Annotated in this window: 34 protein-coding genes, 1 tRNA gene and 2 pseudogenes; 13 read left to right on the forward strand and 24 right to left on the reverse strand. The window is 41.2% G+C overall.

The window, feature by feature from the left end; genetic code table 11:
* Positions 1-256: 256 nt before the first annotated feature.
* From B2Z67_RS15085 to B2Z67_RS15110, 6 genes are all read right to left on the reverse strand, one after another.
* The gene (locus B2Z67_RS15085; RefSeq protein ID WP_291530668.1) at positions 257-1417 is read right to left on the reverse strand and encodes a sodium ion-translocating decarboxylase subunit beta; all 1161 of its coding nucleotides are present in this window, start codon (positions 1415-1417) and stop codon (positions 257-259) included.
* 1 nt (position 1418) lies between these two features.
* On the reverse strand, positions 1419-1853 hold the full coding sequence (locus B2Z67_RS15090; protein ID WP_291530669.1) for a biotin/lipoyl-containing protein: 435 nt from the start codon (positions 1851-1853) through the stop codon (positions 1419-1421).
* A gap of 22 nt (positions 1854-1875) precedes the next feature.
* Positions 1876-2808 carry an OadG family transporter subunit gene (locus B2Z67_RS15095; protein ID WP_291530670.1) on the reverse strand — a complete coding sequence of 311 codons (933 nt, stop codon included), beginning with the start codon at positions 2806-2808 and terminating at the stop codon, positions 1876-1878.
* 31 nt (positions 2809-2839) lie between these two features.
* Complete coding sequence (locus tag B2Z67_RS15100) at positions 2840-4393, reverse strand: acyl-CoA carboxylase subunit beta (protein WP_291530671.1); 1554 nt, start codon at positions 4391-4393, stop codon at positions 2840-2842.
* A 104-nt stretch (positions 4394-4497) separates the two neighbouring features.
* Positions 4498-4905: a methylmalonyl-CoA epimerase gene (gene mce / locus B2Z67_RS15105; RefSeq protein ID WP_291530672.1), complete on the reverse strand. Its 408-nt coding sequence runs from the start codon at positions 4903-4905 to the stop codon at positions 4498-4500.
* A gap of 145 nt (positions 4906-5050) precedes the next feature.
* Positions 5051-7465: a TonB-dependent receptor gene (locus B2Z67_RS15110; protein ID WP_291530673.1), complete on the reverse strand. Its 2415-nt coding sequence runs from the start codon at positions 7463-7465 to the stop codon at positions 5051-5053.
* Positions 7466-7613: 148 nt separating this feature from the next.
* On the opposite strand from B2Z67_RS15110, the pseudogene B2Z67_RS15115 reads away from it, so the two are divergent.
* Positions 7614-8195 (forward strand): annotated as a pseudogene (locus B2Z67_RS15115) (porin family protein).
* A 340-nt stretch (positions 8196-8535) separates the two neighbouring features.
* Positions 8536-10338 (forward strand): mechanosensitive ion channel family protein, encoded by a 1803-nt coding sequence (locus tag B2Z67_RS15120; protein ID WP_291530674.1) that lies wholly within the window; start codon positions 8536-8538, stop codon positions 10336-10338.
* Between the two features lie 292 nt (positions 10339-10630).
* On the opposite strand, the gene B2Z67_RS15125 is transcribed toward B2Z67_RS15120, so the two are convergent.
* From B2Z67_RS15125 to B2Z67_RS15140, 5 genes are all read right to left on the reverse strand, one after another.
* Positions 10631-11197 carry an ORF6N domain-containing protein gene (locus tag B2Z67_RS15125; RefSeq protein WP_291530675.1) on the reverse strand — a complete coding sequence of 189 codons (567 nt, stop codon included), beginning with the start codon at positions 11195-11197 and terminating at the stop codon, positions 10631-10633.
* Between the two features lie 100 nt (positions 11198-11297).
* Complete coding sequence (locus B2Z67_RS15130; protein WP_291530676.1) at positions 11298-12152, reverse strand: hypothetical protein; 855 nt, start codon at positions 12150-12152, stop codon at positions 11298-11300.
* Positions 12153-12234: 82 nt separating this feature from the next.
* Positions 12235-13293, reverse strand: a complete 1059-nt coding sequence (locus B2Z67_RS15135) for a type I restriction endonuclease (RefSeq protein ID WP_291530677.1) — start codon at positions 13291-13293, stop codon at positions 12235-12237.
* Between the two features lie 387 nt (positions 13294-13680).
* The gene (locus B2Z67_RS15985; protein ID WP_414630821.1) at positions 13681-13866 is read right to left on the reverse strand and encodes a helix-turn-helix domain-containing protein; all 186 of its coding nucleotides are present in this window, start codon (positions 13864-13866) and stop codon (positions 13681-13683) included.
* Positions 13867-14280: 414 nt separating this feature from the next.
* Positions 14281-14354, reverse strand: a tRNA-Ala gene (locus B2Z67_RS15140).
* Positions 14355-14464: 110 nt separating this feature from the next.
* Here B2Z67_RS15140 and B2Z67_RS15145 point away from each other — a divergent pair.
* The 11 genes and pseudogenes from B2Z67_RS15145 (at position 14465) to B2Z67_RS15195 (ending at position 24733) form a co-directional block, all read left to right on the forward strand.
* Positions 14465-14770 (forward strand): DUF4286 family protein, encoded by a 306-nt coding sequence (locus B2Z67_RS15145; protein ID WP_291530697.1) that lies wholly within the window; start codon positions 14465-14467, stop codon positions 14768-14770.
* Positions 14767-15336 (forward strand): crossover junction endodeoxyribonuclease RuvC, encoded by a 570-nt coding sequence (ruvC, locus tag B2Z67_RS15150; RefSeq protein ID WP_291530678.1) that lies wholly within the window; start codon positions 14767-14769, stop codon positions 15334-15336. Before B2Z67_RS15145 ends, ruvC begins: the two co-directional genes overlap by 4 nt.
* Positions 15337-15387: 51 nt before the next feature.
* Positions 15388-17385 carry a type I pullulanase gene (pulA, locus tag B2Z67_RS15155; protein ID WP_291530679.1) on the forward strand — a complete coding sequence of 666 codons (1998 nt, stop codon included), beginning with the start codon at positions 15388-15390 and terminating at the stop codon, positions 17383-17385.
* On the forward strand, positions 17382-17543 hold the full coding sequence (locus tag B2Z67_RS15160) for a hypothetical protein (RefSeq protein ID WP_291530680.1): 162 nt from the start codon (positions 17382-17384) through the stop codon (positions 17541-17543). Before pulA ends, B2Z67_RS15160 begins: the two co-directional genes overlap by 4 nt.
* A gap of 18 nt (positions 17544-17561) precedes the next feature.
* On the forward strand, positions 17562-18890 hold the full coding sequence (locus tag B2Z67_RS15165) for a hypothetical protein (RefSeq protein ID WP_291530681.1): 1329 nt from the start codon (positions 17562-17564) through the stop codon (positions 18888-18890).
* Positions 18891-19052: 162 nt separating this feature from the next.
* On the forward strand, positions 19053-20258 hold the full coding sequence (locus tag B2Z67_RS15170) for a 6-bladed beta-propeller (protein ID WP_291530682.1): 1206 nt from the start codon (positions 19053-19055) through the stop codon (positions 20256-20258).
* Between the two features lie 31 nt (positions 20259-20289).
* Positions 20290-21480: a BF3164 family lipoprotein gene (locus B2Z67_RS15175; protein ID WP_291530683.1), complete on the forward strand. Its 1191-nt coding sequence runs from the start codon at positions 20290-20292 to the stop codon at positions 21478-21480.
* Between the two features lie 74 nt (positions 21481-21554).
* Complete coding sequence (locus B2Z67_RS15180; protein ID WP_291530684.1) at positions 21555-22202, forward strand: DUF47 domain-containing protein; 648 nt, start codon at positions 21555-21557, stop codon at positions 22200-22202.
* A 15-nt stretch (positions 22203-22217) separates the two neighbouring features.
* Entirely contained in the window at positions 22218-23246 is a 1029-nt protein-coding gene (locus tag B2Z67_RS15185) for an inorganic phosphate transporter (protein WP_291530685.1), read from the forward strand.
* 71 nt (positions 23247-23317) lie between these two features.
* Positions 23318-24037, forward strand: a pseudogene (locus tag B2Z67_RS15190) (LTA synthase family protein); the annotation flags it as partial.
* Between the two features lie 24 nt (positions 24038-24061).
* A complete protein-coding gene (locus B2Z67_RS15195; RefSeq protein WP_291530686.1) occupies positions 24062-24733 on the forward strand; it encodes a phosphatase PAP2 family protein in 672 nt (223 codons plus the stop codon).
* A gap of 465 nt (positions 24734-25198) precedes the next feature.
* Here B2Z67_RS15195 and B2Z67_RS15200 read toward each other — a convergent pair whose 3' ends face one another.
* From B2Z67_RS15200 to B2Z67_RS15255, 13 genes are all read right to left on the reverse strand, one after another.
* Positions 25199-26749 (reverse strand): ATP-binding protein, encoded by a 1551-nt coding sequence (locus B2Z67_RS15200; protein WP_291530698.1) that lies wholly within the window; start codon positions 26747-26749, stop codon positions 25199-25201.
* A 96-nt stretch (positions 26750-26845) separates the two neighbouring features.
* On the reverse strand, positions 26846-28399 hold the full coding sequence (locus B2Z67_RS15205) for an ATP-binding protein (protein ID WP_291530699.1): 1554 nt from the start codon (positions 28397-28399) through the stop codon (positions 26846-26848).
* A gap of 254 nt (positions 28400-28653) precedes the next feature.
* On the reverse strand, positions 28654-28845 hold the full coding sequence (locus tag B2Z67_RS15990) for an SUMF1/EgtB/PvdO family nonheme iron enzyme (protein WP_414630822.1): 192 nt from the start codon (positions 28843-28845) through the stop codon (positions 28654-28656).
* A 105-nt stretch (positions 28846-28950) separates the two neighbouring features.
* Positions 28951-29448, reverse strand: a complete 498-nt coding sequence (locus B2Z67_RS15210; protein WP_291530687.1) for a hypothetical protein — start codon at positions 29446-29448, stop codon at positions 28951-28953.
* A gap of 56 nt (positions 29449-29504) precedes the next feature.
* A complete protein-coding gene (locus tag B2Z67_RS15215) occupies positions 29505-30485 on the reverse strand; it encodes a lytic transglycosylase domain-containing protein (protein WP_291530688.1) in 981 nt (326 codons plus the stop codon).
* 584 nt (positions 30486-31069) lie between these two features.
* Positions 31070-32368 carry an HlyD family secretion protein gene (locus tag B2Z67_RS15220; protein ID WP_291530689.1) on the reverse strand — a complete coding sequence of 433 codons (1299 nt, stop codon included), beginning with the start codon at positions 32366-32368 and terminating at the stop codon, positions 31070-31072.
* A 64-nt stretch (positions 32369-32432) separates the two neighbouring features.
* Positions 32433-34619 carry a peptidase domain-containing ABC transporter gene (locus B2Z67_RS15225; RefSeq protein WP_291530690.1) on the reverse strand — a complete coding sequence of 729 codons (2187 nt, stop codon included), beginning with the start codon at positions 34617-34619 and terminating at the stop codon, positions 32433-32435.
* A complete protein-coding gene (locus B2Z67_RS15230; RefSeq protein ID WP_291530691.1) occupies positions 34619-36076 on the reverse strand; it encodes a TlpA family protein disulfide reductase in 1458 nt (485 codons plus the stop codon). Before B2Z67_RS15230 ends, B2Z67_RS15225 begins: the two co-directional genes overlap by 1 nt.
* Positions 36076-37263: a TlpA family protein disulfide reductase gene (locus tag B2Z67_RS15235; protein ID WP_291530692.1), complete on the reverse strand. Its 1188-nt coding sequence runs from the start codon at positions 37261-37263 to the stop codon at positions 36076-36078. Before B2Z67_RS15235 ends, B2Z67_RS15230 begins: the two co-directional genes overlap by 1 nt.
* 136 nt (positions 37264-37399) lie before the next feature.
* Positions 37400-37552, reverse strand: coding sequence for a hypothetical protein (locus B2Z67_RS15240; protein ID WP_291530693.1), 153 nt, complete (start codon positions 37550-37552; stop codon positions 37400-37402).
* Positions 37553-37691: 139 nt separating this feature from the next.
* Positions 37692-39224, reverse strand: coding sequence for a vitamin K epoxide reductase family protein (locus tag B2Z67_RS15245; RefSeq protein WP_291530694.1), 1533 nt, complete (start codon positions 39222-39224; stop codon positions 37692-37694).
* A gap of 17 nt (positions 39225-39241) precedes the next feature.
* Positions 39242-39643 (reverse strand): DUF3244 domain-containing protein, encoded by a 402-nt coding sequence (locus B2Z67_RS15250; protein WP_291530695.1) that lies wholly within the window; start codon positions 39641-39643, stop codon positions 39242-39244.
* Positions 39644-39748: 105 nt separating this feature from the next.
* Complete coding sequence (locus B2Z67_RS15255) at positions 39749-41374, reverse strand: tetratricopeptide repeat protein (RefSeq protein ID WP_291530696.1); 1626 nt, start codon at positions 41372-41374, stop codon at positions 39749-39751.
* Between the last annotated feature and the right edge of the window lie 320 nt (positions 41375-41694).

Below are 41694 nucleotides of genomic sequence, written 5' to 3' on the forward strand. Positions count from 1 at the left end.
ATTGAGATTCCATTTCGCTATATCATCATTCATAATATAAACTAATTATGAACATCTACTTAACCTATATAATTCATACTGTGGGAGTTATCACTTCGTTATCCTGCATTATTCATACTGTAGGATTAGAAAGGATAATAAAATACCCCTGCCGTAGTATAGTACAACAGGGGTATTCTTATAAGATTAGGGCAACACACCCTCTATAAACCTGAATCTTTAAATAACCAATGTTATTAAGATAAACTTGTATACATTACATTAAGAAGCCTAACAAGATACCGGCTGCTACTGCCGATCCGATTACACCTGCCACGTTCGGGCCCATAGCATGCATCAACAGATAATTGGTCGGATCGTATTCCAGACCTACAACCTGAGAAATACGTGCCGAGTCGGGTACTGCGGATACACCGGCATTACCAATCAACGGATTAATCTTATTATCTTTCTTCAGGAAGAGATTGAATATCTTCACGAACAGTACTCCCGATGTGGTAGCAATGATGAATGACAATGCACCGAGACCGAAAATCTTGATAGAATCAACCGTCAGGAATTCAGATGCCTGAGTAGATGCACCTACCGTCAATCCCAGCAAGATAGTAATGGTATCAATCAGCGGGCCGCGGGCTGTTTCTGCCAAACGACGGGTTACACCGCTTTCTTTCAACAGGTTACCGAAGAACAGCATACCCAGCAGAGGTAAACCGGACGGAACCAGGAAGCAGGTCAGCAACAAACCGATAATCGGGAAGACAACTTTCTCCGTATGAGAAACAACGCGTGGAGGTTTCATACGAATCAAACGTTCGCGCTTATTAGTCAACGCGCGCATAATGGGCGGTTGGATTACAGGTACCAAAGCCATATACGAATAGGCTGATACCGCAATTGCACCCATCAGGTTAGGAGCCAGCTTAGATGACAGGAAGATAGCTGTCGGGCCATCGGCTCCGCCGATAATACCGATAGCACCGGCCTGCATCGGGTCGAATCCCATCTCCAGTGCAATCATGTAAGCACCAAAGATACCGAACTGTGCAGCTGCGCCGATTAGTAACAACTTAGGATTGGAAATCAAGGATGAAAAGTCGGTCATGGCGCCAATACCCAAAAATATAAGCGGCGGATACCAGCCGGATGTTACTCCCTGATACAAGATGTTTAGTACAGAACCTTCTTCATAAATACCGACTTTAAGTCCGGCTTCCATGTTGAAAGGAATATTACCGATAAGCATACCGAAACCAATAGGAATCAGTAGCATCGGCTCAAATTCCTTGGCTACTGCCAAGTATATGAAAAACAAACCTACCAGAATCATGACAGCGTGTCCTACCGTAGCATTGGCAAAGCCCGTGTACGTCCAGAAGTCGGCAAGGTTGTTTCCTAAAAATGTGATAAATTCTCCCATATTATTCAATAATTACAAGGTCAGTACCTTCGAGAACAGACTCTCCTTTACTTACGTTGATGGCAGTTATTTTACCGTCTTTGTCGGCATTGATGTTGTTTTCCATTTTCATGGCTTCGAGAATGATGATGGTTTGTCCTCTTTTCACTTCATCACCTACATTGATTTTAATGTCGAGGATAACGCCCGGAAGCGGTGATTTCACGCCTGACTTTCCGGAAGAGGTAGCGGCAGGCTTCACAATCGGAGCAGGAGCAGCTGGGGCAGGGGTAGTATACGTGGAGCGCACTACCGGTTTAACGAATGCTTTGGGTGCTTTTTCCATTTCTACTTTGTACATGGTACCGTTCACTTCAACATGAGCGATATTCTCTTCAATATCTCCAATGGTAACTTTGTATGTATTACCGTTGATTTTATATTTATATTCTTTCATCGTTTTATCAATTTATGGGTGATTACTTTTTAAAAGGAGTCTCACGCAGTGTATAAATCTTCGAACTCCACGGCGAGTAGCTGCGTTTTATGCGGGTGATGGTGAGAACGGTATCTTCCACATCGTGCACATCGCTTTGCATTTCGTGCATCGCTAGGGAAATGGCTGCGAAAATCTCTCCCGGAGCTTCGCCCAGTCTCTTCTCTTTTGCTTCTTGCTTGTCTGTAATACCTTTAGCTCTCATTGCATTACGCTTGCTGAGGTTTACAGAAGCCTTTCCTATAAGCTTGAATGAAATGTAGAGAAGTATCAAGCCGAAGAATACTACGCTCATGGCAGAGATAGACATACCGATACCCGTACTGTCATGTTCCGCGAACTTTTCCATTTTAGCGTTGCTGTCGAGGGTCTTGTTGTTGGTACTTGGAGTAACGTACTTTTCGGCACTGTCATCTTTTATTTCCCAATTTTCCGCAGCATCGCTTACGCGGGCATAAGAGTAGTTAGCTTGCAATGCATTGGCGGGGATAGTAACCTGGTCCAGTAACTTACGGCCGGAGTCATAGAGTCCAATCCAGTTCTCCTTCGTAGGATCCAATGTAAAATTTGTATGGAATGTGCCACGTCTGGGATCTCCGTCCGCCCAGAACAATGCGTGTTGGCGTGGCTTAACCATAGTTAGTACATCCCCTTTAGGGACAAAATATGTAACGGTGTCACTGCCGGGCTGCGCTACCCGTAACAGGCAAGCGGCGAGATCGGCGCTAGTATACGATTTGTTGAATATTTCAATCCATGCACTGTGTACGCCGTAATCATCCTGAAAGTTGCTTTCATTGGTAATCAGCACTTCATTCAGTACCAGCTTATTGTTTGATTTCTGTTCTTTGCAAGAAGAAAATACGCCCAACGTCAGCAGCAAGGTAAGAAATATTCCGATTTTTGTTCTATTCATAATCGTTTTTGTTTTAGTGTAAAAAGCCTGATTACAAAGGAATATTACCATGCTTCTTAGCCGGATTAGTCACCTTCTTAGTCTGCAACTGTTGCAAAGCGCGGATAACGCGGAAGCGGGTATTACGCGGTTCGATTACATCATCAATGTAACCGTATTTAGCTGCATTGTAAGGATTGGCGAACAATTTGGTGTACTCCGCTTCTTTCTCTGCCAGGAATTGAGCCGGGTTTTCCTGATCTTTGGCTTCACGGGCGTACAATACTTCTACGGCACCTGCACCACCCATTACGGCGATTTCGGCAGTAGGCCATGCATAGTTCATGTCGCCACGAAGCTGTTTACAGCTCATTACGATGTGCGAACCACCATAAGATTTACGAAGTGTTACGGTTACTTTTGGTACGGTAGCTTCACCATAAGCATACAGCAACTTGGCACCGTGCAAGATTACACCGTTGTATTCCTGACCTGTTCCCGGAAGGAAGCCCGGAACGTCTACCAACGAAACTATAGGAATATTGAAAGCATCGCAGAAGCGGACAAAGCGTGCACCTTTACGGGATGCGTTGCTGTCGAGCACACCTGCCAGGTATTGAGGCTGGTTGGCAACTATACCTACGGACTGTCCGTTGAAGCGTGCGAAGCCGATAATGATGTTTTTTGAGTAGTCTTTCTGAATTTCCAGGAATTCGCCGTTGTCTACAATGGCGCCGATAACCTCGTACATGTCGTAAGGTTTGTTGGGACTGTCGGGAATAATCTCGTTCAGAGAGTCTTCCAGACGATCAATAGGATCAGTACAATTTATGTAAGGAGCTTCTTCCAGATTATTCTGAGGAATGTAGCTCAACAGATTACGGAGCAATGCCAAACCTTCTTCTTCTGTCTTGGCTGTAAAATGAGTTACGCCTGATTTGGTAGAGTGAACGCTTGCACCGCCCAGGTTTTCCTGAGATACGTCTTCACCTGTCACGGTCTTAACAACCTTCGGGCCGGTGAGGAACATGTAAGAAGTACCTTCCATCATCAGCGTGAAGTCGGTCAGCGCAGGTGAATAAACAGCACCACCGGCACATGGGCCGAAGATACCGGATATCTGAGGAATAACGCCTGATGCAAGAATGTTGCGTTGGAAGATTTCGGCATAGCCTGCTAAGGCGTTGATACCTTCCTGGATACGGGCGCCACCTGAATCGTTGATACCAATGCAAGGAGCACCCATCTTCATAGCTTGATCCATGACTTTGCAAATCTTCAAAGACATTGTTTCAGATAAAGAACCGGCTGAAACCGTAAAATCTTGTGCAAAGATATAAACTAAACGGCCTTCGATAGTACCGCAACCGGTTACTACGCCATCACCGGGGTAGTGTTTCTTGTCCATGTCGAAGTTGGTGCATCTGTGCTCAACGAACATGTCCATTTCTTCGAAACTACCTTCATCGAGAAGCATGGCTATACGCTCGCGAGCCGTATATTTACCTTTCTCGTGCTGCTTGGCAATCGCTTTCTCACCACCACCCAGACGCGCGGCTGTCCGGCGGTCTATAAGTTCCTTAATCTTTTCAAGTTGATTACTCATTTTATTAAAATATAATGGATTAATATTATTCTGTGAATTATAATATAAAAATTAGGAATTGCAGGTTACACTAATTTAATGTGTAATTGCAATTCCTATATAAATTACGGCTTTTCGCAAAGTTCTGTCAATACGCCTAATGTTGATTTCGGATGTAGGAAAGCGATGTTCAAGCCTTCTGCACCTTTGCGTGGAGCTTTGTCGATGAGGCGAACTCCGGCAGCTTCAATCTCCGCCAATGCGTTTGCTACGCCATCTTCAATAGCAAATGCCACGTGGTGGACTCCTGCACCTTTATTCTCAATGAATTTGGCAATAGTGCTTTCGGGAGAAGTTGGTTCAAGAAGTTCGATTTTTGTATCGCCGACTTTTAGGAAAGCAGTTCTTACTTTCTGGTCTTCTACTGTTTCGATGTTGTAACACTTCAGACCTAATACATTTTCGTAATATGGCAGGGCTTCTTCAATGCTTTGTACAGCAATACCCAAATGCTCAATGTGTGAAATCTTCATAACTCTATTTATTAGTTTGCAATAATATCTAAGATTACAAGGTATAAAACGACGCAAAGAAAGATATTTCTTCCTAAATAGAGAAATATTTCGTCAATTAATTATTGGATAATTGAACTTTGGAAGACTTTTTTTAGACTTCTGTTTAGAAGTCGAGTAGAAGACGAACGTTTATCTGACGAGATGTAAGGTAATTGGGTACGGCAAACCGGTTATTCTGCGTGTCTGTTACCCAATAATAGGAGTTGATATTGTTGATATTGAGCAAATTGAAAACATCAATACCCAGCCAGAGGCTGCGAATGCCGTTCCGGTTTTCCTGTTCTGAGTGGTCTATGAGACAGCGAGACATACCTATGTCAATGCGGCGGTAGGGTGAAGTGCGAAAGATTGCAGCTTCTCGCCCGCTATGGGGAGGGCCGAAAGGAAGTCCGCCTGACAGTGTACCTTTCAAATTCATCTTCCATTTACGGTTGCCGGGAAAATAATCGGTAAAATAAAGCGAAAGCATGTAACGCTGGTCAGTGGGGCGGGGGAGCCATTGTCCGTTTATCTTTTCTTCGGTTTTCATCAAAGAGAAAGTCAGCCACGAGTCTGTTCCGGGAACAAATTCGCCGAATAACTTCATGTCTATACCGGTGGCATAACCTTTGGAGAGGTTGCGCCCGTAATAGCTGATGCGTACATTATCTATATTATAAGGTATAAGGTTGCTGAGTGCCTTATAATATACTTCCATTGAAAAGCGGAAGGGGCGTTCCATGGCACGAAAGTTATAATCGCCGCCTGCAACGAAATGTAGCGAGCGTTGTGAGCGTATGTTGGGGTTCAACGATACGGTGGTTACACTTCCGTGTTGAGTCGTATCACGTAATTCCTTATAGAATGGCGCCTGATAATAAATTCCCGCGGCAATTCGCAAAGTGAATTTCTCATTGAATGCAGGAATAAGTGCCAAAGATGCGCGGGGACTGAAAATGAATTCCTTGTTCCAGTCCCAGTAACTGCCTCGTACGCCGGCTGTTAAGGTGAACAACCCGGCAGAAGCCTGAAAGCGGTAGGTGTCTTGTAAGAAGAAGTTGTACCGCTTGCTGTCTGTTTCGTTTTGAGAGCGGAGGGTATAGAATAATTCCGGTCCTTCAGGGCTTTGAGGCATGGAGTATCCGGCTGAGTCGCGCATTTCCCATTCGCGCATCCGGTCTTTAAAGTGTTCCTGTTTAAATTCTGCACCCCATTGTACGGTGTGGCTTTTTAGCCGGTGGTTTCCTGTGAGTGAGAAACTCTGCACATTCGCGGTAAGGTAGTTGCGGGCATGTTCCATGTAGGTGCCTACTCCAATGGTTTCAGAGGTTTCGTTTCCATTGCCTGCACCGTCTATCCGGTTACCGCCACCATCCAGTGAGTTTAGCCAGAACTGACCGGTGATATCATAAGTTTCCTGTTCTTTGGTGCGGAAAGCGGAAGCTTGCAGGGTAATGCTGTTTTCCTCGTTCAGGCGGTAGGTGGAATATGCGGTTCCAAAGAAGGTGCGGAACAAGTCTTTCTCTTGTCCTTCAAAATATACTTTGAATTCCCGTACGTTGCTTAGCGTTCCAAATCGGGTGTAACGGTCTTCCGGCTTGAAATGGTAACGGTTCTGGGAGATGTTTCCTATAATGCCCACTTCCCATTGTTTTGAAGGTGTCCAGCTCAGGTAGGTTTGGTAATCAATGAATTGCGGGTTATATTCTCCTTTTGTGTCGAGTGTACCCAACAGGTATTGATTGGTTTTATAACGAATGCCGTTTGTCCAGGTTAGCTTTTTAGCGGCAACTCCCATATATACCGAAGCTCCCAGCAGGCTGGCGGCAACATTGCCTTCCGTACGTTCCGGTTTTTTATAAGTGATGTCCAGTACGGACGACATTTTATCCCCGTATTTGGCTTCGTATCCACCTGTGGAAAATCCCACCGACTGTATCATGTCAGGATTAATAAAACTTAGTCCTTCCTGTTCTCCCGACCGGATAAGTAAAGGACGGTATATCTCTATGCCGTTTACGTACACCATATTCTCGTCGAAACTGCCGCCACGTACATTGTACTGCGAGCTGAGTTCATTGTTATTGCTTACTCCGGCTTGTGTGGCAATCACCGATTCAATACTTCCGCCCGAAGCGTCAGGCACTAACCGGCTTTGTCCGATATCTATCTGTTGCACAGTTCCTGTTTGCCTGCGCCGTTCGGTAACACTCACTTCGCCCAGTTCAAAATCCATGGACGGTAAAGTCATGTTCAGGCTGATATTCCCCTGAGGGCGTACTAATTTCCGTTTTCTGGTTTGATATCCTAACATAGAGAAGACGACTGTTACGCTATCCCGGCTTTCGAACTTCAGTGAATATCGTCCTTTCAGGTTACTGACTGTGCCAATAGCCGTCCCTTCCAATCGTATTGTCGCCAATTCAACCGGATTGCCGTTTTCGTCCGTAATTGTTCCGCCTATCTTTACCGTTTGTTGTGCGATGGCGGGAGTGGAGAATAGTAACAGGATAGATGTCAGTAACCAAAAATGCTTCATATTTTATACTTAACGGGGAAAACTTAGGAAACGTATAGTTGGAGGATAAGAATATTTCATATTTTTGTTGGTATGTATTGGATTTGGTATATATTTGTAGCGTTTAAACATATAACATTTTATTTATTCACTAAGAAAACTAACTATTATGAAACGTAAATTCTTATTTGTTTTATTGGCTTTGGTATCGGTAATGGCTTCAGCACAAGTAACTTGGAATGCAAAAGCAGGTCTGAATGTGAGCAATTATACTGGTGATGGAAGAGGGGATGCAAAAATTGGTTTTAAATTAGGTGCAGGTTTAGATTATGCCTTTAATGACACATGGTCTTTGCAACCTTCTTTATTACTCATAACTAAAGGAATGTAGGACTCTGAAGACGGAGTGAGTGCTTCGATAAATGCAATGTATTTGGAGTTGCCGATAATGGTGGCTGCGCGTTTTCCGGTATCTGATAAAGCGAGCTTGGTGATTAATGGTGGTCCATATTTGGCGTATGGTGTTGGTGGAAAAGTAAAATATAAAGAAAATGATGTTGAAGTCAGTGTTGATACTTTTGGAGAATATTTTTCATTCAAACGTTTTGATGCCGGACTTGGCTTGGGGATTGGTTTTGATTTTGGTAAATTTGTAATTAGCTGGGATTCTGAATTAGGTTTAGTTGATCTCATGGATGATCTGAATTTTAAAAACACCTGTTTTTCTCTTGGTGTTGCCTACAAATTTTAGTAATTTGAAATGGAATAAAAATTATTCTTAAACTCTACCACTGTTGAAATATAGATATATCTGAATAGAATAGTATAAGAAGATAGCTGCATGAGCGTGATGATTTGTTTATCGTCACGCTTTTGCTTTATCATCACTTCATTTCCCAAAATGAATCTCACCTCCGCAGTGCATACAAAATACCACCCAAAGAAGTAACAATATTCGATTTAATAGCTACTTTTGTGCGCTCATTTGCGGATACAATGTAATCTCTTTCGTGGGAAATGAGAAACATTCTGTATGTTTGGTGCGTTAATATATCTATAATTTTATAAGTAACCTGATTGAGGGTTTTTATATGAGAGGAATGCGTACGTTATGTCTTTGGCTCTTGCTGTTGCCTGCCGGCGACGCATCTGCCCAGTTAGTAGAGAAGGTTCTGGACGCCTTTAGTGAAGATACTTTGGGGGCGGTTGTTATCCAAAAGGCGGATACAGATTCGGTATATCTGCTGAAAGTGAAAGCGGATTTGGCGGCGGCAAGGTTGCATGAAGCTAACCTCAGGATGGAGATAGAGCAGATGAGGCTGAAGTATGATGCGGCGGACTCCGTGAAGCTTGCCAAACAGCGGCTTCGCATTGATTCATTGCGGAAGATGACTTCGGGTGTTCCCGTAGTGGTGGAAAATGATACACTGTATTACCTGTTTGCCAAGCGTGGCGGCCATACTCCCCAGCAACGTGCCGAAATGAATGCAACGGCGATTACGGAACTCGGTAAGCGGTTCAACCTCCAACCGGATTCGGTTTATGTAGAAAGCAGTGATATTGTCACCGACTTGATGTATGGTAATGAAGTTCTTGCTTCTTTTACGGATCAGGATGGTTTGTGGGCGGATTGTTCGCGCGATCAACTGGCAACCGCCAAACGGAAAGTGATAGTAGAGAAGCTGAAAGTGATGAAAGACAAATATAGCTTGTGGCAGCTTGGCGAACATATTCTCTATTTTATTCTCGTAATTATAGGTCAGTATTTGCTGTTCAGGCTCACCACCTGGCTGTTTAATAAGCTGAAAGTCCGTATTCAGCGGTTGAAGGACACTAAACTGAAGCCTGTCTCCATTCAGGATTATGAACTGCTGGATACGCAGAAGCAAGTGAATCTGCTTGTTTTCTTGACAAACCTGTTGCGCTATATCGTGATGTTGCTGCAACTGGTTCTGACGGTTCCATTACTCTTCTCCATATTCCCTCAGACTGAGGAGCTTGCTTACAAGCTGCTTTCGTATATATGGAACCCGATAAAGAGTATTTTCCTGAGCATAGTGGACTATGTTCCTAATTTGTTTACCATCTTTGTGATATGGCTTGCTGTGAAGTACCTGGTGAGATTGGTACGTTATCTGGCCAATGAAATACAATCGGAACGGTTGAAGATAGGTGGTTTCTATGCCGACTGGGCTATGCCGACGTTCCATATTGTACGCTTCCTGCTTTATGCATTTATGATTGCGATGATTTATCCTTATTTACCGGGTTCCCAGTCGGGTGTTTTTCAGGGAATATCGGTCTTTGTGGGATTGATAGTTTCGTTAGGTTCGAGTACGGTGATCGGAAATATTATTGCAGGGTTGGTAATCACCTATATGCGCCCTTTCAAATTGGGCGACCGTATCAAGCTGAATGACACTACGGGAAATGTAATAGAAAAGACTCCGCTGGTAACACGCATTCGTACCCCGAAGAATGAGGTAGTAACGATTCCTAATTCCTTCATCATGTCTTCGCATACGGTGAACTTTAGTCAGTCGGCGCGCGATTACGGGCTGATTGTCCACTCTGAAGTAAGTTTTGGTTATGATATTCCCTGGCGGAAGACACACCAGTTGTTGATAGAAGCTGCGCTGAATACTCCCGGAGTTCTGGACGATCCTCGTCCGTTTGTGTTAGAAACGTCCTTGCAAGATTATTATCCGGTTTATCAGGTGAATGCTTATATTAAGGATGCCGATCGGTTGGCACAGATTTACTCCGACCTTCATCAGAACATTCAGGATCGTTTCAATGAAGAAGGTATCGAGATTATGTCGCCACACTACATCGCTATGCGCAATGGCAGTGAGGCGGCGGCGCCGAAGGATGATTTGCGCGAGAAGAAGTAATCGTTTTGAGCTAATTACTAATTGTTGATTCACTAAGATTTAGTTCTTAGTGAACAAAGAACTAATATCTGTTTTGCATAAATCTTTTCGTTCGACGTATGTCGAATGATTATGCGATATATGTCGAATAATTATTCGACAGCTGTCGAACGTAAATTCGACAACCGTCGAACGAAAAGATTTATGCAATCGCAGAGATAGATTTATTATAAATAGCGACTAAATGATAGGCTAAACAGAATCAGCTCCAGATGTACAGACTAAAACATTTATGAATGATAGAATTCATTTCTTATTTGGGTTTTATAAATCCTATTGGGTTACGCGGTTTTTCTGAAAGCCTTTTTTGTGATTGTAGTTCAGCTAATGTTCGATTAATTAACTCCAATTGCATTCGGGTATCATCGTTGATATCGTTGTAGTCTGCAAATACTTCCTCGATATACTCTTTGAGTTCCTTCACTTCTTTCTCTATGTTACCTATTCGGTCAGGAGAATTGACTATCATTTGGCGCATGGCAACGAAGGCCCGTACTACCAATACGCTGGTTTGTATTGCAATATCGCTTCTAAGGATACTTGATAGCATCACTACCCCATGTTCTGTAAATGCTAATGGAAGAGCCCATTTTGGTCTTTTGCTTCGGGATGTCATCACAAATTGTGATGAGATACCCTCCCATTCATCATTTGATAACTGAAACATGAAGTCTTCCGGAAAGCGATCTATATTACGTTTGACGGATTGGTTAAGGACACGTGTTTCTACTTGGTATAAAATAGCCAAGTCAAAGTCAAGCATAACCCTTTGGCTACGTATCTCGTATATCTTACTTTGGATAAATTGTAATTGTTCCATTTTTAAATACTATTTCAGTTCGGAGGATTTCCTCAACTACGGTTGATGAGGATTTCCAACCTTGGTAGGGAAGAGTCTCATTTGACTTTTTGAGCTGTAATCATGAATAAGATAGTTCATATTCTCCATTAAGGTTGATTTTGAAAACAGCAGTTTGTTTCTTTCCACTGTAAAAGGTTACTGTATAGTAGGCATACACAAAGTTCCCATTCTTCCCAATCTTTATAAATTCTATTTGTGGCTGATTGGTAGAATCATTATCTTTAATAATATCCCTAATTTTTATAGACCAAGAAATCTCGTTGAAAAAATTACTTTTATTTATTGAATAATTGTCGACAAGTATGAAATTGTACATATCCAGTGGTAAGTAATCTCCTATTGGTTTTACTATTGCATTATTAATTGTTTCAATTACTTCCAAATTGGAATTTATGATGTTGATGTTTATTGTAGTATAGTTGTTTTTTTTATTTGTAATTTCAAGAATCGTATTGTCGAACCATTGGCAATGGTTGTAGAATATTTCATTTTGATAAGAATTAGCAGGAGAGGTTCTTGCTTTTAATGGTTTAAACTCCTTATTGTAAGTTTGCAAGTGAAACACGTAACCGCCGACTCTATCTGATTCTACAATGAACTGTATAACATATCCTTCGTTTAAGAAAAAAACATCTTGTGGTCTAAATTGGACTAATTCTTTTTCACCATAGCCTAAATCAATTTCAATATTTGAGATTCTTTCTATTTCGAATTCCCTTTGTGTATTTGTTGCCAAATTTGTTACTTGCACGCGAATATGTCTGTCACTTTTATAACTTGAGGTAATTATTATATTTTCTATATCATTTGAAGCAGAGCAATATTGCATTGTGAGTATTTCTCCGTTATCTTCTTCACTGTTGCAGCTAATGAAAAACAATACGAAGATGAGTAATAAATAGTTCTTTTTCATAATTGTATATTTTTTATGATTATAAAATTGAATAAAAGAGGGCTTATTAGTTCAACTGTGATTAATAAACTCCATTGTTAATTTATTTAGTTTCGTACATGTCTATGGCCTTGAAATATTCCTCTGTAAAATTATAGAGCTCATCAAGTGATAGTATCGGATGCTTGACATCTTTCTTGTTTTCATCAATAGTCGCTACGTATTTCTGAGCTGTATTGAAGTACATGCGGCAAATAGCTTTCCTATTGTTGTCATCAAGTAATATTGAGAAGTATGTCTGCGCATCACGATAAACAATACGAGTAACATCGACTTTGGATCGGCAGATAGCTCTTATGATCCTAAAAGCCTCTAGTTCTTCCTCTGTTGTTACAATCTTTGAATCTTCTACTGGAGTAGTCGGTTCTTCAACTTTTATTTCTTCTTTTTCTTCAACTTTTAATGCTCCTTTTAGGCGCTCACTGATAATATCATTTATATATGAACTGATAGACTTTTTAACTAGTGGAGTAAATTGGTCTATTACATTTTGATACATAGTCCCATCATATACTTGTTTTGCAAGAAGTTTCACAAGCTCAGTACTTGGGTTGCTGAATTCACGTTGGATTATATTCTTCAACTCGCCCATATATTTTAATTCGCTTGCTGAAGTAAGAATGTTGTTTATATCAAAGTAGGACTTGTGGAATTTTTTTAATTCTTCCATTTGATTGTCTTTCATATCGGTAATATCGATTTCCAAAAATGGTTTTTCGTCCATACGGTTTGCTTCTTTAAGGTCCGTATAGAACTTATAGATAATCCCATTAGTCAGCAGGCCAAATTTGGCTTTTGATACGTGAAAATAGCGAATAAGTTGGTTGTCATGTAAGTTCAAATCCTGTTTCCAGTGCTTACACTCAATTAGAAGAATTGGTTCGTCATTTTTCATGATGGCATAATCAATTTTCTCACCCTTTTTAATGCCAATATCGCAGATCATCTCTGGAATGACCTCCAACGGGTTAAATACATCATAACCTAAAGAGTTGATAAACGGCATGATAAAAGCATTTTTTGTTGCTTCTTCTGTGTGGATGTTTTCTTTTAGTTTGCCGATTCTATCAGCAAGTTGCTTAATTGCATCTTTAAAATCCATGATAATAGCGTTTTTAGTTTATAATAAAAAATGTCATAAATGTTTTTATTTAGAATACATACATATCATAACCCGATAGATGCCATAATATATTTTCGCAGGTATCAAGAACGTAGGTCTTACCCATCCAATGAAAGTTCTTTCATTAATCTTCTTTATTCACACTCTTGATCCGTTAGTTTACTCGGGTGTCATGCTGTTACTTGTTACAGAAATGACAAAGTCTATTCCCTTAATTGATAAGATAATCTGTTCACGGGCGTTATATTTGACCGAGACTATGAAATCATTGGGTGTGCTTCCTTGACCTGAGATGGGAAGTAGTGGCATGTATCAATCCGTTTGCTATTTCTGTATTGAAATCAAAAATTGAGGTAGGTATATTTTTTATGAGATATCGTGATAATATCTCTTGATAATAATATTGGCTTTGAATTTTTGCATTACTTTTTTTGATATTTTTCTCTTGCTTGTTTCTAATCCAGATAGATAAGATTGATCAATATCTATTTTATCCGCGAATTCTTTTCGAATAAGGCTTAGATACTTGCTTAATTTCTTAATGATTATCATTGTTATATATCTAATTATGATGATATTGCAAAGGTATTTATATTTTGTATCATATAAACGCACAAATATACAAGATTTGTGCGAGAAAATAAAATTTTTGATATAACTAAAATGGGTTAGATGTGAAAAAGTTCAATTTAAAAAATATAATGAAAGACGGATCTATCCTATTTCTAAATATTGTTGGTCTATCCGTTTTAGAGTTGCGAAGATAGAAGAGGGTTTTACTTTGATGAAATATTGAGCTATTTCAGTGTTGAGACATACACTGATTATCAGTAGCTTATGATAATAGGTGTAATATTTTGGTGTAACAAATACTATTTTTAAAGAATTAAGGTGTTGGTTTACTGTGTCTAGAAATGATACATAAAAAAGAAAAGCCGCTAATCTCTTGATTAACAGCTTTCTCAGTGGAGCGTATCGGACTCGAACCGATCACCTCGACACTGCCAGTGTCGCGCTCTAGCCAGATGAGCTAACGCCCCGTTGCTTTTTTCGCTAACGTTTGCAGGTTTTCTCTTTTTTTGGTGGCGCAAATATAATGCATTATTCTGAAATAATTGCTATGTTTGCGAAACAAAATGAAAAAAAGAGTATGCTGATATATAATACAACTTATAATGTAGAAGAAGGGCAGGAAGATAATTTCCTGATTTGGATAAAAGAATATTATCTGCCTGAGGTGGAGAAACATGGGGCGTTACGTTTCCCGCGCATAACCCGTATTCTTAGTCATCGCGAAGCGGGAAGTTCCTCTTACTCACTTCAGTTTGAAGTCGAAAACTCCGCGCTCTTACACCGTTGGCATCTGGAGAAAGGCATAAAGCTGAATGAAGAATTGATTAAAGTTTTCAAAGATAAAGTAGTCGGATTCCCTACGCTAATGGAGGTAATACAGTGATACAACCGGTTAAGGAAAAAATAATTCTGGGCATCGACCCCGGTACTACCATTATGGGCTACGGGGTTCTGCGTGTACAGGGTACAAAGCCCGATATGATAGCAATGGGCATAATCGACCTTCGTAAATTCGGTGACCACTACCTTAAACTGCGTCATATACACGAGAGAGTGTTGGGTATCATCGAAAGCTATTTGCCTGATGAACTTGCTATCGAAGCGCCTTTTTTTGGAAAGAATGTACAATCTATGCTGAAACTGGGGCGGGCGCAAGGTGTCGCAATGGCTGTTGCCCTCAGCAGAGATATACCTATTACTGAGTATGCTCCCTTGAAAATTAAAATGGCTATCACCGGAAACGGGCAGGCTTCCAAAGAACAGGTGGCGGATATGTTGCAACGCATGCTCCACTTCGCCAAGGATGATATGCCTACTTTCATGGATGCTACGGACGGACTTGCCGCGGCATACTGTCATTTCCTGCAGATGGGGCGTCCTGCGGTAGAAAAAGGATATAACGGATGGAAAGATTATATTGCTAAAAATCCGGGTAAGATTAAAAAGTAAACCGGATACAGGTATTTACTAAAATTGAATATTAATCAAATGAATACTACCATGAAACTGAATGAACTTGCCTTGATAGGAGTTGCTGCGGCAACAATTACCGGTTGTACTCCGGTGAAGACGGAGTATGCGTCTTATGAATTGTATCCCGTTCGTTCGAGTAGTTTAGCAGAGATGGAGTACACTCCCGAAGCTACGAACTTTACATTATGGGCGCCAACCGCCGATGAAGTGCGTTTGATGTTATTCGATTCGGGCGACGGAGGGCATGCTTATAAGACCATTTCGATGGTGAGCGACAAAGAAGGAACCTGGACGGCAAAAGAAGAAGATGACCTGATGGGCAAGTTCTATACATTCAATGTAAAAATCGATGATAAATGGCTGGGAGATACTCCGGGCATCAATGCCAAGGCAGTAGGCGTAAATGGAAAACGCGCCGCGGTTATTGATATGGAGGAGACTAATCCTGAAGGTTGGGCGGCGGACAAACGTCCGGTATTGGCTTCTCCGGTTGATGCGGTTATTTATGAAATGCATCATCGTGATTTCTCTATCGACCCTTCATCAGGGATTCAGCATAAAGGTAAATTCCTGGCATTGACGGAAGAAGGTACGCTTAGTCCGGGAAAATTGGCAACCGGTATAGACCATTTGAAGGAACTGGGCATAACGCACGTGCATATTTTGCCTTCCTACGACTATGCTTCGGTAGACGAAACCAGGCTGGATGAAAACAAATACAATTGGGGATATGACCCGCAGAATTATAATGTACCCGACGGATCCTATTCTACCGACCCTTATAATCCTTCCGTTCGTATCAAGGAGTTCAAGCAAATGGTACAGGCTTTGCATAAAGCAGGTATTGGTGTTGTGCTGGATGTGGTTTACAATCATACTTTTAACACGACAGGCAGTAACTTTGAGCGTACTGTGCCGGGATACTTCTATCGCCAGATGCCGGATGGCGGTTTCGCCGATGCTTCGGCTTGTGGCAATGAAACGGCAAGTAACCGCCCCATGATGCGTAAGTACATGATAGAATCCGTGCTGTACTGGGTTAACGAATACCATCTGGATGGTTTCCGTTTTGACCTGATGGGTATTCATGATATTGCGACGATGAATGAGATACGTAAGGTAGTTACGGCCGTAGACCCAAGTATTATTATTTATGGAGAAGGTTGGGCTGCCAAGGCTCCTCAGATGCCGGAAGACTCGTTGGCTATGAAGGCGAATATTTACCGGATGCCGGGTATTGCCGCATTCTCCGACGAAATGCGTGACGGTTTGCGTGGCCCATTCAATGACAACCATCAGGGAGCTTTCCTTGCAGGGATTCCCGGTGGAGAAGAAAGTATTAAGTTCGGAATAGTAGGAGCTATCAAGCACTCTCAGGTAGATAATGATTCGGTGAATTACAGTAAGGCATCTTGGGCTGAACAGCCGACACAAATGATTAGTTACGTTTCCTGTCACGACGACATGTGCCTGGTGGACAGGCTGAAGGCAAGCGTTCCGGGTATTACGCCACAGGAGTTGGGTAAACTGGATAAATTGGCTCAAACGGTTGTGTTTACTTCGCAAGGCGTACCGTTCATTTATGCCGGTGAGGAAGTTATGCGTGATAAGCAAGGTGTTCATAACAGTTTCGAAAGTCCGGATTCTATCAATGCCATTGATTGGAAACGTAAGGCAGAACATGCAGATGTATTTGCGTATTATAAGGGTTTGATACAGTTACGTAAGAATCATCCTGCATTCCGTATGGGCGATGCGGATATGGTACGCAAGCAGTTGGAATTCCTTCCGGTTGAAGGAAAGAATCTGATAGCTTACCGGTTGAAGGAACATGCTAACGGAGATGCCTGGGAAGATATTATTGTTGCATTGAACTCCCGTAAAGAACCGGCTAAATTGGCAGTTCCCGAAAGTAAGTACACAGTGGTTTGTAAAGACGGTCTTATCAGTGAAAAAGGTTTAGGCACATTGCAGGGGTCGGAGGTCATAGTTCCTGCACAATCTGCCCTGATCATTTACAAATGATACAACAAAATAAGATATGCCCGGCGGAGGGCGTGGTACGTAATCCGTTGGTTCGTTTGGTTGCACCCGTATTGGTTTGCCTGTCGGCCATGGTTACCTGTTATGAAGCGGGATTGCCTGCTACTATTTCCAACCGCCTGCTTCTGAAACGTAACTGATAGCAAATATTCCGGATGATGAAAAAACTGTTATTTCTGTTGTTAATACCTTGCTTTCTTGTTTGCTGTAATGGAAACAGGGAGAATGTGTCTGTTGAAACAGCGCAGATAAAACCCGACTCTTTTGCAGTTGGCTTGAACTTATATAATAAAGGGAGACAGATTGCTGAAAGTTCTACTAATATGGATAGTGTACTGTTCTATATGCGGTTGGCGGAAGGCTTTTTCAAGCGTGGCAGAGATAAGACATGGATAAATTGTGATATTGCCGCTATCTATTTTTCAAGAGGCGAGAGGGATAAAGCTATCTCTTATTATGGAAAAGCGTGCCATACGGCAAGTGGATGGCAGTATAGTGATATCTGCCAGAGGATTGTGAAAGCATACGCCACTGCCGGACGTTACCGGGAAGGAGTGGTAGCCTTGGACAGTATCCGGAAATTCATGGATCACAGGAATGCGGTTCCTTATTATCATCTGGCGAAAGGAAATCTTTTGGCGGGCATAAATGAGTATGACTCGGCTGCTACCAGTTACCGTGAAGCATCTATGTCATTAAATCGTTGGGTTGCTGCCGAGGCATCACGGAGATTGAAACTATTATATGCTACCCAGGGTAAGGACAGTAGTTCGTTTTATTCGGCGATTGCTGCAAACGAGCATTTTATAAATGAATTAAGACGGGAAGAAAATATAGATAGCCAGGTAAAGTATGAGAGTGCGAAACTGGAAAATGAACTGAATCGTCTGAAAATAGACAAACAAAGACGGGAAATCTGGCTTCTGACTTTAGTGCTTGTATTTGTAATAGCGTTTGCAGTAGCCTATATCGTTTGGCAACGGCGTAAACGTCAGATGGATAAGCAACTTTGGCGTGAACAGTCCTTGAGGTTGGAACAGACGGAACAACTGTTGCGGCAATCGGAAGAATTAAGTATTTTGCGTGAAAAGGAAAGCGCCCTCCGTGAATCGCTTTTCCGCCGGATGAAGTCCTTCCATAAAATACCTTCTCTGGAACAGGAAGAAGAATCGTTGGCGGAAGATGCCGAAAGAAGTCATAATCACCGCATAGCTCTGTCTGATGAAGAGTGGGAAGAAATACGCCAGACGGTAGACGGCAGTTATGATAAATTCTCTGTGCGGTTGCAGAAAGCTTTTCCGGGATTAAGCATGAAGGATGTCTATTTCTGTTGTCTTGTAAAAATCAATGTGAGTATTAAAGACCTGTCTGATATCTATTGCATCAGTCGTACTTCAATCAGTCGCAAGAAGCAGCGTATGAAACGGGATAAGTTGGGGTTGACGACAAACAATGAAACATTAGATGATTTTTTGCGTCTCTTTTAGAATCTTGTCTATCTGTATAATACAGTGTAAAATGATAAGTGCTTAATAATTAGCTTATTATGTGTTACGTAGCTAACAGGTTTTGTCTATATGATTTTTTGTTTGCGCCTTAATATGCCTCTACCTTTGTCCCATTGTTTCACACGATAAAAAATTAAGAATATGAAAAGACAATGGAAAGTAACAGGATGTTTGGCAAGTCTTACGCTCATTATGTGCTTGACTGCCTGTGTAAATGGAAAACAAAAAGGTTATGCAGAATTGGATGGACAGCCGGTGGTTGGCTCCGTAGAAGTATCGAACGGAGATTCTGTGTGGGTCTGTAATTTGTCGGCGTTGAAAGATACTGTAATGCTTCCGCTAAGTTATTTTACGGAAGAATTGCAAATTGTGAAGCTGGACAATCGGGACGAGGCATTGGTACCTGCAAGGAATGTAGAGGTGTCCGATAATTATATATTGGTATGGGGAGAAAAGCAAACTCCTTTTAAGCTTTTCGATAAATCGGGCAAATATCTTTGTAACGTCGGCTCTTTCGGGCAAGGTCCCGGTGAATATCAAATGATATACGATGCCCAGATAGACGAAGCGGGCGGACGCATTTATTTGTTGCCTTGGAGCGCCAGATCTCTGTTGGTTTATGACTTGAAAGGGCAAACATTGCCGAGTATTCCATTACCGCAGTTTGTACCGAAAGGTGTTTTCAAAGCAAACACGAAAGACTCCCTGCTTTCAGTATTCCTTCTACCATTTAGCGACCTGCCTTATGTAGCATGGACTCAGAAGTTTAATGGAGAGGTACAGGATACGATAACCTCGCGCCATTTGGCAGTTAAACGTGATTTTAGCAATGAAGTGGCGTCTAACAAGAATGGTTCTGATTTGGATGTATCTATCTTTACATTCTTTGAGCGCCGCCCGGATACTCTCTATCATTATAAGAATGGACGTCTGAATCCGCGTTTTACAATGGATTTCGGTAAAAAAGAAGTTCCTATCCACGGTTATAATGAGTTGCCGCTTCATTTCGTTGGTAATACGGCTGTAGAGAAGCAGGTAGCGGAGAATGGTTTCGTCACGGAAGATTGGGCTGATTTTATAATGGATAAACAAACCTTAAAGGGAGCTTTCTTTAAAGTTACGAATGATTTCCTGGGAAATATGCCGATTTCATACTTTGCATATAATTGCAATAACGGTTATTATTCATTGAATTTTGAACCTGCTTCTTTGAAAGATAGCTTGGAGAAATACTTGGAGGCAGGAACAGACATTTCGGCGAGTGACCGGGAACGCTTACAGAAGTTGATAGATAGCATTCAGGAGAATGATAACAATTATATAGTGTATGCTAAGTTGAAAAAATAGCAGATTGCAGGAGCAAAAACCAATAACTCTAATGAAGCAATTACTTTACCTTATATTGTTCTCTCTATTGTTACTCTCTGCTTGTAAGCAGAGAGTAGCAAAGGAGCAACAAACCGAAACTGATACTCTATCTGTAACTGATACTCGGAAACTGATAACTGACGCTCCTTTGGTGGCGGGTAGTGTGATGTTGAAAGATGAAGATTTCGGAGAAGTGATAGAACTGACCGGTACTCATCAGATTTTGGACGAGGAAGGGCCTATCTTTAAAATGTCGGAACCGGAAATGATAGTCAGGAATGGATATTTCCTGTTGCAGAACCGTCCTGCTATGTCATACACCCGTCGCCCGGACGGAACGGTTGAAGTTGTGAAACCTAAAGAAGAAGGGTTGGATTGTTTCTTTCATTGGTATCGCTTGCCCGATTTCCGTTATATTACTTCTTTCGGGATAGGAGGGAATGGACCGAATGAGTTTAGCTTTCCGCATCTTGCGCCTTCCTGTGCATCAGTTGATGGTACATACTTGTATGAAACCACCACAATGCAACTGTATGAAACGGATACGACAGGTGTGTTGAAACCTTCTCCTTTTACTCTCAAATCGATAAAAGGTTCTTCTTATTCCGACCGGCAGATATGCGTGGCTTCGCGGGATACTTTCTATTATGTGGATAATATACCCCGCGGGAAAGCAATAATCCGTACCGTATATCAGGGAGACAGTTTGCAGACAGAGCAAATTTATAATTTGGCATTCAGCAAGAAACACCGTTCGTGGAGTCCGTATATAGGCGATTTCATTATCTCTCCTTCCGGTAATCGCATGGTGTATGCTTATAAGTACTTCCGTAAGATATTGGTGATGGATAAATCCGCTCAGACCGTACGGGATATTACGTTTGAAGCTGAAAGTGTGGAAGCGAAGAATGATATACTTACGTTAGGGCCGGATAATATAACCCATTATTGGGGAATATCTGCTACGGACGATTACTTTTTTCTGACTTATAGCGGACGTACTCCTCTCCAGGTGACACGCGAGAACGGTAAAGGTGATGGATATATCTTTGTGGAGCAATACGATTGGGGTGGTAATCCGGTGGCGCGCTACAGGCTTGACCATTGGGGCAGGGTTATATCGGACGGAAAGCAATTGTATCAGGTATGTTACATGTATGATGATCCGCTTTTCCTTTATACATTGCCCGGGAAGGAGTGAAGTGAACTTAAACAATATGTAGATTGCTGTTGTTGATATGATTAGTATTAAACTAATTTGAAACACTCATTCTTATGAAAAATTCTTTTTTTAGTCGGTTTGCTCCTAAAGAATCTAAGTTTTTTCCCCTGTTGAAGCAATTATCGGAAGTAGTATGTACGGCATCAGACCTTTTGGTAGAGAGTCTGCAATATGACACAACGGAGAAAAGAACCGATTACTATAAGCAAATTAAAGCACTGGAACGCAAGGGTGACAAACTAACCTGCCTAATCTTTGACGAACTGGAAACTACTTTTATAACTCCTTTCGACCGCGAAGATATTCATGCATTGGCATCAAAGATGGATGATGTTATTGATGGGATAAACAGTTGCGCCAAACGCATCACTATCTATAATCCCCATCTGATTTCCGACAGCGGAAAAGAACTTAGCCGGCTAATTCAGCAGGAAGCTATGTGCATCAGCAAAGCTATGGACGAACTGGAAACTTTCCGTCGGAAACCCGGTATCTTACACGGATATTGTAATAAGTTGCATGATATCGAAAATCAGGCGGATGATGTCTATGAGTTCTTTATCAAGAAACTTTTTGAGGAAGAAACGGATTGCATCGAACTCGTTAAAGTTAAAGAAATCATGCACGGATTGGAGGAAACGACGGATGCGGCTGAACACGTGGGAAAGGTATTGAAGAATCTGATTATAAAGTATGCATAGAAATAAGGTGAGACTATGGAATTATTAATCATAATTATTGTACTGGCTCTGATATTCGATTATATTAATGGTTTTCACGATGCGGCTAATTCAATAGCTACTATTGTATCAACCAGAGTTCTTACCCCTTTTCAGGCAGTAATATGGGCTGCTTTCTTCAATTTCGTTGCTTTCTTTATCGCTAAACACATAATCGGAGGCTTCGGTATTGCCAACACAGTGTCCAAGACCGTGATAGAGCAATACATCACTTTACCTATTATATTATCGGGAGTGATTGCAGCTATTATTTGGAATCTGTTTACCTGGTGGAAAGGTATCCCTTCTTCTTCTTCGCACACGCTAATCGGCGGTTTTGCGGGAGCGGCTATTATGGCTCATGGCTTTGAAGCTATAGAAGTTAATATTATTCTGCAAATTGCCGCTTTCATCTTTCTGGCTCCTTTGATTGGAATGGTTGTGGCGTTCGGATTTTCCTTGTTGGTTCTTTATGCATGCCGGCGTGTACGTCCTCGTACGGCTGAGGTCTGGTTTAAGAAACTGCAACTTGTGTCTTCGGCCATGTTTAGTATAGGTCATGGATTGAATGACTCCCAAAAGGTGATGGGTATTATAGCCGCCGCCATGATAGCCGCTCATTCGGAAGGTTTGGGAATGGGAGTAAGTAGCATTGACGACTTACCGGACTGGGTTGCATTTTCCTGTTTTGCGGCAATTTCTCTTGGAACAATGTCCGGCGGCTGGAAGATTGTAAAAACAATGGGTACCAAAATAACCAAGGTTACACCTTTTGAAGGAGTTATTGCTGAGACAGCCGGAGCTTTTACATTGTATCTTACGGAGTATCTGAAAATCCCGGTTAGTACCACTCATACAATAGCCGGATCCATTATCGGGGTTGGAGCTACCAAACGTCTTTCCGCCGTTCGCTGGGGAATAACGAAAAGCCTGATGACGGCATGGATACTGACTATTCCGGTAAGTGCATTGCTGGCAACTTGCATTTACTGGGTTATAAGTCGTTCTTTTCTCGGCATTTATTGACTATTATGAGCGAAAAGTAGAATAGAAATAACTATTTTTGCGTTCAATATAAATAATATGAGAGAAAGCTGATGAAAGAAAGACTTATAGGATTAATAAAGATATACGTCATTTTCGTTTGTATCTTTATTCTACAGAAACCGTTATTTATTCTCTATTACAGTGCTTTATATCCCAATATGTCGTGGACAGACCCATTTCTGATTATCTGGCATGGTTTACCTTTGGACTTTTCCCTTGCCGGATATTTAACAATTATTCCCGGATTATTCTTTATCCTATCCGCCTGGACTCTTTCCAAATCGCTGCTCCGTATCTGGAACGGTTACTTCCTTCTCATTTCAGTTCTGCTTTCCATCATCTTTGTTGTCGATATAGGTTTATATGAGTATCGGGGGGGCAGGTTGGATGCTACTCCGCTTTTCTATTTCTTCTCTTCCCCAAAGGATGCGCTGACAAGTGTCAATGTATGGCAGGTGTTGGGAGGAGTATTTGTAATAGTAATATATACTCTGTTACTATACGCTACTTTTCTTTGGGTACATAAAAACACCTGGAAAAGACTGAGGCTTCCATACCACAGATTATCCGTTTCCGGGTTGATACTGCTGGTGATAGGCTTGCTTTTCATTCCTATCCGTGGCGGCTTTACCGTATCCACAATGAATACGGGAAAAGTTTATTTCAGTTCCGACCCGCGTATGAACCATGCGGCTATTAATCCGGCGTTCAGCTTGATGGAATCTCTTGCAAAACAAAAGGACTTTGGAAGTCAAGAGAAATTATATGATGACATTGATAAAAGATAGAACAACATGATTTTATTGGATATTTTACATGAATTGAATGAAGCAGACACGAGTGTTTTCTTCTCGATAAACCGGTTGCATAGTTTGTTTTTTGATTATTTCATGAGTGCCTATAGCGGAAAGTTGGTATGGATACCTCTGTATGCCGCCATTTGTTACGTAATGCTGCGTAACTTCCACTGGAAAACGACCTTGCTTTGTATGCTTGCGGTGGCGCTTACTATTACCATTGCCGACCAGGTTTGCTCTGCATGGATACGTCCTTATGTAGAACGTTTGCGTCCATCCAATTTGGCGAACCCCATATCCGAGCTGGTGCATATTGTAAACGGGAAGCGTGGCGGGCGGTATGGTTTTCCTTCTTGCCATGCTGCCAATACATTCGGATTAGCGTTCTTCATCTGGTTTCTTTTCCGGAAGCGTTGGCTCACTGTTTTCTTCATGGCTTGGGCATTGCTGACTTGCTATTCGCGTGTTTATCTGGGAGTGCATTACCCGGGAGATATTGTGGCGGGTACGTTAGTCGGATTCATCTCTGCGTATTTGGTGTATCGCCTTTTCCTGAAAATAAGCAAGTATAAGACTATGGATAAGGTGATGCATGTTAATGCACCGGTATTGGTGGGCGGAGTAACGATAGTGGGAATATTGATATATTCTACTGTAATGATAGTATAGATTGGGAGGGGGATTACTGTTTCTGCACTCATTTTTGCAGTTAAAAGTAGAACCTAAGCATTGGTTTGGCATAGTTCTATATATAATGTACGCGCGTGTACGCGTACGCGCGCATGCGCGCATACCCGGAGTTTTGACACTCTACCCTCACGCTCTCACTTTTTTCTTGTATCCCTTTATTCATCGGCGTTTAAACAGGTGAGGGTAGGTGTGAGGGTAGAGTTACTCTCACTCTTACTCTCACTTTTACCTTGCGCACGGGATATATATGGTTCCCGGACGGGATATATGCGGTGCGTGCACCATCTATATCCCGTGCGCGAACCGCATATATGCGGTGTAAGTACCATCTATATGCCGTGCGCGAACCGCATATATGCCGTGATTTATCCTGACTTTTCCTGAATTTCCCAACGCGGCTTTGTTCTTTTGCGCTTTCTCGGGAGAAGGATGATAGTTCATAATTCATTCCACCACCCACTTCTCTATGTTGCGCGTCTCGGCAGAGAAGTTTACGCCTATCTTGAATAGTTGCCGGGAATCGTGTTCAAACGGACGGGCATACTGCTTTTCTTCTATCTGCAGCAAAGCCTCTTCGGCGGTGCCGTCCAACTTGAACTCCATGACGTAAATAAACTTGTCTGTTTGAAGTACTAAGTCTATGCGACCGGCGCTCGTATGGTATTCTGCTTTTACATAAAAACCTACAAGTTTGAATACAATAAAGAGTACATTCTGATAGTGCAGTTCCAAGTCGCGAATCAGTTCATAAGGGGTGTCGGAGAAGAAGCTTTGCAGGCGGTGGAAGAAGGAGTCATAGTCGCCCGATTCTATTTCGCGGACAAACTTTTGAATCTCAAAGGAAGATTCCACCGCATCGGTATTGGCATAGAAAGGAAGCAGGAATTTAACAAACCCCTCTTCTACCTCACGGTTAGGAAAGCCCAGACTGTATATACCAAAACGCTCATCATACCCTTTTATAGTAAGATATCCGCTCTGATAAATTACGGGAATCGGATTAGTAGAAGCAGAATCAATGCTGTTCAACACATCGGCGCTCGTTTCTTCGTGCATTATCCGTTCAAGGTTGTAACGATGCTTTTTCAGTAACTCCACCAGGTAGGTAGGTGTACCGGTCTCGAACCAGTAACTGTCGAATTCCATACTGGCAAATGTATTGAGTATGCTGAACGGATTATAGATACCTATGGAGCCGGGTGCGAAATGATAGCCGTCGTAATATTCTTTCAGCTTGCTGCAAACCCCTTCATACGTCATCCCACGGGCATCGGCCAATTCATGAAGTTCCACTTCCAGATTATCATGCAACTCCTGTTCACTTATGCCACAAATATCCACGAACTGACTACGCATGGAAATATCCCTCAAATTGTTCAAGTCGCTGAATACGCTTACCTTGCCGAACTTGGTAACGCCTGTCAGCAAGGCGAATTTGATGTAGCCGTCCATTGACTTCATTACACCATAAAATGCCTTCAACGTATTACGATACGCTTCCTGCAAGGCATCGTTACCGATGGCCTGCAACATAGGTTTATCATATTCATCCACCAAGATTACGACCTGTTGTCCTGTCTTCTCGAAAGCCTTTCGAATAACCCGGTAAAAGCGTTCCTCCGGCGCACGGTCCGAATAAGGCGAATCGTATTCCTGTTCCCAATCTTCCAGATGTTTATTCAGTTCCTGCAACAATGCCTCTTCGCTGTCATACTTGCGTGCATTGAGATCCAGGTGCAGAATCGGATGTTTCGTCCAGTCCTTCTCCAACTGCTCCATTGCCAATCCTTCGAAAAGTTCCTTCTTTCCTTGGAAGTAAGCCTCGAGCGTAGAAATAAGCAAGCTCTTGCCGAAGCGGCGGGGGCGGCTGAGGAAGTAATACCGTCCTGTTTTCACTAACTTGTAAATCAGGGCGGTTTTGTCAACATACATATAGCCATCGTTGCGAAGACTCTCAAAATTCTGAATACCGATAGGATAAAGTTTGCTCATAATTGCGGCGTTTATAGTGTACACGATGAATTATGAATTAGTAAACACAGAGGCACAGAGACACGGAGTTCTCGTAATTCATAATTCATAATTCAAAATTCATAATTCAACTATCCACTTCTCTATGTTACGCATCTCAGCAGAGAAGTTTACACCAATCTTGAATAGCTGCCGGGAGTCGTGCTCAAAAGGCAGGGCGTACTGCTTCTCTTCTATCTGTTGCAGTGCTTCTTCGGCGGTGCCGTTCAGCTTGAACTCCATGACGTAAACAAACTTATCCGTTTGAAGGATCAGGTCTATGCGCCCGGCACTCGTGCGGTATTCCGCCTTCACGTAGAAGCCTACCAGCTTGAAGACAATAAACAGAACGTTTTGATAGTGCAGCTCCAAGTCGCGAACCAGTTCGTAAGGAGTATCGGAGAAGAAGCTTTGCAGGCGGCGGAAGAAAGCATCACAATCGCCCGCACGTACTTCCCGGACAAACTTCTGAATCTCAAAAGCAGATTCCACCGCATCGGTATTGGCATAGAAAGGAAGTAGGAATTTAACGAAGCCTTCTTCCACTTCACGATTAGGGAAGCCCAGACTATACGTTCCGAACTCCTTATCATACCCTTTTATTGTAAGGTATCCGCTCTGATAAATTACAGGAATCGGATTAGTGGAAGTGGAATCAATGCTGTTCAACACATCGGCGCTCGTTTCCTCGTGCGTTATCTGCTCGAGGTTGTAACGATGCTTTTTCAGCAGTTCTACCAGGTAGGTGGGCGTGCCCGTCTCAAACCAGTAGCTGCCAAACTTCAACTTGGCGAATGTATTGAGCAAGCTGAACGGATTGTACATCCCAGTAGAATCTTCTACGAAATGATAGCCGTCGTAACAGGCTTTCAGTTCAGAGCAGACTTTCTCGTAAGTCATCTTCTGCTGAGTTGCCAGTGCATGAAGGTCTTCCTCCAGGTTATCATGAATCTCCTGCTCTGTGATGCCGCAAATTTCCACGTAGCGTTCGTCCATTGAAATATCCATCAGGTTGTTCAGGTCGCTGAACACGCTTACTTTGCCGAACTTGGTAACGCCTGTCAGCAGGGCGAATTTGATGCAGCCGTCTTCACTCTTCAACGCGCCGTAGAAGGCTTTCAGTGTGTTTCGGAAGGATGTTTGCAAGGCTTCGTTTCCAATGGCTTGCAGCATGGGCTTATCATATTCGTCCACAAGGATGACGACGCGTTGTCCCGTCTGTTCATAAGCACGCTCAATGATACCTTCAAAACGCATGGCGAGAGAGGTTTCCGCAGGTTCCACCCCATACATCTTCTCCCATCTCACTAAGGTGCGGTTCAGCTTATTTTCCAGACTTTCCGGCGTATCGTATTTTTCGGTATTAAGGTCAATACGCAGAATCGGATGTTTCGTCCAGTCCTTCTCCAACCGCTCCATTGCCAATCCTTCGAAGAGTTCCTTCTTTCCTTGGAAGTAAGCTTCGAGCGTAGAAATAAGCAGGCTCTTGCCGAAACGGCGGGGGCGGCTGAGGAAATAATAGCTGCCCGTTTCTACTAATTTATAGATTAAGGCTGTCTTATCCACATAGAAGAAGCCTCTTTTGCGGAGCTTCTCGAAATTCTGAATACCGATAGGATAAAGTTTACTCATAATTGCGGCGTTTATAGTAAGCACATGGCAAAGATAGGAAATTTCAATGAAGAATAGATGGCACAGGTTTCTATTTTTATGAATTACGGCTACCCTTCCTGATGAAATAAAGGCAGTTACCACGACAGGCAACGACCTTTACTATCGAACCGGCTACGCCGGTATTAACTATTTCTTCATCATAACGCCTGCCCCTTTACTACGCGCATCCTGAACTACGCCTTTTGAGCAGGCTTTAGGTCAAAGCACGAAGTGAACTAAGGAAGGAGAACACGAAATCCTAAAGCTCTGTTGATAGCATCAGAACGATTTTCTTCAGGCCTATAATTCGAGCGACAAGACTGTGCAATAGTACCCCACGAGCCACCGCGACTCACGCGACGGCAGTCGCTATCAGAATCAGTGACATCAGCACAATCAGAACACCACTCCCCTACATTACCTGTCATATCATATATACCCTTAAATCCGCAACTAAAGAAAGGAAGAAAATACAGTCCACTTACCCCATTAATACATGGCAGAATAGCTTAGAAAGCGCATTGTTCATACAATTAATCCTTCTGCCACCGGCCGTCGACAAAGTCATTGCATAAGTCAAAGACATTCTGTTTGGCAGGCTCGCTTTCATCAGGCTTTACGTCTTCGTACACACAGATGAGCTTTTTGTCTTCATCATAATATACATAAGGGCAAAGCAGAGGGCGGTGCTTTTTCGAAGGATTGAGATCAACAAAAAAGAGCTTGCCCTTAGTGAGGTAGTCGTATCTTGCCTGCACTTCGGCAAGGGAGCGGCAGATGTAAAATGCACGGAAATAACGATTCTCGTGCATACGGTCGTACGAGTCGAAACAGGGATAAAGCGCATAGTGATACAGAATGTAGCAACTACCGGAAAGACGGTAATAATGCATCCTCCCGATTTCAATCAATTCCGGAACTACCTTGCGCGAGAACCAGAAACGATTGGAACTGACCAACAAGTTATTCTCTATTTTGTACTTCCTGCCCCGAATACGCATGAATTCGTTTTGCTTTTCTGTGGATTGCATCTGTTTCTATTTTTTTAGTAAGAATTTCAAAAGCTTACAGAATCTCAGAAAGTACATTAATTGATTACCCAATCCCTATTGTAAGGCACTGTTTTCTTCGGATCGTAATGCATTCCCGCCTGTGTCGGTATTTTCAGAACGTATGTACGTCCGCTTTTGTTTTGCAGGGAAGTGTCGCGCAACCAGGGGTTGGCATCTTTCAGTTGGGCATAAGTGATGCCTTTGTTTTTGGCGAACTGTGCCAGATTGTCGATACCCGTATTGACGGTGACTTCCGTATAAGGAATAGGCGGATAAAGATCTTCCCGTTTCAGCAGGAAGCCGTAGCGTTGCGGATTGCTGATGATAGCTTTGGCGGCAAGCAGACGGAACATATAGCGGGAAGTTTCTTCAACCAGCCAGAGGTCTACCGCCTGGTCTACAAGCTGTTTTTTCATTTCGGAAGAAATGCGGCCCTGTCCGGCATTGTAGGCGGCGGCTACGCAGAGCCAGTTACCGTACACCCGGTATGCATCTTTCAGATACTTGCATGCTGCGCGGGTTGCTTTTTCTACGTGGTAGCGTTCGTCGATGTTGGTATTGACTTCGAGGCCGAATTCGCGTCCGGTAGTTTGCATGAACTGCCAGATTCCGGAGGCTCCTGCCGGACTGCGGGCAAGGGTGTTGAGATTGCTTTCTATTACAGCAAGGTATTTGATGTCGTCGGGCACACCGTTTTCTTTCAGTATCGGTTCGATGATGGGAAAGAAACGGTTGGCGCGCTTGATGGTTAGCATGGTGGTGGAGTGCATGTAGGTGAACGACATCTGTTCACGGTCCATACGTTCGCGATGGTCGTAACGTTTCAGGTCAATTTCCTGTCCGACAAAACTGATTTTATCCGGTACGGCAGGGGATGTGACGCAGTAAGGAACTTCGGACTTAACAGATTGCTGTTCAGGGTTTATTGCACTGTTTCCCAGCAGGAGAGGGAGTGTGGCGCCTGCACACAAGGCTACCGAGGCGACTATCAGGATATGTATAGAGTTCTTTTTCATCTTCGGAATGTTCTTTATTTGGAGGGCGAATGTACGACATTAATGGAAATGAGGCAAGGAAAAAGGCTTGGAATCACTATTTTGCGAAACAATTTATGTATGGGATGTTTTTTAACCTGAATAATTCATGCTTCAGGAGTTAGAGTAGTTAAAGTAGTTATCAGCCAACAAGTTGTCTTAGTAGTTAAAGCCGATACTAATGTTATATGATTCACGGAGTATTGGCTTTAACTACTTAACTCCTAACGAAGTGATAACTACTTTAACTACAGTATGAATAATGCAGGTTAATGATAAAATACATTCTTCAGTGATACAATGAGATCCTGAATAAACTTAAAACAGGGAATTTGTTGGCATATATTTCAGCTTCAATTCCTGAAATCAACAACAAGCAATATCAAACAAGTCGCAAAGTAGACGAGGATTTTAAAACCAATTTGAACAATCAAATAATCTTTGACGACAAATTGGCCAAATGGAATTACTTGATTAAACACACTTAAATTGACTAAGTTATTTTTAAAACGTTACATAGTAATGTTTTACTGTCAGAGAACTATAAAAGAGGACAGACAGAAGTGTTATAGATATTTCTCCCACAGATAACGGAGCGGACCAAACAAACGTGCGGTTACGCTCCGTTCGTCCGTCATAACTTCCGCTGTGCCGGAAAGTTCTCCTTTGAAGTCCAGTTGCCTGCCATAAGAGGTACGTAAGTTTTGTGGCAGGCTCACGGTAACCGTGTACACATTCTCTTCATTCGCCAATAGTGAAACGGACAACACCTCTCCGGTGAGGAATCCGAATTCCATGTATGGGTATCCCGCAACGCTGATATTTACTCTTTGCCCGGGAGCTACCTTGCCCGATCCACTGACGGGTAGCTTTATTTTCCCAATAATGTCTCCGGGGGTAGATGCCACTATTGAGAACACCTTATCGCCTGCCTTGACATTCTGGTTCTTTTGCCATATATTATTGTAGGATAGTACACCTCCGGCAGGGCTGATGAAAAGACACCCCAATTCCCAATCGCTGATACTTACTTTCAAATCATTGAGAGTTGCCTTTAGAGAAGCATTCAGCGTATTGGCTTCCCGACTGCGCTCCATCCTTATTTCTACGATACTCTGTTGTAACTGTGCCTCCTGTATTCTGGCAGATGAAAGTGAAGTCATTAATTGCTCTTGTCCTTGCCTGCGGTTCAGATAGGTTTGCTGTGCCTCTTCGTAATCAGCTTTTGATATCAGTCCCTTGTCGAACAGTATCTTTTCACGCCCGTGGGTAGTGAAGGCTATCTGCACTTGTTCCTTATCCAGTTCCGCTTGTTTGTTCAGGTGGAGGATATACCTTTGATATTCCTTTAGTTCTTTGCATGCAGCTTGTTCCTTTTGTGCATAGAGGTCTATTGACAGGAAATTGCGGTAGTCCGTCAGATCCCTTATGAACGAAGCATAAGCATTTTGTATGGTTCCAAGTTCCGGTTTCTCAGGAAATACAGCTTGACAGATGCAACTGTCCGTCAGAATAAACGTGGCAAGCAGCTCTTTTATGTTGAGAACGTCAGCGGTGACAGCCGGATTCTCCAGTACGGCTATGATATCTCCTGCCTGCACAGTATCCCGGTCTTTGCGGTACACTTCCTGCAACTTTCCACTTCCCTTTGATACAATCCATGCAGGCGGATGTTCTGTGGTGACGGTAATTTCAGCGGTTACGATATCCGGATATTTGAAAAAACAGCCACCGATGAAAAGCAATGCCAGTATCCCGAAGAAAACAGTGATTCCCCATCTGATTAGTACGTGTGGCGGTCGTGTCAGTATCTCCTGCACGTCCTCACATCTTAATTCTATGTCTTTTTCTTCTTCCTTTTTCATAACTTTCAATTAGCTTCGGTCAAAACTTTATCTGATTTTTAATATCAAAGTATAGCCTCAACTCTCAAAGCTCCAATTGATTTTTAACCAGTTTGTAATATCTTCCTTCCAAAGCAATCAGTTCTTCGTGTGTTCCGGTCTCTGCTATTCTGCCTTGGTCTATTACGATGATTTGCTCTGCATTTCTTACGGTACTCAACCGGTGTGCTACAACTACGGATGTTCTTCCTTTGAAGAAGGTTTGCAGGTTGTTCATGATGATGTGTTCGTTATTGGCATCCAGTGCGTTGGTTGCTTCGTCGAAGAAGATGAATTCTGGGTCTTTGTACACGGCGCGGGCTATGAGTATGCGTTGCTTCTGCCCCTGGCTTAGCCCATGTCCTTCCTGACCTATCTTAGTATTGTATCCCAAAGGCAATTCTTCTATGAAATTGTGTATGTTCGCCACTTCAGCGGCATGACGCAGGCGTTTCTTGTCGATGTGCTCCACTCCGGGAGCAATGTTCCCGGCAATACTGTCAGAGAAAATAAAACCATCCTGCATAACCACACCGCACCGCTTGCGCCATTCACGAATACTATAACTTCCCAATGGGGCATCCCCAATGAAGATATCGCCGCTCGCAGGCAAGTAAAACCCTAACAGTAGTTTAACGAGTGTTGTCTTTCCGCTTCCGCTCATACCCACAATGGCAGTTTGTCTGCCCGGAGGAATCACCAAACTCACATTGTCCAATGTTGGGTGTTCGCTTAGCGGGTCATATTTGAAGTTAACTTTTTGCAGTCTTATTTCTTTTCCTTCCGGTATTTCACGTATCAATTCATGTGTGGGGTTTTCTTCGTCCGGCTTGTCGCGCACTTCGCTCAGGCGATTCATACTCAGGCGTGCATCCTGCATATCGCGGGCAAAAGTAATGAGTTCGTTTACCGGACTGTTCAATTGCCCGATGATATATTGTACGGACAGCATCATACCCAGTGTCATTTCTCCTTTCACTACCAAGCTTGCCACGAGTGCGGTAATCAGAAGATTTTTACTTTGATTAATCAGTACCGCTCCTGAATCCTGATATTGTCGCAAAGCAAGACTTCTGATGTTTACCCTGAATAGCTTCGCCTGTATTCGTTCCCATTCCCAACGCTTCTGTTGCTCGCAAGCACTGAGTTTTATTTCCTGCATACCGTTTACCAGTTGTACTACCGTACTTTGGTTGGCACTTTGTTGGGCGAAACGCTTGTGGTCCAGTTCGGCGCGCTTCTTCATGAAAAGCCAGACGTATGCAACATACAAGGCGCTCCCGCCTATGAAAATAAAAAATATCATGCCGCTGTACACCAGTAGTACAATACCGAAGATGATAATATTGAATACGGAAAAGATAACGCTGAGGCTGCTTCCCGTCAGGAAATCCTGTATGCGTTTATGGTCGTTAATGCGTTGCAGGATATCTCCCGTCATTTTACTGTCAAAGTAGCTGATAGGCATCTTCATCAGTTTGATAAGGAAGTCTGATATGAGAGCAATATTGATACGCGTACCCAGATGTAACAGTATCCATCCTCGTATGAACTCTACGGCACTACTGCTGAAAGACAGCATCAGTTGGGCAATCAGTACCAGATAGATAAAACCAAGATTCTGGTTGTTGATACCGAAGTCCACTACCGATTGTGTGAGGAATGGCAACATGAGTTGTAGCATGCTACCCAACAGTAGACCTAAAAGTAATTGCCCAACCATGTTTCGGTATGGGCGGAGATAAGAGTAAAGGAAACTAAAGCCTTTGCGGTTTACTTTGTCCTCTTCGTCCTCTATTGTATAAAATTCCGGTGTAGGTTCCAGTAATAATGCTACCCCTGTAGCTTCTCCATCCTTTTGCGAACTTAACCAGCAATTACAAAATTCTTCTTTGGTGTATTTTAGTTTTCCTGCACCGGGATCGGCTACCCAAACATACTTATCATTGAGTTTATATACTACGACAAAGTGTTGCTGGTTCCAATGTATGATGCAGGGCAAAGGAGCTTCCTTAAGCTTTTCATAACCCACTTGTACGCAAATACTGCGAAAACCTATCTTTTCTGCCGCTTCGCTGATGCCAAGCATGGATACTCCTTCACGGGTGATGAATGACTTTTCCCTCAACCCTTCCAATGAATAGCGCTTGCCATAGAAAGCGGCTACCATGCGAAGGCAGGTAGGACCGCAATCCATGACATCGTGCTGAGTATAGTAAGGAAAGTTTTTCACTATTTCATTATGCCATCTAATACTTCTTTCAATTCAGGATAGTTACTGGGGCGTGGTAAATCCTTATGTAAAATTTCCCCTGTCGGACTGATTAATATATATCGTGGAATCTCATAATTATCTGTCCCATACACTTTCTTCTGAATATCCTGTTGTAAGTTGGAAGATGCTCTTAGATGAAAACCTGCCAATTTGTAGCTTTTGATACAGTTGTTCCAGGCCTTTTCCTGATTTTTCAGATCAATAGATACATATAAGGTAACTGCATCTTTGTATGTGCTCAGTATTTCTTCCACTTTGTCTTTATGGCTGAACTCTGCTCTGCACGGCATACACCAACTTGCCCATAAGTCTATGTACAAGTATTTTCCTTTTAGTTCTTCTACGTCTTTTAACTGCGAAAGAGAATCAATCTTTTCCTTAATAAATATCTGATCAGCAGAAAACTCATCTACAGAATCATTTTCTTCTTTTACTTTTTCATTTATGATAGCGGTGTATTCACTGTCGGGAAATTCTTCATTAAAAAACTTTTTCAATTTACTCAAATTCATTTCACCGGTATCATATTTTAATTGTACCATACACGCATTACCTAATAAAGCCGATTGCATTTTCTTAGGAGCATACAAATATGTCATGTATGGTCCAAAAGTATCAGGATCATATCCTTCAGGGCACCCTTGGTCTCGATAATAAAAATCTGAATATTTTGATACATATAATATTCTTGCAGGATACCCAAGTAACTCATGTGAAATAGGAATTGCTTTAAAAATGCTATCCACCTGTTTTCTGATAGCAATACTATCGTTAGGAGGGATGACTTTATTTCTTTGATGCTTTGACAATAACTGAAGAAAAAGAGCAATAATATCAGAATTAAAAAACATGTGTATTTCTGTTTTGAGAACATTAGCAAATTCTGTTGTTACATTTGCTTTAAGCGGTAATGCTTCTATGGTACTAATATGGTTGGAAACACCTCTTCTTTCATCTACAGTAGGAAGTACCGTATGAATATCTCTTTTATTATCAATGTATTCTGTAAAAACATCCTGCATCTTTATATAGTTATCAAGATCTGGATATTTGTCGAAATTTTCATATAGATATTGTTGCCCAACTTGATTATTCCCTTGAAAAGTGATATCATCTGTGCTTAAATGAACCTTTATAGAGTCATTTGGGAACAAGAGTATATTACATGATTTTTGATATTGCGGGAATTGGCAAAATATAAACATAAAAGATGAGACTTCTATCTCATAGCTAACGGGCTGTATATTCGTTGATACCAGCCTTATATCAGAGACTTTTTCATTATATCCACCGTCTATTGGTTTGTAGATGAAGACTTCACAATCCTTGTCCGGCGTAAAAGTTACAATTGCATTTTGAGCAAATACAGTTGTAATAGGTATAAACCAAAATAATATAAAATAAAAACTTCTCATTATTGGATAAGGCTATCTAAAACTTGTACGAGTCTCTCTCCACGTAAATTTTTGGCAATAATACGATGATTATTATCCAGCAAGAAATTGGCAGGTATTGATTTGATTCCTAACCCTTTAACCACTTTATTGGGCAATCCATTATAGTCTGTTCCAATAACATGAATAAAATCTTCACTATTATCTCTTTTTATAGCCTTTTCCCAAGCTTCTGAAAAGCGATCGAGAGATACAGCATAAATGTTTAATTTGCTCTTATATTTATTCAACGCCTCTTTCAAATAAGGAATTTCTTTTTGGCAAGGCGCACACCAACTTGCCCAGAAGTCAACCAAAATGTATTCACTTGTTACATCATTCAATGAAATTATTTTTTTTTCTGAGTTACACAATGACAAAACCACTTTAGCATCCATCGTCGTATTCTGTTTATAAATCACTTCTCTTTCTTTATAGATTTGTTGCATACGAGCAGACATAAGTTCACTTTGTTTACTTGGATGTGCTGTTTTTTTATCTAAATTCTGGATATAAGTTGCTTGAGGAAATTTAGCTTTGATAAAACTTTTAAGTTTATTCAAACTATCACTACCTACATAGCTGCTATACTCTAATCTTAAAGCAAGAAAGTGACCATAAGCATTTTGGGGATGATCCGTAGTTTTTATCATGCTAATACTATTTCCTACAAGCTGTCTAGTATAGTATTCTACACTATCCACGCTTCCCGAAGTCTCTATTTTCTTCATTATAGGCTCAATAAACTTCGTCCGGAAATTATTATCCTCATTCTGTGCATCACTACCTTTGCCGGATATTATTAAATATCCATCTAAATGATTTAGAAGGGGCTCTACTTGGACTCGCAACTTTGAATTAGGAGGGACTATAAAACCTGAGAGTCGACCTGGCTTACCCGGTCCAGTTTTTGAAAATGTTAGGTTTACATCTTCTTCTATCGGATGTTTTATTCTAAACCGTACCTTATTTTGCCCCTTTTTAATCTCTGCAGAGTCGAAAATAGCAAACTCATTACCTGACACCCACGTCTTAAATCCATGAATATAACACATTTGGGTTTCTTTTGTAAAAGAGTTATCTATAAATAAAGTTATTCTGGATGTATTTTTATGAGAAGCACATCCAGAGAATAATAAAAAAATAAATATAGCAAATAAGTGTTTCATGACAATAAGTGTTCTAAAGTAAAATTTTAAAAAGGCTCAGTTATGAAAAAATAATCATCTCTTTATATTCATCTTTAACACAAATCAACGATTATCACTTCATAACTGATTCCTCTTTAATTCAAGGCATCAAATATTAGCTGCAACTAACTGATGCTATGTCTTGATAAGATTCTTTCAACGCTTTTTCAGCGGCAGCGGCATCCAAATCAGAATGAACTTTGGTCAACAGAATGTCACCATCGCCAAAATCAATAGTACATTGAACACCACCTTTAACTACACTCATCTGAACTTTATTCAGCTTGAATGCTTCAAAACTACTTAAATTTTTCATTATAGCAAAAAAATAAATATTAATAAAAATGTTAGCTCAGATTTTTTTAAGCTGACTCTAAAACAGCTATTACTTCTCGAGAATAATATCTTTATGTCAATACATATCTTAAATTTGATACTGGATACACTTCTGGTATATAACGCTTATTCACTATAACAGAGGGAGTTTTATTTATCCCTTGTTGGCGACAATATACTTGTTGTTTCATCCACAAGTCTTGCACCTCAGTAGTTATACTGTACTCATCCACCTCTTTAATGCGTTTTGTTTCATACCACTCTTCCAAGAGTTGCATTGCCTTATTCCAACCATCAATGTGATAAACAGTAATGATAATTTGTGCAATTTTCTCGCCCTGCCTATCATTTGGAAATGTCAGCAACACCAATGATACAGGAGCCTTTGAGGCTATTTCTTTTACATGGCGGTGAATTTTCGCACAATTTTTGCAATTAGGATTAGTTACTATCATCACTTCATTGTCGCCCGTTTCCTGATTATGCAATGCAATATTCTGAGTTATCATTTCTTCTATTTGAGGTTGCAATGATAATAATTTCTGGAAAGCTTCCGGATTCAACAGACTTGCAAATCGAATATCAAGTTGCTCTTTCTTTTTGCTTACTTTTAGCAATGTCTTTATTTGGAGCCAGCCAACGAGACAAATACTACCAATAGCAATTAACGAAAGTATGGTTTGGATAGAAAATACAGCCTTTAAACTTCCTTTCAATAGAAATAATGCAATCCCATTAATCCATATTATTAAGTTAATCAACATACAAAGAGCACATCCTTTACGGATTATAAAAACCTGATAAATAACGGAATAGATAGTAAACGCCAATGCAACGATACTGCATATAACACTAATATAGAAAAAGTCATGCGGTCGTACGAGGGCAAATAGTACTAAAGTGCAGAAATAAATTAGCGCCAATTCTCCTAATCCCACGCCAATGATTTGTGAACCTTTAGAATGAAGCACTTCATTACAATCAATAACCTTTCCGATATGACAAAAACGATGGAGAAACCGACTATTGATAGTCTCTTTATAAAGAATAGCGGAAGATACAAAAACACCTGCACACAATGTAAATAGATAAAGTATCATTCCGGCGGAATAATGATTGCTTGTACCGAACAGAATAAGTAGAACCGCAAGTATGCCTGCTAATGGCAGTTTATGCTGTAGCACCCAAGCACTTGTATCTTTCAGCCAACAGTTCTTCTCTTGAATAGTGGCTTCTGTTACTTCACCCCATAAGATACCGCCAGTCCATTTCTGTAAGAACTGTTGTCTGCTTACTCTTAAGTGTTGACCGTGAGGTATGGTAATAGTAACATGTGCTTTCTCTATTTTTTCAACCAGGCAGAAAGAAGAATCATTATCATTAGTTATCGCAATACATGGACTTTCTAACTTATCAAGATATTCTTTGGGAAGTTGATATACCGCATTGTTGATATGAAGTGAGTCCAGCGCATCACTGATACCCCGCATACTATCCCCTAACGGAGTATCGAGCAAACGATGCACAGTACTTCTGCTCACCTTTACGGATAATGCCTGTAAATAGCGATAAAGTATAATTCTAGCATTGTCAACTTCAGCCATGATTATCTTTTAAAGGGTTATAAAGTAAAGCTTCCTTCAAATAAGCTTCCGTTAGAGATAATTTCAATAATGTAGCTTCCGCTATTTTCTCCATTCAAATCAATAGAAACATCATTCAAATTATTACAATTCCTTGTATAAACTACATCTCCAGTGCTTTCATCGAATATATTGATTGAAATATCAGAAAGTGCATTTTCAAAAGTGACAGTTATTACATTATTATATAGATAAGCATAAACTGATTGAAAAGAAATAGTGCGTCTTATAGGAGTGTCTTTGTCAGTACCACCTGTTTTATCTTTGGGCTTTGTTTCCTTAGAACATTGTAGTATGATTTCCCGCCCTCCATTAAAAGCTTGAGCATAAATATTGGTACTTCCTGTAAATAGTAAAAAGAAAAGGATTAATGTCTTCATAATAAGTTTTTTTAGTCGATTAATATGCTACAAAGTTAGCAGCATATTACACAGGGCAGTGCCTAAAAAGTGCCCGATTTTCTATAAAAAACGCCTAAAAAGTGCCTATTGATTACTTTTAAGCTCTTGAGACAATGAAAACAATGCATCTTTTAACAGACGACCTTGAGGTGCTTCCATTTTTTGCATAATCTCTTTTGCTTTTAATTGAATAGTACTACGAGCATATCTCATAACAAAATGACCGATATGTTTTACAGGAATCCCAGCCAAATAGAGACAACAGATTTGAATTTCCTCTGTAGATAAACGATATGATGTATTTAGATAGGTAATGATTCCATCCCACTTTGCATTTGTTATAATAATCAGTTGCCGCCATTCTTCTTCATCAAGATTTTCAGAAGTTTCAGCTTTTACAAGCGTGCGTGCAATCATTTTCAGTTTAATATATACAGCTGAACTTTCATATTCCTCTTCTATGGGTTCTTCTTTTTTAGATATCGGCAAATCAACTTCTGTTTGTTGACTCTGCCTCAGTTGCTCTTTCTCGAATAGACGTTTCTGTTTTCTTCTAATATAGTAGGTTATGACGATAGTTGCAACTACAGAAGATAGCAAAAATACGATGATAGCATAATATAACACATATTGTTCCCGAAAATTTTCACCAGATTCCCGATCTTGAGAAATAATATTCTGAAGGATTTCACGCATTTCCGAATTCTGCTGCGTACTGTCCGTGTAAGCAGACTGTTTTTTTTGCATTTCCGCAGCTACCGCCGTCTCCCCACGCATTTCCGCAATCTCTGCCAATCGCATAGAAGCATCTGCTTTAGTGACGTAATATCTATCTGCCGCAAACACCTTTTGCAAATATATCTTAGCAGAATCATATTGTTTGTTCTTAAAATAAGCATCTCCCAGCACCAAAAAGGCTCTATAACAATGTAATGTGTCTTCTTTTGAGAAATAGTTAAGTTTAGCATACTGAAGTGCCTTTTCTGCTTTGCCCATTCTACTATAAAGTTTACTTAACGATTCATAAACAGGAGTTCTTATCGTACTGTCAGGAAAATGTTCTGCTATCAACAAGGCTTGTTGCATTTGTCTCTCCGCTTCCGAATAAAAGTTCTCTCCTTTTTCAAGATTGATTGTGCCACGCTGAGACAAAGTAAAAACTAAAGAAATTGTATCCTTTTGCTGAAGTGCAAGTTGCTCTGCCAATTGATATACGGAGTCGGCTTCAAAGTTAAGATCTTTAATATAATATAAATAAGCGATATTACTATATAATAGTGCTGATAGTTCTGTATATTTTCCTTTTTTACCTAAAACCTGAGCTTCATGATATTTCTCAATAGCTTTCAAATGATGACCTTTATCCCGCCATATACATCCCCAGTAATAATGCGCTTCCGCCTGCATAGATGCATCCCCGATAGAATTGTAATATTGCACGGCAATTCGTATCAGTGAATCATTTGTCTGCACAATATAGTTTTTATCTCTTGCTTGCGTTAGCAATAAGGCATAGTATGCTTGGTCTGCTTGTGCATTCAGTTGCTGCGGTTCAATGTTTTGCAGTATGTGCAAGGCGCTGTCCGGATATTCCTCCATCAGGGAATCTGCTTGTACCAATAAGGTATAAGGATTATGTCGTTGAGTACATGAGTTTAAAAAGAGAAATCCTATTAACCATAGTATTGCTATATAAGCTGTATGCTTCATTGCGTTAGTTGTTAAGTTGCTTGCTTGCAAAAATACTCTTTTCTGCGAAATATTATTAATATAATTGTAATTTCTTGAGTCGAAACATAATATTTTATAGTCGAAAGCAATTGAATTGCGAATAATTATCTGCCGCAAACCACTTTGTGTCTCTTTTACAAATTATCTTGTGATGTTTTTGTAACTGTTGACACAAAGCGGTTTGCGAGTTCTGATTTATTTTTCATTTTATCCTTAACCTGCATTATTCATATTGCAGGAGTTAAGGGGATTGTCATTTTGTCACTTTGTATTTTAAGTTGGCTGAGAATGCGTTATTT

The sequence above is a fragment of the Bacteroides sp. UBA939 genome (genome assembly GCF_002293435.1).
Lineage (GTDB): Bacteria > Bacteroidota > Bacteroidia > Bacteroidales > Bacteroidaceae > Bacteroides.

Bases quoted from the DNA above. Each gene is read 5' to 3' on its own strand.
- B2Z67_RS15085 (WP_291530668.1), bottom strand. From the start codon at position 1,417: ATGGGAGAATTTATCACATTTTTAGGAAACAACCTTGCCGACTTCTGG.
- B2Z67_RS15090 (WP_291530669.1), bottom strand. From the start codon at position 1,853: ATGAAAGAATATAAATATAAAATCAACGGTAATACATACAAAGTTACC.
- B2Z67_RS15095 (WP_291530670.1), bottom strand. From the start codon at position 2,808: ATGAATAGAACAAAAATCGGAATATTTCTTACCTTGCTGCTGACGTTG.
- B2Z67_RS15100 (WP_291530671.1), bottom strand. From the start codon at position 4,393: ATGAGTAATCAACTTGAAAAGATTAAGGAACTTATAGACCGCCGGACA.
- mce (WP_291530672.1), bottom strand. From the start codon at position 4,905: ATGAAGATTTCACACATTGAGCATTTGGGTATTGCTGTACAAAGCATT.
- B2Z67_RS15110 (WP_291530673.1), bottom strand. From the start codon at position 7,465: ATGAAGCATTTTTGGTTACTGACATCTATCCTGTTACTATTCTCCACT.
- B2Z67_RS15120 (WP_291530674.1), top strand. From the start codon at position 8,536: ATGAGAGGAATGCGTACGTTATGTCTTTGGCTCTTGCTGTTGCCTGCC.
- B2Z67_RS15125 (WP_291530675.1), bottom strand. From the start codon at position 11,197: ATGGAACAATTACAATTTATCCAAAGTAAGATATACGAGATACGTAGC.
- B2Z67_RS15130 (WP_291530676.1), bottom strand. From the start codon at position 12,152: ATGAAAAAGAACTATTTATTACTCATCTTCGTATTGTTTTTCATTAGC.
- B2Z67_RS15135 (WP_291530677.1), bottom strand. From the start codon at position 13,293: ATGGATTTTAAAGATGCAATTAAGCAACTTGCTGATAGAATCGGCAAA.
- B2Z67_RS15985 (WP_414630821.1), bottom strand. From the start codon at position 13,866: ATGATAATCATTAAGAAATTAAGCAAGTATCTAAGCCTTATTCGAAAA.
- B2Z67_RS15145 (WP_291530697.1), top strand. From the start codon at position 14,465: ATGCTGATATATAATACAACTTATAATGTAGAAGAAGGGCAGGAAGAT.
- pulA (WP_291530679.1), top strand. From the start codon at position 15,388: ATGAAACTGAATGAACTTGCCTTGATAGGAGTTGCTGCGGCAACAATT.
- B2Z67_RS15160 (WP_291530680.1), top strand. From the start codon at position 17,382: ATGATACAACAAAATAAGATATGCCCGGCGGAGGGCGTGGTACGTAAT.
- B2Z67_RS15165 (WP_291530681.1), top strand. From the start codon at position 17,562: ATGAAAAAACTGTTATTTCTGTTGTTAATACCTTGCTTTCTTGTTTGC.
- B2Z67_RS15170 (WP_291530682.1), top strand. From the start codon at position 19,053: ATGAAAAGACAATGGAAAGTAACAGGATGTTTGGCAAGTCTTACGCTC.
- B2Z67_RS15175 (WP_291530683.1), top strand. From the start codon at position 20,290: ATGAAGCAATTACTTTACCTTATATTGTTCTCTCTATTGTTACTCTCT.
- B2Z67_RS15180 (WP_291530684.1), top strand. From the start codon at position 21,555: ATGAAAAATTCTTTTTTTAGTCGGTTTGCTCCTAAAGAATCTAAGTTT.
- B2Z67_RS15185 (WP_291530685.1), top strand. From the start codon at position 22,218: ATGGAATTATTAATCATAATTATTGTACTGGCTCTGATATTCGATTAT.
- B2Z67_RS15195 (WP_291530686.1), top strand. From the start codon at position 24,062: ATGATTTTATTGGATATTTTACATGAATTGAATGAAGCAGACACGAGT.
- B2Z67_RS15990 (WP_414630822.1), bottom strand. From the start codon at position 28,845: ATGACAGGTAATGTAGGGGAGTGGTGTTCTGATTGTGCTGATGTCACT.
- B2Z67_RS15210 (WP_291530687.1), bottom strand. From the start codon at position 29,448: ATGCAATCCACAGAAAAGCAAAACGAATTCATGCGTATTCGGGGCAGG.
- B2Z67_RS15215 (WP_291530688.1), bottom strand. From the start codon at position 30,485: ATGAAAAAGAACTCTATACATATCCTGATAGTCGCCTCGGTAGCCTTG.
- B2Z67_RS15220 (WP_291530689.1), bottom strand. From the start codon at position 32,368: ATGAAAAAGGAAGAAGAAAAAGACATAGAATTAAGATGTGAGGACGTG.
- B2Z67_RS15230 (WP_291530691.1), bottom strand. From the start codon at position 36,076: ATGAGAAGTTTTTATTTTATATTATTTTGGTTTATACCTATTACAACT.
- B2Z67_RS15235 (WP_291530692.1), bottom strand. From the start codon at position 37,263: ATGAAACACTTATTTGCTATATTTATTTTTTTATTATTCTCTGGATGT.
- B2Z67_RS15240 (WP_291530693.1), bottom strand. From the start codon at position 37,552: ATGAGTGTAGTTAAAGGTGGTGTTCAATGTACTATTGATTTTGGCGAT.
- B2Z67_RS15245 (WP_291530694.1), bottom strand. From the start codon at position 39,224: ATGGCTGAAGTTGACAATGCTAGAATTATACTTTATCGCTATTTACAG.
- B2Z67_RS15250 (WP_291530695.1), bottom strand. From the start codon at position 39,643: ATGAAGACATTAATCCTTTTCTTTTTACTATTTACAGGAAGTACCAAT.
- B2Z67_RS15255 (WP_291530696.1), bottom strand. From the start codon at position 41,374: ATGAAGCATACAGCTTATATAGCAATACTATGGTTAATAGGATTTCTC.